General features: G+C 49.5%; 49 protein-coding genes and 4 tRNA genes (1 of these 53 running past the window's edge). 16 read left to right on the forward strand and 37 right to left on the reverse strand.

Annotation, left to right across the window (positions count from 1 at the left end):
* The first annotated feature begins 112 nt into the window (after positions 1 to 112).
* The gene (locus ACXJJW_RS00515; RefSeq protein ID WP_456473762.1) at positions 113 to 415 is read left to right on the forward strand and encodes a hypothetical protein; all 303 of its coding nucleotides are present in this window, start codon (positions 113 to 115) and stop codon (positions 413 to 415) included.
* On the opposite strand, the gene ACXJJW_RS00520 is transcribed toward ACXJJW_RS00515, so the two are convergent.
* The 4 genes from ACXJJW_RS00520 to ACXJJW_RS00535 are packed head-to-tail and all read right to left on the reverse strand — an operon-like array spanning position 416 to position 4,182.
* Positions 416 to 1,642, reverse strand: a complete 1,227-nt coding sequence (locus ACXJJW_RS00520) for a DEAD/DEAH box helicase (RefSeq protein WP_456473763.1) — start codon at positions 1,640 to 1,642, stop codon at positions 416 to 418.
* A 12-nt stretch (positions 1,643 to 1,654) separates the two neighbouring features.
* Complete coding sequence (locus tag ACXJJW_RS00525; protein ID WP_456473764.1) at positions 1,655 to 2,713, reverse strand: geranylgeranyl reductase family protein; 1,059 nt, start codon at positions 2,711 to 2,713, stop codon at positions 1,655 to 1,657.
* Between the two features lie 2 nt (positions 2,714 to 2,715).
* On the reverse strand, positions 2,716 to 3,420 hold the full coding sequence (locus ACXJJW_RS00530) for an ABC transporter ATP-binding protein (RefSeq protein WP_456473765.1): 705 nt from the start codon (positions 3,418 to 3,420) through the stop codon (positions 2,716 to 2,718).
* A gap of 3 nt (positions 3,421 to 3,423) precedes the next feature.
* On the reverse strand, positions 3,424 to 4,182 hold the full coding sequence (locus ACXJJW_RS00535) for an ABC transporter ATP-binding protein (RefSeq protein ID WP_456473766.1): 759 nt from the start codon (positions 4,180 to 4,182) through the stop codon (positions 3,424 to 3,426).
* Between the two features lie 80 nt (positions 4,183 to 4,262).
* On the opposite strand from ACXJJW_RS00535, the gene ACXJJW_RS00540 reads away from it, so the two are divergent.
* Entirely contained in the window at positions 4,263 to 4,952 is a 690-nt protein-coding gene (locus ACXJJW_RS00540) for a hypothetical protein (protein WP_456473767.1), read from the forward strand.
* Here the strand turns inward: ACXJJW_RS00540 and ACXJJW_RS00545 are convergent, their stop codons facing one another.
* From ACXJJW_RS00545 to ACXJJW_RS00585, 9 genes are all read right to left on the reverse strand, one after another.
* On the reverse strand, positions 4,953 to 5,738 hold the full coding sequence (locus tag ACXJJW_RS00545) for a hypothetical protein (protein WP_456473768.1): 786 nt from the start codon (positions 5,736 to 5,738) through the stop codon (positions 4,953 to 4,955). It lies immediately after the preceding gene.
* Between the two features lie 43 nt (positions 5,739 to 5,781).
* Positions 5,782 to 6,858 carry a HAMP domain-containing sensor histidine kinase gene (locus tag ACXJJW_RS00550; protein WP_456473769.1) on the reverse strand — a complete coding sequence of 359 codons (1,077 nt, stop codon included), beginning with the start codon at positions 6,856 to 6,858 and terminating at the stop codon, positions 5,782 to 5,784.
* Positions 6,855 to 7,820: a YeiH family protein gene (locus ACXJJW_RS00555; RefSeq protein WP_456473770.1), complete on the reverse strand. Its 966-nt coding sequence runs from the start codon at positions 7,818 to 7,820 to the stop codon at positions 6,855 to 6,857. Before ACXJJW_RS00555 ends, ACXJJW_RS00550 begins: the two co-directional genes overlap by 4 nt.
* A 90-nt stretch (positions 7,821 to 7,910) precedes the next feature.
* Positions 7,911 to 8,780 carry an agmatinase gene (speB, locus tag ACXJJW_RS00560; protein ID WP_456473771.1) on the reverse strand — a complete coding sequence of 290 codons (870 nt, stop codon included), beginning with the start codon at positions 8,778 to 8,780 and terminating at the stop codon, positions 7,911 to 7,913.
* Positions 8,777 to 9,175, reverse strand: a complete 399-nt coding sequence (locus ACXJJW_RS00565; protein ID WP_456473772.1) for a translation initiation factor IF-5A — start codon at positions 9,173 to 9,175, stop codon at positions 8,777 to 8,779. The genes speB and ACXJJW_RS00565 overlap by 4 nt, the downstream gene beginning before the upstream one ends.
* A gap of 78 nt (positions 9,176 to 9,253) precedes the next feature.
* Positions 9,254 to 9,646, reverse strand: coding sequence for a toprim domain-containing protein (locus ACXJJW_RS00570; RefSeq protein ID WP_456473773.1), 393 nt, complete (start codon positions 9,644 to 9,646; stop codon positions 9,254 to 9,256).
* Positions 9,643 to 9,948 (reverse strand): DUF167 domain-containing protein, encoded by a 306-nt coding sequence (locus ACXJJW_RS00575; RefSeq protein ID WP_456473774.1) that lies wholly within the window; start codon positions 9,946 to 9,948, stop codon positions 9,643 to 9,645. The genes ACXJJW_RS00570 and ACXJJW_RS00575 overlap by 4 nt, the downstream gene beginning before the upstream one ends.
* A 15-nt stretch (positions 9,949 to 9,963) precedes the next feature.
* A complete protein-coding gene (locus ACXJJW_RS00580; RefSeq protein ID WP_456473775.1) occupies positions 9,964 to 11,802 on the reverse strand; it encodes a TSUP family transporter in 1,839 nt (612 codons plus the stop codon).
* Between the two features lie 9 nt (positions 11,803 to 11,811).
* The gene (locus ACXJJW_RS00585) at positions 11,812 to 11,982 is read right to left on the reverse strand and encodes a hypothetical protein (RefSeq protein WP_456473776.1); all 171 of its coding nucleotides are present in this window, start codon (positions 11,980 to 11,982) and stop codon (positions 11,812 to 11,814) included.
* A gap of 705 nt (positions 11,983 to 12,687) precedes the next feature.
* On the opposite strand from ACXJJW_RS00585, the gene ACXJJW_RS00590 reads away from it, so the two are divergent.
* Positions 12,688 to 13,299, forward strand: coding sequence for a hypothetical protein (locus ACXJJW_RS00590; protein WP_456473777.1), 612 nt, complete (start codon positions 12,688 to 12,690; stop codon positions 13,297 to 13,299).
* 597 nt (positions 13,300 to 13,896) lie between these two features.
* Here the strand turns inward: ACXJJW_RS00590 and ACXJJW_RS00595 are convergent.
* Positions 13,897 to 17,712, reverse strand: a complete 3,816-nt coding sequence (locus ACXJJW_RS00595) for an Eco57I restriction-modification methylase domain-containing protein (RefSeq protein ID WP_456473778.1) — start codon at positions 17,710 to 17,712, stop codon at positions 13,897 to 13,899.
* A 101-nt stretch (positions 17,713 to 17,813) separates the two neighbouring features.
* Entirely contained in the window at positions 17,814 to 17,993 is a 180-nt protein-coding gene (locus tag ACXJJW_RS00600; RefSeq protein WP_456473779.1) for a hypothetical protein, read from the reverse strand.
* Positions 17,994 to 18,222: 229 nt separating this feature from the next.
* Here ACXJJW_RS00600 and ACXJJW_RS00605 point away from each other — a divergent pair, with 229 nt between their 5' ends.
* The gene (locus ACXJJW_RS00605) at positions 18,223 to 19,446 is read left to right on the forward strand and encodes a hypothetical protein (RefSeq protein ID WP_456473780.1); all 1,224 of its coding nucleotides are present in this window, start codon (positions 18,223 to 18,225) and stop codon (positions 19,444 to 19,446) included.
* Between the two features lie 724 nt (positions 19,447 to 20,170).
* On the opposite strand, the gene ACXJJW_RS00610 is transcribed toward ACXJJW_RS00605, so the two are convergent.
* The 3 genes from ACXJJW_RS00610 to ACXJJW_RS00620 form a co-directional block, all read right to left on the reverse strand.
* Positions 20,171 to 20,254: transfer RNA gene (locus tag ACXJJW_RS00610), tRNA-Leu, on the reverse strand.
* 40 nt (positions 20,255 to 20,294) lie between these two features.
* The gene (locus ACXJJW_RS00615) at positions 20,295 to 21,077 is read right to left on the reverse strand and encodes a sugar phosphate isomerase/epimerase family protein (RefSeq protein ID WP_456473781.1); all 783 of its coding nucleotides are present in this window, start codon (positions 21,075 to 21,077) and stop codon (positions 20,295 to 20,297) included.
* Entirely contained in the window at positions 21,074 to 21,292 is a 219-nt protein-coding gene (locus ACXJJW_RS00620) for a hypothetical protein (RefSeq protein WP_456473782.1), read from the reverse strand. Before ACXJJW_RS00620 ends, ACXJJW_RS00615 begins: the two co-directional genes overlap by 4 nt.
* A gap of 92 nt (positions 21,293 to 21,384) precedes the next feature.
* Between ACXJJW_RS00620 and ACXJJW_RS00625 the strand changes: the two genes are divergently transcribed.
* Both ACXJJW_RS00625 and rpiA read left to right on the forward strand, forming a co-directional pair.
* A complete protein-coding gene (locus ACXJJW_RS00625; protein WP_456473783.1) occupies positions 21,385 to 22,011 on the forward strand; it encodes a PHP domain-containing protein in 627 nt (208 codons plus the stop codon).
* Between the two features lies 1 nt (position 22,012).
* A complete protein-coding gene (gene rpiA, locus ACXJJW_RS00630; protein WP_456473784.1) occupies positions 22,013 to 22,696 on the forward strand; it encodes a ribose-5-phosphate isomerase RpiA in 684 nt (227 codons plus the stop codon).
* Here rpiA and ACXJJW_RS00635 read toward each other — a convergent pair.
* The gene (locus ACXJJW_RS00635) at positions 22,685 to 23,095 is read right to left on the reverse strand and encodes a ferritin-like domain-containing protein (RefSeq protein WP_456473785.1); all 411 of its coding nucleotides are present in this window, start codon (positions 23,093 to 23,095) and stop codon (positions 22,685 to 22,687) included. The genes rpiA and ACXJJW_RS00635 overlap by 12 nt on opposite strands.
* Before the next feature lie 156 nt (positions 23,096 to 23,251).
* On the opposite strand from ACXJJW_RS00635, the gene cooS reads away from it, so the two are divergent.
* On the forward strand, positions 23,252 to 25,195 hold the full coding sequence (gene cooS / locus ACXJJW_RS00640) for an anaerobic carbon-monoxide dehydrogenase catalytic subunit (protein ID WP_456473786.1): 1,944 nt from the start codon (positions 23,252 to 23,254) through the stop codon (positions 25,193 to 25,195).
* Here cooS and cobM read toward each other — a convergent pair.
* The 6 genes from cobM to ACXJJW_RS00670 form a co-directional block, all read right to left on the reverse strand.
* Positions 25,192 to 25,953, reverse strand: a complete 762-nt coding sequence (cobM, locus tag ACXJJW_RS00645) for a precorrin-4 C(11)-methyltransferase (RefSeq protein ID WP_456473787.1) — start codon at positions 25,951 to 25,953, stop codon at positions 25,192 to 25,194. The two genes, cooS and cobM, sit on opposite strands and share 4 nt — an antisense overlap.
* The gene (cobI, locus tag ACXJJW_RS00650) at positions 25,950 to 26,651 is read right to left on the reverse strand and encodes a precorrin-2 C(20)-methyltransferase (RefSeq protein ID WP_456473788.1); all 702 of its coding nucleotides are present in this window, start codon (positions 26,649 to 26,651) and stop codon (positions 25,950 to 25,952) included. The genes cobM and cobI overlap by 4 nt, the downstream gene beginning before the upstream one ends.
* Positions 26,652 to 26,944: 293 nt before the next feature.
* Complete coding sequence (locus ACXJJW_RS00655) at positions 26,945 to 28,267, reverse strand: McrC family protein (protein ID WP_456473789.1); 1,323 nt, start codon at positions 28,265 to 28,267, stop codon at positions 26,945 to 26,947.
* 20 nt (positions 28,268 to 28,287) lie between these two features.
* Positions 28,288 to 29,976, reverse strand: coding sequence for a DUF8426 domain-containing protein (locus ACXJJW_RS00660; RefSeq protein WP_456473790.1), 1,689 nt, complete (start codon positions 29,974 to 29,976; stop codon positions 28,288 to 28,290).
* 3 nt (positions 29,977 to 29,979) lie between these two features.
* Positions 29,980 to 30,666, reverse strand: a complete 687-nt coding sequence (locus tag ACXJJW_RS00665; RefSeq protein ID WP_456473791.1) for a hypothetical protein — start codon at positions 30,664 to 30,666, stop codon at positions 29,980 to 29,982.
* Positions 30,667 to 31,086: 420 nt separating this feature from the next.
* Positions 31,087 to 31,161, reverse strand: a tRNA-Glu gene (locus ACXJJW_RS00670).
* A 51-nt stretch (positions 31,162 to 31,212) separates the two neighbouring features.
* Between ACXJJW_RS00670 and ACXJJW_RS00675 the strand changes: the two genes are divergently transcribed.
* Positions 31,213 to 32,583: an asparagine synthetase B family protein gene (locus ACXJJW_RS00675; protein ID WP_456473792.1), complete on the forward strand. Its 1,371-nt coding sequence runs from the start codon at positions 31,213 to 31,215 to the stop codon at positions 32,581 to 32,583.
* On the opposite strand, the gene ACXJJW_RS00680 is transcribed toward ACXJJW_RS00675, so the two are convergent.
* Both ACXJJW_RS00680 and ACXJJW_RS00685 read right to left on the reverse strand, forming a co-directional pair.
* Positions 32,573 to 32,767 carry a hypothetical protein gene (locus ACXJJW_RS00680; RefSeq protein ID WP_456473793.1) on the reverse strand — a complete coding sequence of 65 codons (195 nt, stop codon included), beginning with the start codon at positions 32,765 to 32,767 and terminating at the stop codon, positions 32,573 to 32,575. The two genes, ACXJJW_RS00675 and ACXJJW_RS00680, sit on opposite strands and share 11 nt — an antisense overlap.
* 4 nt (positions 32,768 to 32,771) lie before the next feature.
* On the reverse strand, positions 32,772 to 33,986 hold the full coding sequence (locus ACXJJW_RS00685; RefSeq protein ID WP_456473794.1) for a TIGR00375 family protein: 1,215 nt from the start codon (positions 33,984 to 33,986) through the stop codon (positions 32,772 to 32,774).
* A 129-nt stretch (positions 33,987 to 34,115) separates the two neighbouring features.
* Here ACXJJW_RS00685 and ACXJJW_RS00690 point away from each other — a divergent pair, with 129 nt between their 5' ends.
* Together ACXJJW_RS00690 and ACXJJW_RS00695 are read left to right on the forward strand one after the other, a co-directional pair.
* Positions 34,116 to 35,330 carry a phospholipase D family protein gene (locus ACXJJW_RS00690; protein WP_456473795.1) on the forward strand — a complete coding sequence of 405 codons (1,215 nt, stop codon included), beginning with the start codon at positions 34,116 to 34,118 and terminating at the stop codon, positions 35,328 to 35,330.
* Positions 35,331 to 35,552: 222 nt separating this feature from the next.
* A complete protein-coding gene (locus ACXJJW_RS00695) occupies positions 35,553 to 36,251 on the forward strand; it encodes a hypothetical protein (protein ID WP_456473796.1) in 699 nt (232 codons plus the stop codon).
* Between the two features lie 180 nt (positions 36,252 to 36,431).
* Here the strand turns inward: ACXJJW_RS00695 and ACXJJW_RS00700 are convergent.
* The 5 genes from ACXJJW_RS00700 to ACXJJW_RS00720 all read right to left on the reverse strand — a co-directional run bounded on the left by ACXJJW_RS00700 (position 36,432) and on the right by ACXJJW_RS00720 (position 38,592).
* Positions 36,432 to 36,506, reverse strand: a tRNA-Glu gene (locus tag ACXJJW_RS00700).
* A 121-nt stretch (positions 36,507 to 36,627) separates the two neighbouring features.
* Positions 36,628 to 36,702 (reverse strand) — tRNA-Arg (locus ACXJJW_RS00705).
* 97 nt (positions 36,703 to 36,799) lie between these two features.
* On the reverse strand, positions 36,800 to 37,186 hold the full coding sequence (locus ACXJJW_RS00710; protein ID WP_456473797.1) for a DUF473 domain-containing protein: 387 nt from the start codon (positions 37,184 to 37,186) through the stop codon (positions 36,800 to 36,802).
* A gap of 9 nt (positions 37,187 to 37,195) precedes the next feature.
* The gene (locus tag ACXJJW_RS00715; protein ID WP_456473798.1) at positions 37,196 to 37,921 is read right to left on the reverse strand and encodes a proteasome assembly chaperone family protein; all 726 of its coding nucleotides are present in this window, start codon (positions 37,919 to 37,921) and stop codon (positions 37,196 to 37,198) included.
* Between the two features lie 11 nt (positions 37,922 to 37,932).
* On the reverse strand, positions 37,933 to 38,592 hold the full coding sequence (locus ACXJJW_RS00720; RefSeq protein WP_456473799.1) for a DUF434 domain-containing protein: 660 nt from the start codon (positions 38,590 to 38,592) through the stop codon (positions 37,933 to 37,935).
* Between the two features lie 72 nt (positions 38,593 to 38,664).
* On the opposite strand from ACXJJW_RS00720, the gene ACXJJW_RS00725 reads away from it, so the two are divergent.
* Positions 38,665 to 39,048, forward strand: a complete 384-nt coding sequence (locus ACXJJW_RS00725; protein WP_456473800.1) for a response regulator — start codon at positions 38,665 to 38,667, stop codon at positions 39,046 to 39,048.
* 3 nt (positions 39,049 to 39,051) lie between these two features.
* Positions 39,052 to 39,780, forward strand: a complete 729-nt coding sequence (gene minD / locus ACXJJW_RS00730) for a cell division ATPase MinD (protein WP_456473801.1) — start codon at positions 39,052 to 39,054, stop codon at positions 39,778 to 39,780.
* On the opposite strand, the gene leuS is transcribed toward minD, so the two are convergent.
* Complete coding sequence (gene leuS, locus ACXJJW_RS00735; RefSeq protein WP_456473802.1) at positions 39,746 to 42,598, reverse strand: leucine--tRNA ligase; 2,853 nt, start codon at positions 42,596 to 42,598, stop codon at positions 39,746 to 39,748. The two genes, minD and leuS, sit on opposite strands and share 35 nt — an antisense overlap.
* A gap of 226 nt (positions 42,599 to 42,824) precedes the next feature.
* Between leuS and ACXJJW_RS00740 the strand changes: the two genes are divergently transcribed.
* Both ACXJJW_RS00740 and ACXJJW_RS00745 read left to right on the forward strand, forming a co-directional pair.
* A complete protein-coding gene (locus ACXJJW_RS00740) occupies positions 42,825 to 44,063 on the forward strand; it encodes an ammonium transporter (protein ID WP_456473813.1) in 1,239 nt (412 codons plus the stop codon).
* 5 nt (positions 44,064 to 44,068) lie between these two features.
* A complete protein-coding gene (locus ACXJJW_RS00745; protein ID WP_456473803.1) occupies positions 44,069 to 44,428 on the forward strand; it encodes a P-II family nitrogen regulator in 360 nt (119 codons plus the stop codon).
* A gap of 6 nt (positions 44,429 to 44,434) precedes the next feature.
* On the opposite strand, the gene ACXJJW_RS00750 is transcribed toward ACXJJW_RS00745, so the two are convergent.
* The 4 genes from ACXJJW_RS00750 to ACXJJW_RS00765 form a co-directional block, all read right to left on the reverse strand.
* Positions 44,435 to 46,828 (reverse strand): COG1470 family protein, encoded by a 2,394-nt coding sequence (locus ACXJJW_RS00750; protein WP_456473804.1) that lies wholly within the window; start codon positions 46,826 to 46,828, stop codon positions 44,435 to 44,437.
* Positions 46,825 to 53,562, reverse strand: a complete 6,738-nt coding sequence (locus ACXJJW_RS00755) for a right-handed parallel beta-helix repeat-containing protein (RefSeq protein WP_456473805.1) — start codon at positions 53,560 to 53,562, stop codon at positions 46,825 to 46,827. Before ACXJJW_RS00755 ends, ACXJJW_RS00750 begins: the two co-directional genes overlap by 4 nt.
* A 102-nt stretch (positions 53,563 to 53,664) precedes the next feature.
* Positions 53,665 to 54,375, reverse strand: a complete 711-nt coding sequence (locus ACXJJW_RS00760; RefSeq protein WP_456473806.1) for a hypothetical protein — start codon at positions 54,373 to 54,375, stop codon at positions 53,665 to 53,667.
* A gap of 42 nt (positions 54,376 to 54,417) precedes the next feature.
* Complete coding sequence (locus ACXJJW_RS00765; protein WP_456473807.1) at positions 54,418 to 56,262, reverse strand: hypothetical protein; 1,845 nt, start codon at positions 56,260 to 56,262, stop codon at positions 54,418 to 54,420.
* 578 nt (positions 56,263 to 56,840) lie between these two features.
* Here ACXJJW_RS00765 and ACXJJW_RS00770 point away from each other — a divergent pair.
* Positions 56,841 to 57,506 (forward strand): SatD family protein, encoded by a 666-nt coding sequence (locus ACXJJW_RS00770; protein WP_456473808.1) that lies wholly within the window; start codon positions 56,841 to 56,843, stop codon positions 57,504 to 57,506.
* Positions 57,499 to 57,671, forward strand: partial view of a hypothetical protein gene (locus ACXJJW_RS00775; protein WP_456473809.1) — the start only. Its footprint extends 196 nt past the window's final position; 173 of the gene's 369 nt are visible here — the first part of the coding sequence; it begins with the start codon at positions 57,499 to 57,501; the stop codon falls past the right edge of the window. The genes ACXJJW_RS00770 and ACXJJW_RS00775 overlap by 8 nt, the downstream gene beginning before the upstream one ends.

The raw sequence follows: 57,671 nt of genomic DNA on the forward strand, positions 1-57,671 counted from the left end.
AGAGGTAAATTATCATGATTTATCATATAATATAAACTTTTCCGTGGGCAGGTGAGATGCTGGCATTGATGAAACAACCCTATTAACGAGGTTAATCCAGAGGGCTATAGAGATGGGCATCCTCGACATCTGCCTCAAACAAGGGAAGCACATCGCCACGATAATGCTCCTCTGCGAGAATGGCAGAATCCCAGGCGAAGACTTTGGCTTCGGCGACATCACCTACATCGCTGGCTACCGCGGCGTGGCCTTCAGGGTAAAGGTGAGGCAGGGAGAAGGGGAAGAGGACTACGTTACAAAGAGAATTGATTTTCGCGGAGCATCGCCGAGGATGGCGGTTTTCAGGGTTGAGAAAAAAGATGAGGTGCTTACCATACCGGTAAGCGCAATTGTTGAGATTGTAAGCCAGGAGTAGCTACCTGCGCTTCTTACCCTTATTTCCCCGCCTGTGGGGGAATGGTCTTCGTCCCGGTTTTGAGAACCTGCGCCGCCTGTCTCTGGATATGGTGCTCAGCCTCCTGTCCAGAGAGGGATAGCTGGAGAGCTCTGCGTCAAACTCCTCACGTCCTATGTGAGGACGCGCACGGTGCACCCGGCGCATATTGTCATGCTGACGTGGTGTGAGCAGACAGATTGCCCTTCCCTTCGCTCCCGCCCGCGCGGTCCTGCCTATCCTGTGGGTATAGTCGTCGCCGTTGTCAGGGATATCATAGTTGAAAATATGGCTCACAGCGGGTATATCGATGCCCCTCGCCGCCACATCCGTGGCCACGAGAATGCGGAGCTTTCCTGAGCGGAAGCTGTTCATGACCTTCTCCCGCCTTGCCTGTGAAAGGTCGCCGTGGATAGCGGCGGCGCTCACCTTGCGCTTCGCCAGGTTGGCGGCGACAAGGTCGGCCATAATCTTTGTGTTGCAGAAGATTATCGCAGACTCCGGCTTCTCAGCCTCGAGGAGCGCCTGCAGAAGCTGGAACTTCTCACCTTCCCCCACCTCAATGTAGCATTCATCAATCTCCGGCTTATCCTCGCCGTCATTGTTGCGAAGGTGTAGGTAGCTGCGCATAAAACGCGAAGCAAGGCGCTTGATTTCGGGAGGTATGGTTGCGGAGAACAGCAGGGTTTGTCTGTTGCGGGGTGTGTGGCGAATTATGCGCTGCACATCCTCAATAAAACCCATGTCCAGCATTCTGTCGGCCTCATCCAGAACAAGTACCTTTACCTTTCCCAGCCTGAGCGTCCCCCTGCGCAGATGGTCCAGCAGCCTTCCCGGCGTACCTACGACTACACCTGCACTGCGCAGCTCATGAATCTGCGGCTCTATCCCGACGCCACCGTAAACAGTGGCGACTTGAATCCTCAGATGACGGGTAACCTGTGCCACCACCTCGCTCACCTGAAGTGCGAGCTCCCGGGTGGGCGTTACCACAAGGGCCTGGACGCCATCGTTGCGCTTAATCTTCTCTGCGATGGGTATGGCGAAGGCGAGGGTCTTACCCGAACCTGTGGGTGCCTCGCCTATTACGTCCCGATCCTCAAGCGCCGGCGGAATCACCCGCGCTTGGATAGATGTGGTTTCAGAAAAACCAAAGCCAGAGATTGCTCTGGCAACTTCCTCTTTAAGTTTCAAATCTTCAAATCTCAAAATATCACCTAGTTATCGTTGTTCGCTCTTGGAAAGGCGACTACCGCAAGACTTATTGGAAAGCTTCTTCAGCCTGCGGAGGTAGCTCTCAGCAGTGCTTTGCGAGGCGAGGACACTTTCAAGAAAGCGCACCTCACGAAGTGAGAGCAGTCCTGCTCTGCGGACTTCGCCCTCATAGGCTTCTGCAAGCGGCATGTCCTGCATCGCCTGCGCAACAGCGCGTGCCGCCGCAGCGCCGCTCTTCATTGCATAGTATATCCCCTCTCCGGTGCCCGGAAAAACAAACCCGCCAGCATCGCCTGCAAGTGCAATGCGCCCTGTTGCGAGCCTCTTCGCTGGTCCCGCCATGGGTATGCGGTGCGCCTCGTAGTGCACAATTTTTCCATCCTCCAGCTTCTCTGCTACGGGTGGTGTTCTTATAAAGATGTCGAGAGCGCGGCGCGAGAAGGCGCTGCCAAGGCCCCCTATCCCAACCTTTACAGCGCTGCGCAGAGGAGTAAGCCACCCATAGCCGAGGGAAAAGAAGTAGAACACCTCGAACCATTCGCCTATGCGTTGAGCTATCTCCTTCTCAGGCATGGCGATGTGGTACTGGCAGGCGAGGGCGAGCTTTTCATAGCCTATGCCCAGGGAGCGCCTCGTCGTGCTGTTCGCCCCGTCGGCTGCGATAAGGTACCTCGCCTTAACCCTGCGCCCACCTGCGAGAAGCTCCACACAGGTATGGTGCTCCTCCACCGCATCCACCTTAAGCTGCACAGGGCTGTGTTCAAGTCTGCTGAGCAGAAAGGAATCAAAGGTAGAGCGGCGCACAGCTGCGCCGGGTGAGGGGAATCTGCTCTCAACAATCTCGAGGGAGGGTGAAAAGAGGCGGTAACCCTGCAGGGGGCGCTCAACCACCTCCTCTGGTAGAGAAAGCTCCTCCATCACCCGCCAGGGCAAAACGCCTCCGCAGGGCTTACCTCGTGGAAACTGCGCCCTATCTATAAGCACATAGTCTATACCGAGCCTCTCAAGCTCAGCCGCAGCACTTGCGCCAGCCGGGCCAGCGCCGAGAACGCACACCTCATGCATCGCTAAACTCCCAGGTAGGCTTCCTTTACATGGGGATTCTCCAGAAGCTCCCTGCCCCTGCCCTCCATGGTTACTCTGCCCGATTCCAGCACATACGCACGGGAGGCCATCTCAAGGGCGCGGAAGACATTCTGGGCGGAGAGCAGAATGGTAACCCCTTCCCGGTTCAGCCTTTCTATAATCTCAAACACCCTTATCACAATTATCGGCGCAAGACCGAGCGAGGGCTCATCCAGGATTAAAAGCCTGGGATTTGCCATCAGGCTACGGGCTATCGCCAGCATCTGCTGCTCTCCACCGCTCAGCGTACCCGCGAGCTGGGCTTCGCGCTCCTTCAGCTTCGGGAAGATGTCGTAAACCCACTTCAGCCTGTCCTTCACCTCTGCTTTGCTCCTCACCGTGTAGGCGCCCAGCAGCAGGTTGTCCATCACACTCATCTTCGGAAATATCTCCCTGCCCTCAGGCACCAGTGAAATCCCGAGCCTGACGCGCTCATTCGCTGAAAGATGGGTTATATCCTCGCCGTTGAACCTAACCCTGCCTGAAAGGGGTTTGAGCAGTCCCATCACAACACCAGCTATTGTGCTCTTCCCGGCGCCATTGGAGCCGATAATGGTGACTATCTCACCCTCTCTCACCTCAAAGCTCACATCCCACAGCACCTGAAGCGAGCCGTAGGCTGCATTTACCTTCTCAATGCTCAGCATAATCTAACCCTCAAAGGTGTATGCCTCACCCAGATAGGATTCAATAACGCGCGGGTCATCTGCAACCTCACGGGGTGAGCCCTCGGCTATCTTCTCCCCGTAGTTGAGCACCACAATACGGTCGCTCACCCCCATGATTATCCTCATTATGTGCTCCACCATGAGTATTGTAACCCCGCTGTCGCGGATTTTCTTTATCATCTTCACCGCATCCTTGCTCTCCTTCGGGTTTAAACCCGTGGTGACCTCGTCAAGCAGCAGGAGTCTGGGCTCTGTTGACAGCGCCCTTGCAAGCTGAAGCCTCTTCAGCTCCCCCACGTTGAGATTTTTCACCTTGAGTTCAAACTTTTCCTGCGGGAAGTCCACAAAGCGCAGCATCTCCTCTGCCCTTGCCAGCGCCTCACTGCGGTTGCCATTTTTCTTTCCGAAGAGGGCACCCACAAGCACATTCTCCAGTGCGGTGAGTTCTGGAAAGGTCTCAACATTCTGGAAGGTGCGGGTGATTCCCAGACGGCATATCCTGTGGGAGGGCAGTGCTGTTACATCCCTTCCCCTGAAGAGCACCCTGCCGCTGTCCGGACGGTATACCCCCGAGATTATATTTATAAGCGTCGACTTGCCCGCGCCGTTGGGGCCCACAAGGCCCAGAATCTCGCCCTCCTTCACCTCGAGGTCAACATTCTTCAAAGCAACCAAACCAGAGAAGCTCTTGCTTATTCCCTGAACCTGAAGCAGCGCCATTAGCCTATCCTCGCGGAGCATGTATAAAAATTTTATCAGCAGATTCCATGTTTTTTAAATTGTTAGGATAAGAATGTAAGATGCGACGCAGGAGGTGTATCATGAATATCAGCAGGCTTGTATTACTGCTCCTTCTTGGAGTACTCATTTCCGGGTGTGTCCAGCAGGGCGAGAAGACGGAGCCTGAGAAGGAGAGGATTATAGAGGCGAGGGAGATACAGAGCAGCTTTGAGGATGAGTATGCGGCACTCAAGCAGGCGATTGCGGAGGGCGATGCAGAGGCTGCGAAGGAGCACTACTCGGCTCTGCTCAGGGTATATGAGCGTGCCAAGGAAAAGGCAGGAGAACAGCATCTCAGGTTCATGGTGCCCGAGAGTGATATGAGACGGCTGGGAGAGCAGCTAAATGCGCAAGATTTTGCGGGTGCTGAGCTGGTGCTCTCCAACATCGCGGGAAGTTGCGGAGTAAGCGTGTGCCACCAGCGAAGCGGAGGGGCGATGATGTACATGGAGTACGAGTACAGCGAGATTAAGGGGGCACTGCGCAAGGGGGACATAGAGAAGGCGAAGGAGCACTTTCCAGAGTTCAAGAGATACTTCTTTGAGAGCAAGGAGGCAATGGTGAAGTTCCTGCCCGAGCTCACCGAAGAGAGGATGAGAGAAGAGTACATTGAAAACCTTGAAAAGGCGCTGGAGGCAAACGACACAGCCCACGCCCAGGAGGCGATAAAGGTAATCTCAGAAAATACCTGCGCCCTGAATGGATGCCACAGCATATTTCTTATGAGGTAGCTACTCTTCTTTCTCTATTTTTGCGTCCTCAATAATCGCCTTGAAGACGTATCCAGCACCTATGTCTTTATCCACGCTGAGCCTGCCCTCCACGATTACCGTGTCCCCGGGGAGTATCTCCTCTCTCCCGGCGTAGGTTACGGCAATGTCGTGGGTACCCTCACTCTCATCACCTGTACCGTCCTGAACATGAATCCAGGTTCTGTCCATAATGTTTGGAGACACCCTAACCACCACACCGCGCAGCCTCACCACACTGTCTCTGAGCTTCTCTTTATTTTTGTAGATTTCTTCGACGGTGTATCCATCCTCCAGCTTGGTCACGTTTATAACCTCGAGGGGTGGTCTGCTCAGGGTACCGTGGAAAGTTCCACCTGCCATCGGCTCTACATCACCAAGCCTTTCAGCGAGCAGTATAACGTCGAGGGTTGTGTTTAAGGTGGTGCTGTAGAAGTCAATCTGCACATAGGCAGAGGGAACAGTTACCTCCTTCCCGGTCTCAATGCTCAGCTTTGGCAGAGCCACCCACACCTCACCAGTACCGTCGCTGAGCTTTATGTAGGTATACACAGAGGTGTTGACACTCTCCAGCACCTTTCCTCTTACATTGACGTACTGGCTGTTGAGCTCCTGTGCCCTCTCAGTCAGCTCCCCTATCTTCACATCCACCGCTGGCATGGTCACAGTCTGCTCCATCCCCATGGTGGTTCGCTCAACACCGTCCTTCTGAGCGGTGCAACCTGAAAAGAAAACCAGCGCTGCTATCAGCAAAATCAGCCTTCTCATTATATCACTGCATGATTAAAAATAACTAACAATAAAAAGTTTTCTATTCGCACCTCTTGGGAAGTTCCACAAAAAACACACTTCCCCTGGGAAGGTTGTCCTCAACCCATATTCTGCCTTTGTGCAGCTCAACTATGCTCTTTGCTATTGCAAGACCCAAACCTGTGCCCTGAACACCGCTCTTGTCAAATCTCCAGAATCTCTCAAAAACAAGGCTTTTGTGCTCATCGGGTATCCCCGGCCCAAGGTCACGAACCGCCACCCTCACCCTATCTCCCAGGTCTTCCGCCTCCACCACCACATCATCCTTCGAGTACTTGAGGGCATTTGAGACCAGGTTGAGGAATACATCCCTTATAAGCTCATCTGCTTCAATTGTGAGCTTACCCTCGGGAAACTTCATCTTTATTCTGTCCCCTTCGTTATTCTGGGAGAAGACGTCCTTCACAGAGAGCAGAATCGCCTTAAGGTCGCACTCCTCTGTCTGCAGAGCAGTCCCCTTCTCAAGTCTTGCAAACCGCCGTGCATTTTCGAGGACTTCTTCCATTCTTTTTGCATTTTTGTATATTGTATCAAGTATCTTCTTTTTTTCCTCGTCGGATTCCGTCTCCTGGAGGATGGATGTAAATCCTCCTATTATGGAGAGGTAATTTGAGAGGTCATGGCACATTATATCCAGGAAAATTCTCTTCTGGTTGTTCGCGAGTTCAAGCTCCTGCATTGTACCCTGGAGCTTCTCTGACATATCTTTAAAAGCCTCCATCAGGTCTTCAATCTCATCTCCAGTGCTCACCTGGGGATTAAAGGAGTAGTCGCCCCGGCTTATCCTGCGGGTCGCCTCCCTGAGCCTCTCAATGGGCCCCACGATGCTGGCGGTGAAGAAGATGGCCACGATGACCACGATGATTATTACATAGAAAGAATAGGTTATTCCCTCCTGAATCGTCCTCTCAAGCAGGGGTCTGAAGACATCGGTGGGGATTCCCATCTCCTGAGATATCTGCGTCAGGGCCTTGAAGTTGAGGAGGGTTATTCTTGTACCAACAACGATGAGGGGCAGGATGGAGAGGAGCAGGAAGAGGAGGAAGACCTTGTGGAAGAGCCTCAGCTTTATCTTCATACTACTCCCTCACCTATGAGCACAGAGATTGCAACAATTAGCCACGCGATGTAGGCTACATTCAGGTATCGGAGCCTCGCTCTGTAGAGGCTCTGCATGTTGATTCTCAGCCCTATACTTGCCAGAGCGATGGCAAAGGCAAAGGTGGCAAAGGGGGATATCAGCACGGCAATGTTCTTCAGGCTTTCAATAAAGGAAAACAGGAAGGATAGAATTAGGAAGACAGGTATAAATAAGGGAAAGGAAGGCTTCCTTTCAAGGAAGTAGGGCACTGCTATCGCTACCAGGGCTATCATACTTATCCTCACGCCCTTGAAGGCAAGTGCTGAGCTGACAACCTCCTCCCCTGCGTAGGAGCCCGCTATCTTGACCAGCCCCGTCTGGTGAAGTGTTGCTCCGGAGAGGAAGGCATAGCTCAGGTCGCTGAGGTGCAGCAGGTCTCTGAGGATGGGATATACCATTGCGCCGGTGAGGCCCACTGCTGTGATTATCATTATTGCTATGGATGTGTCCTCACGCCTCGCCTTGATAAGCGGCGACAGGATTGCTATTGCAGAGGCACCGCATATCGCAGAGCCGGTGGCAAGGAGGGCTGTTGTCCTCTTTTCCATATTTAAGATTGAGCCAAGGGTTATAATGACTATGAAATATAGTGCCATAATCCAGAATATCTCAATAATTTTGAGTAAACTTGTGGCTCCGAAAATGTAAAAGGGAATATTTGACGAATACAGTATTATTCCGGAGGGGATAAAGAATCTTATGCTTGCATTCAGGGCTCTCTCGCTTATTGCCTCTCTACCAATAAGTGCCCTTGTTCCCATTCCGAAGAAGAGGGCCAGAAACAGGGCATCCAGGGTGGGGTTATGTATTGAGATGACATACGCGATAAGCGCCAGCAGCATACCTACCGTTGCGCCCTTGGCGATTTCTTCAATATCCCTGGAGCCCCCGGTATGCATATATGCCCCCTGCTTTCACTTTTGACAGCAACCCTTACTAGTTCAGAGTATAAAAATTTTGTCCAGTAAATACGTGTAGATTTCCAGAGGCTACCGCTGCCTTGCCTTCTCGTATCTCGCAAGGACCTTGAAAATAAGCTTTGCTGCGAGAATTGGAGTGTAGGAGTCGTAGCGAGGTACCACCTCGGTTACGTCAAGGGCGATGAGGTTTGCACCCTTTATAAAATCCAGAATCTTCAGAAAATCGAAGAAGAAGAACCCGGGAGGCTCCGGATTTGCCACACCCCTCGCATCCTTGGGGTCAAAGACATCCATATCTATGGACAGGTAAACCCTCCTCCCCTCAACAGTTTTTTTCAGCCTGGTTTGGAGAGCCTCAAGGTTGTAGCACTCATCAAAGGGGATAAATCCTGCACCTAGCTTCTCGGCGTCATTCAGCTCCTCCCTGCAGGCGCTCCTCACGCCCACAGCCAGGACGTTCTCACAGCCCACATGCTCCGCAACACGGCGAAGTACACATGCATGGGAGAAGCGGTTGTTGAGGTAGTCCTCCCTGAAGTCCAGGTGAGCATCAAAACTCAGGAAGAGGGTGTCCTTGGGAAAAGCCCCAATTGCAAAAGCTGAGATGGTGTGCTCTCCTCCCAGGAGTACGGGCACGGCGTCGTTGTCCAGTATATGCCTTGCGGTTTCTACAACTCGTCTCTCTGTCTCTTCGTTGCTTCCAAAGGAGACCTCAATATCGCCCATATCAGCGATGCGAAGCTTCAGCAGATCAAAATCCTCAAGCATATCGTAATCTTCAATCTCCCTCGAGGCCTCGCGTATTGCCTGGGGGGCTTCCCGTGAGCCCGAGCGGTGGCTCTGGGAGGAATCGAAGGGTATGCCTGCCACCACATACCCCGCCTCCTCAATGCGAAGCTCCCGCCTCCCGAAGGTAGAAGGAAGAGAGTATATTCTCACCCGCGCACCCTCATCAACTTCCGCCTATCCATGGCTACTATATACTCAACCTCCACACCTTCCCTGAGTTCACCCTCTATATCACCGGGTGGAGGCATCTTTATCTCAAAGGTTTCGTAGGTCTCCATGTCCATTATCTGCACTGTGTCGCCCATTATCGAAAGCACCTGACCGACGCGCTTGTCTATAATTGGAAACTCTACCTTTGCATCCACAGGTGCAATGAAAGTGCGCTTAACCCCATCGAATATTCCTATTCCCACGACGTTGGCCTTGGCATGGCCGTGCTTGCCTGTCTTTGCTGTGGTGTAGCTAACCACCTTGCAGGGTTCGCCATCGATGATCACATACTTTCCAACCTTGATTCCCTTTACTTCTCCCGTTCTTGTGCTCATTCTTTTCCTCCTCTGCGCTTTGTCTGCGATTAGATAGAATGCTCTATAAAAATTTTAGGGTGTGCATCCAAAATCAGCCTACCACCTGAAGAGCCCATTCCTGATTCGCTCCACACGCGTGGCGAGGTGCTCCACCTGGCGCGTGTCCAGCTTCCTCAGCAGTGTGAGGCGGTGCCTCTCTACCACATGCACACCCATCTGCGAGAGATAGTGTTTGGCCCTTTTTCCTATGGCTACGCCTGCGCTGTCCATGTCAGTGAGCAGAATAACGCGCTTGTGCGCGCGGCTTATCTCCTCACAGACTTCAAGTAGCGGCTTGCCGTTGCACGCGTAGAAAAACTCGCCGGCAATGCCCAGCCTTTTGAGGGCAAGCACATCGCGCCTGCCTTCGACGAGCACGGGCGTTGCAAGGGCCTCCTCACGCAGCTCTTCTATCTCTTCCATTATCCTCTCAAAATCTTCCAGGTTCATAGCTCCCTACTTATAGCTTCCAGCACCCTGTCCCTTGGCAGGTGCACCCTTATGGTCTTCTGCTTGGAACTATCTCCTTTAACAATATTAACATCGCCCTTTGAAACTCCAAACAGGGAGGCGAAAAAGGAGAGAAGGGCGCGGTTGGCTTCGCCTCCCCTGGGTCTGGCAGCCACCCTCACAACTATACGCCTTCTCCAGGCGTCATAGTCTGCAAGCTCATCCTTCCTGGCATTGGGAGATACGATGATATCTATAAGAGTCTCCCCATTCTCGCCGCGAATAGCCTCGGCTATTTCCATGGCATCACCCGCCAGCTATGCCTTGCGATGAACCACGAGCACAGAGACGCGGGCATGCTTCACTATGTGCCCGGAAAGTGAGCCTATAAGCTCGCCGAGCATGCCCCTCCAGCCAGAGTCGCCCAGGATGACCAGGTCACAGCCCTGCTCCCGCTTTTCGAGCAGAATCTCCTCCTCAGGCAGGCCCTCCCTGAACCTTACGCTTGCCTCCACACCTTCGCTTCTAGCCAGCTCAAGGAGTTCCTCGGCAGCCTCATACTTCTCAGGATAAAGCTCCATAAGCTCCTCCCTGCTCAGGTGGAATCTCCGGATGGGATACATCAGCGGCTCAGGCAGAACATAGAGGAACACCAGGGGTACACCAAGAATCTTTGCAAACTCTATTGCCCGCATTACCACTGCCTTGCGGTAGCGGGGCAGGTTTACACACGCCAGAATCTTTGTAACCTCTGCCTTTCTCTTAACCACAAGCGTTGAGGTGCGCATGTTCTCCACTATGTGTGTTGCATTATCACCGAGGAGTCGCTCTGTTATGCTCTTCGTGCCGTGAGAGCCTATTACCAGTATATCATGGTCCTTACTTGCCTTGAGTATCTCCTTTGCCGGTCTGCCATGCCTCACAGTGAGCTCAGCCCTGACTCCGAGCTCCTTGAGCACGCGTCCAGCACGACGCTGCACTTCTGGAACATCTATCTCCTCTTTTGGGTCCTTGACCACAAGCAGTGTTACCTCTGCGCCGTAGCCCTTCGCCAGACGCGCACCAAGGCGAATTGCACGCTGAGCGTGGTGCGAGCCTCCGCTTGCGAGAAGAATGCGAAGTCTGCGCTTTACCTCCGAATATGCAGCCCTCTCCTCAATTATGCCCTTAACTGTGCACAGAGTGATGTTCAGGCTCATGAGCCCTGCGACTGAGAGGATGAGATATCCTGCATATGTGCCCAGCACAGGAATGGAAAGGCTGACAGCAAGCTGCTTCAGGATTACACTCAAAGCTGCAAGCAGTATCGTTAGGGCGAAGTAGAAGCGGATTTTCATTCCGCGTACATAGCGCGTACCGATGGTGCCGATCTGCGCTCCTATGGCGCCACCTGACACCATCACAGCGGCGGCCACTATCTCAACCCTGCCCTCTGTGGCGTAGAGGAAAGTGCCTATTGCGGAGGAGAAGATTATCTCAAAAAGGTCTGTGCCTATGGCCACGGTGGTGGGCACCCCGAGAGCATAAATCATCGCAGGCATGCGTATAAATCCGCCACCTACCCCTATGAACCCGGCGAGAAAGCCTGTGATGAAACCGACCAGCAAAATCGCCCACACAGATATGGACTTTATTTTCGACTGGGGAAGTGCAACCTTTGGCGGGAGATTTATGCGCTGCACCATCTCTGAGAGCTTGCTTCCCACACGCTCTGCTACAGCAATCTTTTCCTTTCCCTCTTCCTCCTCTTTTTTAAACTTCCAGTAATCGAAGAGCATATATGCGCCGGTGCCGCCGAGGAGGAGGATGTATATGGCCCTCACAACGCTGTCTACAATGCCAATCTCCTCCAGGTAAAGCACCGACTCTATTCCAACCTCCACGCCTATCCCGGTGCCTATAATCATCAGTAGTCCCAGGCGCAAATCGACATTGCCCAGCTTGCGGTGCTTGAAGGTTGCGACGACAGACTTGCCCATTATCTGTGCGAGGTCCGTACCTATGGCGTATGCCATGGGGAAACCGAAGATGTTGAGTGCGGGTGTGACAAAGAAACCACCCCCAATGCCAAAGAAGCCTCCAAGCACACCTACGCAGAAGCCCACAGCAAGGAGCAACCAACCGCTTATCTCAACTCCAGCAAGAGGTAGATACATGGCGTCACCCTAATGATGGGGAGTTTCCTTTACCTCTACACCCAGAATTTTGAACACCAGCTCCATAAGGAGTGCGAAGAATGTCCCTTCTACCAGTATTATTAACACCACTGCCACAGCATAGAGCGTGGGATTTTCGCTGTATATCTGTCTAAGTATTTCTAAAAAAGCGTCAATCACGGTTCCACCTGTTTAAAATTTTTTATCTTTTAGTATATAAAGTTTGACTTTCGCAGTACAGAAGAGTATTCCCGCGCACAACCATCCATAAACTAGACTGATATGATGCGGGGGGTGGGATTCAGAACAAACTTCAGAAAGTTTGATCAGCAACTGCAGACAGTTGCATCATCATATTGCGGTATTTCCGCTGCGCTCCAATACCGCTATCGCCACAGTATGCGGGGGGAAATTACAACAGCAAAAACTACAAAGATACTTGGGCCAAATCAGGGGGCTGTGGCAAAATGGCAGGGGTAGTTGTTAAAAATATAGGCAAAGCCACTTTGTCTTATAAAATAGATTTAATAATGATTTTAAAGTACACTGGTGAAAATGAAACATTAAAAAATTTACTCAGACTTTAAAATGCGGGCGTTGTTGCGGCGAGATGGACATCAATTACGTAGACCTTCATATACCATAAACTGTCAGATGACGAAAAATCTGTGGCGGTTAAAATGAACTTTCTCCATTTGGTAAAAATATTTTCTCAGTTTTACTTCTTTGATAACTTGTCTAACTTGTATCTTTCTTGTGGCGTAAGCTTTTTAATATCCAAATACATAATAGGCCACATGAGACTCTTTAAAATACTTTGCTTAAACTCTTTTTTTGAAGGCTTCGGTTATGAACCGTTAGGGACATTAAAACAAGGAGGAAAAAATGAGCAAATCAAGTAAACCAAATGTATTTATAATCGAATCCCTAAGATTTTCCGACGAGAAACATAATAGATTTGAAGGCAAGTTTTTGTCGCAGATCCTATGTTTGGGTGGGAAGGAGACCGAATATTATTATATTCGGACAAAAAAAGAATTAGAAGAAGTATTGAACCTTTTTGACGAAAGTAACTACAGGTACTTGCATATATCTTGTCATGGAACTAATTCATCGCTTAGTACTACTTTAGATGAGTTGTCATTTTCAAAATTTGGTAAATTAATACGTCCACATTTGACAGAAAAAAGACTGTTTATTTCTGCATGCTCAGCAGTTAATGACAATCTTGCGAGGGAAATATTTCCCAATTCTAAATGTTATTCTTTAATTGGTCCAAGAGAAGATATTTTATTCCATGATGCTGCAATAATATGGGCTTCTTTTTATCATTTAATTTTTAAAGAAAATCCAAAGGCAATGTCGCGTAGAAATATATTACCAATTTTAAAAAAAGTAACAAATACATTTGAAGTTTCTTTGAATTATTTCTCTATTAATAAATCGAAAAAGGGTTATAAAAGAAAAAAAATTGAACCAAAACAACAAAAAATTTAACGTCACTTAATGGCTTATAATTTGAGAACGACATACTTATTAGAGAAGCAAATTCTACTAGTGATATTATTGACCTCGCACCATTCCTTCAATTCTGTGGAAATTTTTTGAATGTATTTCAAATCTCGATTTTGAGTGGAGACATATAATTCTTTAGGATGCTTTTGCTGGTTTATATCTTCTATATGTTAAAAATAAAACTGGAAAAAATATGTACGCAGCTTCTTTTATTCGAAATTGTCTAAAAGATGGAACTGTGACCAAAGATTGGGTTCTGAAACTAAAAAGAAAACTCCAAATGAGATATTAATAAAAGTCATAATTATCAGTAGTAGTTCCTATAATTTATTTTTTATTGTACATATTTCGATTTAATTGGCACTGATTTATTATAATATGATACTTATTTTAGTAAAGGGCAATATAGATCTTGATCTAGCAAAATTATTCCATCCCTATATTGGATGTAGGTTTTTCATCATGTACCCGACCTAGCAAGAAATCGAGTGAGTATTCATATTTGATATGTACAACAGCGTTAAGAATAATCTCTATCGATGCCTGCTCCCCGCATCCTATTCACGAATTCATCTTTATTCATCCGGACTCTTCAACCACCCGTATCTCTTCTTCTGTGAGGCCATATAACTTGTAGACGACTTGGTCGATAAGGCTGTCGGTTTTTTGTATATTTTCTATCAGGGGCTTGAGTTTTTCAATTGAAGCATCAAACTCCGCCTTTATCCTCTCCTGGGGCTCCCGGCGGCTGATGTCATATGATGTTATCTTTTTCTTATTTCTCATTAGTGCTTTCTTGAATTCCTCCCAATTATATTTGTAATACTCTTTTATTTTGGTCTTGAGGGTCATATCCTCCACTTTAACTCCTGTGTCTCCTTCCAGCCACTCCAGAAAGCCCTTTATTTCGGCATTTTTCTTTTTATTCAGCTCTATCATCTGCTCCGCTAAAAAAGCTAAAAAGTCGTGCACTACATCGGATTTTTCTTTTTCTGTTATGAAGTTGCCTTCTTCGTCTTTTGGGAGATAGGAGTCGACGAGGGTGAGGATTTCGGAGAAGTTGGAATTGTTGTATAATTGTTTGAGTCCGGCGACGAGTTTGCTTCTTTCGTATTCAGGAGTGATGAAGTTGATGCGGCGGATTGGGAGCTTTTCGAGATATGATTGATTCATATCGTCCACTAAGTAGTCAGTACACCAGTAGTTTATCAACTTAGAACACAGAATCGAGCACAAAAATTTAAGATCCGAAATATTGTCATTTGGTGAAATAATTAGCTGTAAAGTCTTCATGCCTGCAGAATAAGGCCTCTCATCAAAACTTGCTACAATTCTTTGTTTCCACCTTAATTTTTGGATGCGAATAATCCATATTTTTGGATGAGTATAGTATTTCTTTAATTTCGTCTGTGTTAGTTTGTCCTTTGCTGCTGGAACTCCGTCGCTTATCGAAAATCGTTCGATATGTTCTGGGAAAACTACCCAAAAATCACTGTCTTTTTCCAATTGAATTTTCTTCTTACTCCCTTCTTCACCTCTAGAGATGGAAAATTTATTTGACAATTGCCCTAGTCTATTCGAGAGTTTTTCTATTTTCTTAATGATTTGTTGCTCTCTGGTAGAGGATAGGTATCCAACTATCTTATTTGGCCTATTCATCCAGTATGTCTGCTTGACCGTAGATTCGCGTGCCCATTCTTTTCTCCCAAATAACTCAAGTCTCTCCTCTACAGAAACTACGAATCTACTTATTTGCTTGTGTAGAATAATATGTTCTTCGGAGGGTCTTCTTTTCAAAAAATTAAAAACCAAACACCAAGTATCCCGTACTTTATCGAAAAGAGGTCCTGATTCTAGAAATTCATTCACTGAAACTGTATCAAAAATATAGTTTCGTAAAGAAATTAAATCATCTTTTCTTAGGAAGGTATCAGGGGTTATATAACTGCACAATTTATTATTTGCGGTTAATCTGATGGCCAACTCTGTAAATACTCCATAAGAGTCTTTATTTGACGAAATTCCTGATTCATAATTCGAATTGAGATACTCTTTGGTGTAATTGTCAAAATCAGCTCCCCAGGGCGGATTCCCAATCACAGCATCAAAACCCGGATTCTCTGACAAAAATATATCTGGGAACTCCAGCATCCAGTGGAAGAAGTGCTTTTCCCTAGCAAGCTTTTTAGCCTTCTTGTATATGTCTGTGTTTCTTACCTTGGTGGCCCAAGCATCGGGGTCCTCCCTGAATACCTCTAGAATCTCATAGTATTCCTCCTTGGAGTACTTGTTCCCCAGATAATAGGACGTGTGGATGTCAGCCAGATCAACCAGCATTTTTCTGAAGGGCAGTTTAACCAGAACATCATACTTCTGCTCTTTTTCCTTTATGTCCTGAAGGGTTTCCTCCTCTTTGTCCATAATCCAGCGGTGCATCTCAAGAAGGACCTTCATCTTCTCCTGTAAGGTCTCATCCATAAAATCAGTAAAGGAACTCTGGGCCGTTGACTCTTTTACCTCTTTGGGATGGCGGTCCAGCTTCCTGATATCTGCCCCTATAAGGGAATTGCCATGCTTTAAGTGGTGGTCCAAGAAGGATAGAGGCCTGTCGCTTCCCATAGTGGAAAGCCACAGGGAGAGCTTTGCCAGCTCTGTGGCCAGAGGATTTAAATCTACACCATAAATACAACGTCGAATGACTTCTCTTCTTGCCCATTCTATCTCATTTAATTGATTCTCCTTCAATTCCACCTGCATTTCTGGATCAATATAGGGCACAAGACTTTTGGCCAGGAAATCCGTAGCCTCAACCAGAAAATGGCCTGAACCCATAGCAGGGTCTAGGACTTTAATGGATAGAATTTTATTGATACGTTCTTCATTAGTAATTGTGTCTTTAATCTTTTCCTCCACCACAGGACCCAGCGTATTTTCAACAATATACTTAACAATATAATCAGGAGTATAATAAGAACCTGTGGCCTTTCTCTCCCCTTTGTCAGTTATAAGATATACATCTCCCTTTTTAGCCCGGTCGATTATTTTTTTGCCCTCTGCCAGTGTTTCTGGAATCCACACTTCTTTACCATTTTTCTTGATGGCTACCATATCTTCACTGGCAACCTTTAACTTGTACTCTAGAAGACCCTCATAAATAGATCCCAAATGCCTGATTTCCAAGTTAGAATAATCAATAAATATTTTGGTGTCATTTTCTTCCGTCATAGTGAGGTATTCCAAAACCTCTGCTAGATACTTGTCTCCGACTTTATATTTAGACAAAAAGGGATGTTCCTCGTCGTGGAACAGTCCCCCATTATATGGTGGGACATACAATTCCTCTTTGGGAATCCCTAAAGCCTCACTACCTGAATTGATTAATTGGAAGAGGTTAGAAAGCCTGTCCCAAAGGCTTGTTGAATATTCTGAGAGAGACCCTCGTTGCTTTTTATTAAATGCCTGAACTTTAATTTTTGTAATATCGTAATCTTCAAAGCCTTTTTTTGGTATCTTTAGCATACCACGGCTGTCGGCATAAAGGATAAAGAGCAATCGATAGAGAAAAATCAGGGCATTATCATGGATTATTTTTATATTTTCTTCTCTGGGTTCCAGTTTATTTTGAGGATATTTCAGAAACCCCTGAACCATTACTTTCAGGGCCTGATAGACACTCCTTTCAAGACTATCACCCAATTTCTTTGCATAAATTAGGCTTTCTTCGTAGACTTTTTCTAGGAAATTCTTACCACTTTCATCCTTTACAAAAGCCTCTTTTCTGAAAAAGAGATAAAAATATTTAAAGTGGGTAAGACTTCTTGAACCCTCTTCCAAAATTGAAGCAAGATCAACTTCAAAATAGCTATCCAGCCGATAGCTTGTTTCTCTGTAATAAAGTCGCCAGTAGCGACCATTGGTGAGAATGCCCCATTTCGTGTCGGTTTCTCTTAAATAATAGTCAATTTGAAAGCTTGGATTAACCATCTCATAGGTTTTTTTATCAAGAGGCAACTCCCACTGTTTTGCGTCACCTACAGCCAATACGTTAGTATAGAATCCCTGTCTGTCTTTTTGTCTTAGGGCTTCTCTTCTATCAGTCTCGTTCAAAAAGAATGCATAATCAGGTGTTTTGAGGCCCCTATCGGTTTTTTGTTGCACTTCAAAAATGTGGCCCAGATATTTTAAAACTTTGTTAATAAAGTGTTCTTGTAATTGATACTCATTATATCCTTTAAGAAGGTCTTTTTCTTCTTCATAGAGTTTTTTGATTTTGGCGTATGCTTCTTCATGCCCCTTTAGCTCTCTCCAAACAGGTGTACTCTTCAGTCTGTCTTCCACGTAATCCCTTGAAAAGAGGTTTTTGGTTGTAATGGGCGCAAGCCTTAGCTGGACCATTAGATTAAATTTGGCATCGTATTATAAAAAGTCAACGTCTTAAGGATCAGAGATACAACCTTTTAAAGCCACCACACATATCTACTCTACATCTTCTTGAGCTATGCGTGGACATTTCGACCACCTCCTGCAGAGTGGTGGCATCCTTTGGGGGCCTTATCTGGCCTCCACCGTCCCGTGAACTTGTGGAACCTCACCGCCAAACCAGCGCTCCCTCTTATAACCCTGAAGGCTGCGGTGTGCACAGGGCTTAGCCCCAGCTCATCGTCTATTATCTCCATAACATCAACCAGAGCTTTTTGGAGATAATAGTTAATAGCTACTCGAAACAATATCACTGTGTGTGTATAGATAAATATACTCATGTGAATAATAAAGACTTAAGTCATATAAAAAGTCCTTTAGGCAAGGTTGTTTGAAAATAAGAAAGGAGAAGGTGTAAAAGGATGATCGGGAAGCATTTTGAAAAAAAGTTTTCATCCGGGGGAATATATGCGAAGTACTTCGTATATGAACGAGTATCTGCCATCTAGGATTGAGAAAATGATATTTCATGAAGGGAATCTTCGCGAATTTTTTAAAAAAAGAAAGTTTGAATTAAAAAGAGAAGTGGAAAGTTGTGTTTCTGATTATATTCTCGACGTAAGTGAGGAAGATTTCTGTCGATACCTTGTATCTAAATATTCTCTTGTATCTCCTATAATCCATGAAGATAAAATTTACGTTTACAATCTTGACAGAAGTCGGCCGTCTTATGTAAGAGGTGTACAGGTAACAATTGCTGTGCCATTCGAAGGAGATGCAGAATTATTTCAATACAAGCCATCAACATCTACCTATAGTTCTCCGCGTGGGAAAATCGTAGGACAGGAAATCCATTTAATCTATGAGATGGTTGAACATGATGCAGAAAAACTTAAACAAATGTATCAACAGGACCTAAGTAAGATTGAAAGGTATCTAGAATGGGTTAGACAGGATGTGATGTCTTTCAACAATTCCCTTAAAGCTTTTGTAAGCCAGACCGTATCTCAAAGAAAAAAGAAGCTTCTTGATGATAGAGACTTAGTCGATTCTCTTGGAATCCCTGTAAAACGCCGTGCAAATCTCCCGAGAACTTACACAATTCCATCTATTCAAAATATACCTAAATTTGAGCCACCTAAAGTCCCGAAAGAACCATTTAAACCAGAACCCGTTTTAGCGCTTGAAGAGTACAAAAATATTCTTGAAATTTTACATAATATGTCTATTGCAATGGAAAGAAGCCCAACTGTTTTTTCAAGATTGAAAGAAGAAGAGATTAGGGATTTCTTTTTAGTGATGCTTAATGCACATTATGAAGGACAAGCTACAGGAGAAACCTTTAATTATGGCGGAAAAACGGATATTCTCATACGTAGTGAAGGTAAAAATGTATTTATAGCAGAGTGTAAGTTCTGGCATGGCCAAAAGAAACTCACTGAAACAATAGACCAATTATTAGGATATGCAAGTTGGAGAGACACTAAGATAGCTATTCTGTTGTTCAATAAAAATCATGATTTCAGCTCAGTATTGGAGAAAATAGAAACCACCGTTAAAAAGCATACTTGTTACAAACGTGAATGGAATTTGAAAAGTGACAAACTGAAGGAGGAAACAATATTTAGTTATGTATTCCATCAACCTCAAGATGTAAATAGAGAAATGATTATTACTATAATGACATTCGATATTCCGAAGGTGAAATGATGAAAATTATATTTCCTATGGTAGATAATAGTAGGTATGTATGGAGTGGCAGCAAACAAGCAGATACGCATAGAGTTAGATTTCGAAATCGAGGTGCTTGTTATGCAACTACTAGGGTCCTCTCGAACTCGCATATAAACCGGGCATAAATTTCACTCTATTTTTCTACCATTGTTCTGGAAGAGATCTACAGGGATAAAAACAGATGGAAAGCGAGGACAGTGCTTAGGGCTTTGCAAAGGGGTGGCAAGGCAGGTATAGCTTTGAGGAGCTTACAACACTTTATGAAATATCCGGAGGAGATCAGCTCCCTCTAGACTATCAACGCGATTGAGAGACTGAATAAGGAGGTGAGGTGAAGGGCGACTTTCCCCCCTCGAAGCTGTCGTCGCCTTCCTTGTAATACCTTTTATGGTAGTGCTTTCGAACAGCACTTATAAGGTTGTCGTTCACTACCCCTTCATATTCCAAGAATTTAAAAAAACATGAGGTGGCGGGGAAGTAGTAAAGCTCCTGTCCTGCTCTAGGTGGAGTGAGTTAATCACATGCTCTTGGATAAACTTCGATAAAGAGATACTTGCCTTTCTGGCTAAGTTTTTCTACTCCTCAACCAGCTCTTCAGAGAGCAGGTAGACGTAAATTGCCCTCTCCTTTATTACCTATGTCTTTTCACCCTTTCTTCTGAGCATTAGTATCCTATAACCCCCTAGTACCAGTAAAAGCATGCGGGGGGTGGGATTCGAACCCACGCAGGCACTTAGCCAGCAGATCTTAAGTCTGCCCCCTTTGGCCTCTCGGGTACCCCCGCTGGTTTAACTCTAGCGCAGGTTTCCTATCAAAAAATAAAATTAGAATCCTTTAACGCCTGTCCAGAGCTTCAGAAACTTGTCCCTGCTTATAAGCAGATAGTCCTGATCGCGTGAGTGTATCTCCAGCGTAACCCTGCCGTCGTAGAAGCTCTTGAGCTCGCGAAGCACCCGCTCCCAGTCTATTTCACCCGCACCTATGGGCAGGTGGAGGTCGTCTTTGAGGTTGTTGTCATGGGCATGCACATGCAGAATGCGCCTCTGGAAGGTGTGCATAAAGCCCAGGACCTCCTCACCCTCTGCACCTATATGCGCATGCCCCAGGTCCAGCACCAGCCCCAGCTCAGGCAGAGCATCGAGTATCTCCGCGGTGCTCTCTGTGGAGAAGCTGCGCAGGTCTGAGTTTTCTATACACAGCCTTATCCCGACCTCCTCTGCAAAGGAAAGCGCCTCGCCAAGGGCCGAGATGTGCAGCTCCATCTGCTGCTCCCTGAAAAACCTCGGCAGCCCGTGAATATGCAGTCCTGCAACCTCAGCCCCGAAGGCGGCGGCTATCTCAAGAGCTGAGCGAACCTCCTCCAGGAAGGCATCCCTCACCCTGGTGTAGGGGTGGGCAATCTCAAAATACCACGGCAGGTGCGCCACCACCTCCAGCGAGTAGCTCTCAATTATGTCCGTGAGTGCCTGCTTTTTCTCCGCAAGCATCTCCGGCGTAGCCTCCGGCGCCTCTACTGCGAGCTCAAGGAACTCGAAGCCATTCCTCGCTATGAAGCTCACCTCCGCTGTTACCTCCTCACCCGGGCTGTTCATTGCTCCCAGCTTCATTCTCCAGCCTCGAGCATCTCAAGTATTCGCGAGGTGAGCTCATCGCCATGGCGCGCGCCTATATCGCGGAGCTCCCGCTTTATCTCCTGAAGTGTTATTCTCCCGGAGGCAAAGTCTTCGAGCACAGTGATTATCTCCCGGTTCTTCTCAATCTCATCCTCGAGCTCCCGGTTTCTCTCCCTGAGCTTCTCTATGATTGTCCCGGCGTCTATCATCACGCTACCCCGAATAGATTACGGCGTCATATCATAAGAAACCTTACATAAAATCCCAAATTTTATTATACCCCCTGCCAGAATTTATCTCCATGAAGATTGACCTCCATGTGCATTCCGTATATTCCCGGGATTCCAGTATGAGAATCGAGAAGATAATAGGGCACGCAAAAGCCAAGGGCTTGGATGGAGTGGCGATAACAGACCACGGCACAGCGCGGGGCGGTCTGGAGGCAAAGAAGCTCGCCAGCGAGGACTTTGTGGTTATCGCTGGCGCTGAGATAAGAACCGACCGCGGCGAGGTTCTGGGCTACTTCCTCCAGGATGAGATTAGGTCCACGGAGTTTTTTGAGGTGGTAGATGAGATACGCTCCCAGGGGGGTATGGTGGCTGTGCCTCACCCCTTCGACCCCTTCCGCATCTACCGCCTCCGCGGACTGAGCGAGCTTTACACCTACTTAGACGCCATGGAGGTTTTCAACTCCCGGTGTGCAATGCGGGGCTCAAATCGCAGGGCACTCCGCTTTGCAGTTGAGCACGGACTCAAGTTCACCGCTGGCAGCGACGCCCATACCTTTGCTGAGATAGGCAGTGCGGGCGTCGTGGTGGAGAGCATCGAGGACATACCAAAGGGCAGGGTTGAGGTCTTCGGCACGCCGGCTGGCTTCTTTGAGCTTATAAAAACAAAGATTTATAAAACCCTGGGGAGAAGGGGATAGCATGAGCGAGGAGCTTAAGCGTATCGCCGCCGAGAGCGCGGCGCAGGAGGTGCGCGACGGCGATGTCGTCGGCCTTGGCACGGGTTCGACGACCTACTATGCGATTCGCGCCCTCGGTGCAAGGGTGCGCGACGAGGGTTTGAGCATAAAGGCGATACCCACCAGTGTGGATACGCGCATCCACGCCCTTGAGTTTGGAATACCCATAACCACCTTTGAGGAGTTTGAGCAGGTGGACATTGCAATAGACGGCGCGGATCAGATAGGTAAGAAGCTTGCGCTGATTAAGGGCGGCGGCGGTGCGCTCTTTCGCGAGAAGGTGGTGGCGAGCAATGCCAGGCGCTTCATAGTTATAGCGGACAGAAGTAAGCTTACCCAGAGCCTGAGCATGCCGGTCCCGGTGGAGGTTCTCCCCTTCGCATGGCGCGTGGCCGAGAGGGCGTTGATAAACCTGGGCGCAAAGGCCGTGGCCATGCGCAGGGCCAAAGGCAAGGTTGGTCCTATAATAACCGACAATGGAAATTACATCCTGGATGCCGACTTCGGAGAAATTCCTGAGCCAGAGAAGCTTGAGGCAGAGATAAACAGGATAGTGGGGGTGCTTGAAAATGGCCTTTTTCCCTGCGGCATGGTCAGCGAGGTTTATCTGGGAACAAGACGGGGAGTTGAGGTTTTAAGACCTTAACTCCTCAAGCAGCTCCTCAAACTCTGCAAGGTGCCACTCTTCCTCGCGGAGGATATGCTGCAGCTTTTCCTTTACCTTTTCATTGTCTATCGCGGCGATGTGCTCCCTGTACATTGCTATTGCTTCCCTCTCAAGCTCCACGACCCTGCGCACAAAGTCCGCTGGGGTACTGCCCCCGAAGTTCAGCTCCCTGTGTGTCATCGCAGGTTTACCGCCCAGCTCCACTATGAGTCCCGCCAGCCAGTCGGCATGCCTCATCTCATCCAGGGCAATCTCCTCTATTTCGTGTCCTGCCTTGCAGGAGCCGCCGAGCGCCACTGTGGCGTTGCGCATGTACACCAGAATTGCCTCAATTTCGCCGCTCAAATCCTGATTCAGAAGTTCAATCACTTTATCCATAATTTTTCCTCCCTTAAGTGCTGTACCTTTTTAGTCTGGTGATTAATCTATAGATACTGGTTTAAGTAGCTTACTCAGCTATGGCAGGTTAAAGCATGGCATGAGGAAATTATTTATTGTTTGCAGGAGAATATATATAGAGGGAGGTGAAGGGAAGTGACTGAAAGTTTAGTTACTAGAGAGAAGAGGGAGATAGAGTCGAGAAGCGACTCTGAGAAAACCATTGACCTGGCAAACCTGGAGATGTTTGAGATTGCAAGGAAGGCGGGCATGGAGACTGCCTTTGACCGCGTTGTTAAGCAGGAGCCCAAGTGCCCCTACTGTTTCTCTGGATTGAGCTGCAGGAACTGTGCCATGGGACCTTGCAGAATCACCAGCAAGGCAGACCGCGGTGTCTGCGGCGCCACTGGCGATGTGATGGTGGCGCGCGGATTGCTGAGGAATACCCTGGGTGGCACCGCTTCGCATGTGGACCATGCACGGCATGTGGCGCTTGCGCTGCTCCACACCGCAAGAGGGGAGGCACCCTACCAGATTAAGGACGAGGCGAAGCTCCGCAGTATCGCTTCTATGCTGGGCATAGCCAACGCCGAGAGCATGGAGGTCAGCAAGCTCGCCGAGGAGGTGGCACTGCGCGCCCTGGAAGAGATAGGGGCCACCCACGCCAATGGTGGTGCATGGCTGAGGATGCACTCAACACAGGAGCGCCTTGAGACCTGGAGTAAGCTTGGTGTCCTGCCAGAAGGTGGAATGCTTCCTATACTCGAGGGGATGCACCGCACCAGCATGGGCAACGATGCGGACCCGGTTAACCTTATCCTGGGGTGCATAAGGGCAGGCCTTGCAGACGGCTTCTACGGGCTGCACATGAGCACTGACCTGCAGGATGTGCTCTTCGGCACGCCCAAACCCAAATTCAGCGAGGCTGGAATGGGTGTTTTAGAGGGGGACTACATAAACATCGCCTGCCATGGGCATGTGCCGATACTAAGCGAAAAGATAGTCGAGGCGGCGGAGGCCCTGGAAGAGGAAGCGAAAAAGGCAGGTGCCAAGGGGATAAACGTTGTCGGCATATGCTGTACTGGCAATGAAATTCTGGAAAGGCAGGGCATCCCTCAGGTGGGCAATGAGCTAAACTCTGAGCTCGTCATCGCCACAGGCGCGCTGGATGCCATGGTTGTGGACTATCAGTGCATATTTCCGGCGCTGGTGCCAGCGGCGCAGTGCTTCCACACCAAGATAATAACCACCGCACCCATAGTGAAGATTCCCGGGGCAGAGCACATAGAGTTTGATGAGCGCCGGGCGGACGAGGTTGCGAGGAAGATTGTGAGCAGGGCAATAGAGAACTTCAAGCAGAGGGACTCAAGCAGGGTGCACATCCCGAGCTTTAAGACTGAACTCCTCGCTGGCTTCAGTGTTGAGGCCCTGCTCGAGGTGCTCTCTAAGATAAACAGCGAGGACCCGCTTGCTCCACTTGTGGACAGCATAGCGAAGGGCGATATTAAAGGCGCAGTTGCTATAGTCGGGTGCAACAATCCGCGGGTGCCCCATGACCTTATGCACGTAGAGCTTGCAAAGGAGCTGGTGAAGCGCGACATTCTTGTGCTCGCCACCGGATGCGCGGCGCATGCCCATGCAAAAGCAGGGCTCATGAAGCCGGAGGGGTACAGGTTGGCGGGCGAGCGCCTTCAGGGCGTGCTCAAGGTACTTGGGGAGGCTGCTGGCATGGAGGCTCTCCCGCCGGTGCTGCACTTCGGCTCCTGTGTTGACAACTCCCGGATAAACCAGCTCCTCAAGGCGCTGGCAGAGAAGCTCGGCGTGGCGATAAAGGACCTGCCCGTGGCGGCGAGTGCACCTGAGTACAACACTGAGAAGGCGCTGAGCATAGGCACCTGGGCAGTCGCCTTGGGCGTGACAACGCATGTGAATCCACTGCCGCGCGTCATGGGTAGCGAGGTTGTTACCAACCTCCTCACAAAGGATGCGGAAGCGCTCTTGGGTGCGAAGTTCATCCACAGCCCTGACCCCAAGGAGAGCGCCGACATGATAGAGGAGATTATCCTGGAGAAGCGCAGAAAGCTGGGTTTGCCAGCTTAACCTCTCTCTTTTTTAATTTTCTGGCGATACCCGTGTTCAAACTCTTTATCGTAGAGCCTGGACCTCCTGCACTCTTTCAGGAAATCTCCCACCAGAATCAGTGCTGTGCGCTCTATGCCCTGCTCCCTGACCCTTTCCGCAATATCGCCCAGCCTGCCGCGAATCACCTTTTCATCCTTCCAGGAGGCACGGTATACCACCGCCGCGGGGGTGTCTTCGGCGTAGCCCTGGAGGAGCTTTTTAACCACCTCATCTATGTGGGAGGCACTGAGGAATATGACCATGCTGGCACGGTGCTTCGCAAGCTTTGCCAAATCCTCCTTCCCGGGCACAGGGGTGCGTCCTGAAATGCGGGTTAATATGACTGTCTGACTCACCTCAGGCACTGTGTACTCCACGCTCAGGGTTGAGGCCGCAGCAAGAAAGGAACTCACCCCCGGCACAACCTCACAATCTATGCCACGAGCGCGCAGCTCGCGAATCTGCTCGCTGATGGCCCCGTAGATGCTGGGGTCTCCGCTGTGGAGGCGCACCACCCGCCTGCCCTCCTTTGCAGCGCTCTCCATCACCTCGATAATCTCCTCAAGGGTCATGCGGGCGCTGTTGTAGAGCCTGGCATGGGCGGCGAATTTGAGCACTTCCGGGTTGATCAGCGAGCCCGCGTACACCACCACATCAGCACCTTCGAGGAGCCTCCTCGCCTTAAGCGTAAGAAGCTCGGGGTCCCCCGGGCCAGAGCCAACGAAGTAGACCTTCACCTGCGAAGCCCCCTTATAAGAATCATGGAGAGGTAGTCCACCTCCCTGCCCTTAAGCGATTCCAGGTCGCTGGAGAAGAAGGCTCTGCTCCCGCACTGCGCCACAAACACCGCATTCTCGCTCAGCCCAGCGCGGGCAATCCTCTCTGCAATAGCCTCAAAGCTCCGCGAGACCTTCATCAGTACCAGGGTGTCGAAGTTCTCTGCGAGAAGCTCGAGGTTCTCAAGGCCGTACGCCGCAGGCACCACGGCGAGGCGTTCGCCTCCCGAGACAAGGGCAACGCCCAGATTGGCGGCGCACGCTGTTAGAGATGTAACCCCAGGCACAACCTCAATCTCCACCTCAGGGTGTGCTGCCTTTATCCTGTCCATGACGTAGGCGAAGGTGGAGTAGAACACGGGGTCGCCTATTGTGACAAAGGCGACATCCTCGCCCTTTGCCAGCTCATCATATATCGCGTCGCCTGCCTCCTGCCATGCCTTTTCCAGAACTTCGCGCTTCTTTGTCATTGGAAAATGGGGCCGGAGAACCCTGAAGTCGCGCTTAACCGCCTTCTCCACAATCTCCAGGGCCCTGCCGCCCCTGCCGGAGTCAGGAGCGCACACCGCACCGGCCCGCTCAAGCACCCTCCTGGCTTTAATTGTCATGAGCTCTGGGTCACCGGGTCCAACACCAACGCCGTAGAGCTTTCCAGCCATGCTTAAAGAAGTTCCTCCTGCCTTTATATCCCTTTTCATAGGGGGCCAGGGGGTCGTGAAAAAGAGGTAGTGCTCTGGTAGGGTAGCCTGAGCCACTATAAAAGTCTACATAATTTCTTTATCGCTTTAATAATAACGTAGGTTTATGATGCAGTGTGAGATTTGTATAATAATTTTTATAGATTAATAAAGATTCCATAATATATACTAATTGATTAAGGAAAGTATAAAATTGCTGGAAAGTTGAGAAAAGCATTTTTAAATTCCTTTTTGTTTATTATCCATTTTTTAATTTACAATGGCCTTACCACATGTTTTAAGTCAGTTATTATTTCTTTTTTATTCTTTTTAAGGTCCATTTTCATTAAATCTACAAATTTAGCATGAATTTTCAGCTCTCGTGGCATATCACAATTTGCGTAACACTCATATTTTTTGTATAGAGGGATAGTTATTGGCTCTTTGCTGGTTTCTGAATAATTATAAGGCTTTGGATAGAGGAGAACGATTTCCGGACACTTTGCTGCTATACCATAAGCTATCATCTGATATATGTCATGATTTGACGGTTTAATCTTCTCTTTGTAGTCAATTTTATATTTAGTGTCTATTATCATGTGGATTTTATCATTTTTTAATATAACAATATCTGCCTTTGGCACAATGTTTCCATTTTTATCCAATTTACCGATATTATACTGTAACTTAATCTGATAATCCTTCAATCCAATATCCTTTTTATGCTTCTTTATTATTCTGCCTATAAACTCTTCAAATAACTTGTTCATATCAAAAACTATCCCCCCATATTCAAATCTGCCTGAACTTAAATCCACAGAAAAGTTTCTTATGAACATAAAACACTTATCTACAACTGGTTTAAAGTGTAGATTTAGCCTGTTGAAGTGGATTTTATCCTTGAGATATGGCAGAATTACCCTATCGCTCACATCATCAAAGATGAATAGAAGCTGATCTATTTTTCTATGATTTTCATAGCTTCTAGATACCACTTTGAGGATTCTAAGAGTGTATTTTATCGTCTGATTGATTAGATTGTCTTGAGTTAGCTCATCAAACTCGCAGTAGGCAAGAGGAAGATTTCTGACAGCGTTGCTCTTTATGTGCTGGGCTAAGAGTAGTTTTCCCCTTACCGTTGAGAGATTCTCTTCAACGGTAATATACTCTCTAAAAATTGATGATTGCAATATATTCTCAAGCTCTGCTAAAAACATTGTTATATATATCTCAAGTATATCACCCTTTTTGAATAAAGATTCTGAAGTTTCTCCAATTCTCAAATCCATTGTGTACTGAAGCATGAAATGTAGATTTCTTAGAGCTTCATTTACTTTGTTTTCATCTTCCCCCTTACGTCTGTATAATTTTGGGAGTATCTGGATTCTCTTGTTGCCAACCTGAAGCACACCAACATAATGGTAAGTTCTTAGTTTATCTCCATGAAGCACCGTTATGATGTCGGTATCAGCCTTCAGCAGTTTTTTGAGTTTGTCATTTATTTCTATTAATTTGCCTTTCTCTTTATCTGATAATTCATTTGATTTATCCAGTTTTATATCCTGTTCATACTCAAATATGATTATTGTTTTGTTCATATGTCTGTTCTCCAGTGTTATCAGACATATACCTGCTTTAGTATCTCAATTAATTCCTCAGCAGTTTCTACATTTTTTATCTCATAACGCCTGATGTCTTCTAGTTCTCCCTCATTTTCAAATGGATTATCTATTTCTGTAATGAGTTCATCTCCAGCTTCGCCGAGAACCTTCTTAATCTTTTCATAATCGTTGTAGAAATACTCCTGGAGGAGAGGTATTATCTCATTGAACCAGATTCTGTGGAGGTTCTGCTTCCATAGGTCGGGGTCATCCACATAATCTCCGCTCTCATCCCTGAAGATGTTCAGGAAGTAGGCGTGCCCAATCTGCTTTTCTCTGTCGGCAAGGAAGGTTATCCGCTTGTTCATGGCTTTGAGAAGCTCTGAGATATCAAGACCATTTAATCCGCTTCTTGCGGCATCTTCAGTTATCTTTCCGTCAGATGCTTTTTCTAAAATTTCATAGAATCTCTCGGCTTCAGGCGGAATCTCGATAAACCCAAACCTTCTCCTGAGAGCTATGTCTACCAGAGCTATTGACCTGTCAGCGGTGTTCATGGTGCCTATGATGTACAGGTTAGGCGGGACCCCAAACTTCTCCTTTGAGTAGGGGAGGGTTACAATGGTCTGATGCTTGCTACCTATCCTCTTGTCGGGCTCTAGAAGGGTTATTAACTCGCCGAAGATCTTTGATATGTTACCCCTGTTTATTTCGTCAATTATTAAGACGTATTTTTTAATGCTATTGTTTTCCATTGCTTCCCGTACCTTTTCAATATGTTCTTCACCAAATCCTCCTCCATCTTTACCAAAATACTCTGTCCATGTATCCTCTATCCCATTCTTAGATTTAACAGAAATACCTGCCGATTTGCAGAGGTCGTAGAATGCCCTCTTACAGATTCGCTTGAATACACCATCTTCCAGCTTGAATTTTCCATCATCTGTAGGTCGGTAGCCCTCAACAAACTCCTCATAGCTGTAGGTTGGGTGGAAGGTTACGAACTCTATTCTCCCCTCTTCTTTAAGCTTCAGGAATTTTTCTTCAGAATACTCCATTATGTTTGCCTCCTCCGAGATGAAAATTGTAGCAGATTTTCTCGCCTTGTAAGTTTTGCCTGTACCAGGGGAACCGTAGAGGATGATCTGTTTTTTGGTGATGAGTAAATTATGGAAATATTTGTTACCAGCATTGGATTCTAAATTTATCTTTTGCTTTTTAATCATGGCTTCTACAATTTCAAAGTCTTTACCTCTTTCAAGTGGCATTACAGTTCCGCTCCTCCAGCGTTTTATTTTCTGAATCTTGTATCCTTTATCTATATCAGTAGTATATATCCAATTCACGTCACGTAAATGGCATATTTTATAATTTAATTGGTGATGCTGCGGAATTTTATCGGGGTCAAAATAATAATCGCTGATAATAATGCCAATACCAACTATTTCTTTAATACCTTTGTTGGCAATAATAATATCATATTTTTTCATTTCCTTGTAAAAATTCCAAACTTGACTACAATTGTTTCCTATTTTAGACCTATATATCTCTTTAAAATATTCTTTAAGATCATTATAATCTTCAAATTTATTTAAATCTCCAAGATCGCACCAGCCAATACCAATAACCCCATTTTTTCTACAGTCTTCCCAATAAAGAGCTTCATGGCCAGGTGAAACTTTCCAATATTGAATTTCTTCTCCCATCCCTTAAACCTCCTCCAATTCTATAAACTTTACAGCAATCTCACTTGCTCTGTAGGTTTTCCCTGTGCCAGGTGGTCCATAGAGGATTATTTGCTTTTTGATTTTTAGAGATTCACCGAAAAAGTTCTCTGCAGACTCGCTATCAGAGTCGCTCAGGAATCCAGGAAGTTTGCCTGTCCTGTAGAAATCTATCATCTGTTTAACCTTTTGCTCCTGTACTTGTGAGTAGTACTTTTCAAGTATATCCAGAGCCCCTCTGTTGGATATCCACTTTTCAACGCGATAATGTCCATTCCACTCAACGATTTGCTCATCAAATGGAATTGGCTCCCCAGTGATCCAGGTTTTAAGATTTTCATCATCGTTAGTATCAGTAATAAATATTACTCCAGAAAAATATTGTTTTCTATCTGCTGGATGCCTAGTAACCAGAAACAGGCACCTATATTTAACAACATTCTTTGATTTTATATTACGCAGATAGTGTTCACCATCGCTAAAAGCCCATGAGCTGATACATCCATTTTCATATTCATTCAAGCATCTTTCTGCCTCATTACATGTTACATTATTTCTCTTCTGTTCTTCGGTACATGCATCAAGATGCCTGTTTGGACTGTAGTTCAGGCCACTTATTACTATATTCTCCTTATTCTCTAGATTTACAGGATGTATCTCTCTGTTGATCATCTAATTCATCCTCATTATTTTCTATTAGATTAACAGCAAGTTTTCTAGCGTTGTAGTCTTTCCTGTGCCAATTAAAGTATTTATTTCCCAATCTCCTCTTAGTATCCACAACAGTTTTGTAAAATCACTCATAGTAATACGTTTGTATGTAAAAAATAAGTATATAAGCATTTCTATCGTAATCGAATTTTTCATTCTAAAGCTTAACCACATAAGATGCATTTACCGCCTACTTTACGATTTTCCTCAACTTTATCTAAAACTTCTCTCTCAACTCCCTCTACCCACCAGCTCAGCAACTCATAAACCCGTTGCATAACCCAATCTTCCACTTGAAACATAAAAGCGTAAAAAGCGAGTAAAATTTCGTACCTATCCCCCAGTGGCATATGAAAGGGAGGGACATTCCCTCCCCTGCCATGCTCCGGTCGGGATTCGAACCCGAGTCGCAGGATCGAGAGTCCCGCATGATTGGCCGGGCTACACTACCGGAGCAAATCGAATATATTGCCCGCTTTCACTTGGTAAATATTTCTTGAAGGGGCAATGTGCGCAATCGCCGGAGGTTTCTCAGCCAGTGCTGCTGGAATGCTTGAACTTCTGAAGCATCGGGGTAGCGATGGGTATGGCATTTTCGCGGGGGATGAGCTCTGCCTTGTCCACGCTCTGCATGCCACCCACTCCAGGGATGCCCAGCCGGTGGCGGGGTGCTCGGGTCTGGTCCTTGCCGCCAATGGCGAGGTCTACAACCACCGCAAACTCAGGGAAAGGCTGGCGTCGCATGATTTTAAAACGCGAAGCGACTGTGAGGCGATACTGCATGCGGTGGAAGAGCACTACAGCGGCAATCTCCTGGAGGCTGTGGCGGAGGCTCTCTCCATGCTGGACGGCGAGTTCGCCTTTGCGGTAAGCGACGGTGCTGCAATAGTCCTCGCTCGCGATTTTGCTGGAACAAAGCCGGTGTACTTCTCAGGGCGAAACTTTGCCTCAGAGAAGAAGGCGCTCTGGGCAATGGGGGAGGAAGCCTCAAGCTTAAATCCTGGGGAGGTTGTCTCCCTGACAAAGCGCGGCGTTGGGCGTCTGGGCGTGAAGAGGTGCTCAATTCGCAGTGTCGCTGAGCCGGAGGCTGAGCTTGCAGATGCCCTGGTGAGCGCCGTCAAAAAGAGAGCAGAGCACATTGAGCGTTTCGGGATACTGTTCTCTGGCGGTGTGGACAGCTCCCTAATCGCATGCATATGCGCAAACCTGGGCTATGAGCCCAGACTTTATGCAGTCGCCCTGCCAGGGTCACTGGACTGGAAGAGGCTGAGAATAGAAAAATTTCTCGGCCTGGAGGTTGTGCTCGAAGAGATAAGCCATGAGGATGTGGAGGCCGCAGTCGAGCGCGTGCTCTATGCTATTGAGGAGTCCGATGCCCTGAAGCTGAGCATCGCCATGCCCATTTACCTGGCGGCGGAGCTGGCGAAGGCTAACGGAGAGAAGGTGCTCCTCACAGGACAGGGGAGCGATGAGCTCTTCGCTGGCTATGCCAGGTATGCTGCGCTGGGCAGGGAGGAGCTTCGCAGAGAGCTGCGCAGGGACTTTGAGCGTCTCTACAGTGTGAACCTGGAGCGGGACGACAAGGCGGCCATGGCGGCGCAGATAGAGCTTCTCCACCCCTATCTGGACCGCCGTGTGGTGGAGGTGGCCCTCTCCCTACCGCCAGAGCTGAAGATTGCCAATGGAACGCGCAAGTACATCCTGAGAAAAGCTGCCAGGAGGCTCGGGCTCCCGGAAGACATAGCAATGCGGGAGAAGAAGGCTGTGCAGTACTCCACAGGCGTTGCAAAGGCGCTGAAAAAGCTTGCCCGTGCAGAGGGGAAAAGCCCGGGGGAGTACGTTGGGAAGCGCTTCTCTGAGCTTTTTTCTACCTCCTGAGCCTGAAGTAAACCCCGCCCTCTTCCCTTCTCAGCCCAACCCAGCCCTTCTCCTTCATTTCGAGCAGGCGCCTTGCCACGAAGGTCCTGCTCTCGCCTGTGATTTTTGCTATCTCCTCTATGCTGAGCTCCTTGGGGTAGACGCTCTCAAGGATGTCCAGGATGAGCTTATCTCCTCTTCGCATTTTATCACCAGTTGTCCAGGCGGAGTTGGTGCCTCGTAGCCTTTGGCTTCTTCGCCTGTTTGTTAAAGATTATCTCTCCGTACTTGCCCCCGCCTCCCTCTATTATCTCAAAGTCCTGCACCCTGAAGCGGCGTATGAGCTCGGCTATTGCTTCGCCCCCGACCTTGGCAATCTCCCCTATCTCCACATCCACGAGTACGCGTATCTCACTCCCGAAGGCCACCACAAGGCTGCGCCACAGATTCTGAACGCGGGCTGAGTAGACGTTGCTCACCGTCAGAGCTTGCGCGATTATCTCGGCCAGGGGGGCGATTCTCAGATACGGGGGGCGGTGCTCCGGGTGGTGAGGCTCCGTCCAGGTGGCGATTTCGCGTATCCTGTCGCGCACACCCTTCTTGATTCTTCCCCCGCAGTGGATGCACCTCCACTTTAGCCTTGTGGCCTCCTCAAGCTCATAGTGGGTGTAGCACTTTATGCATGCGGTGCGGTGGTACTTGCCCAGGCGGGGGTCAAAGCCCACATTCAGCACAACGCCGTTACCCTTCTGGCGAAGGAGGGCGCGCTTTATCTCAGTGAAGCTTATCTCTCTTAGCCTGAACCTGTTGAACTCTCTGCCCAGCTTGCTGGGCCAGGGCGAGTGGGCGTCGCTATTTGAGAGGAGGGTTATGTTCTGGAGCTCGGCTATGGTGTCGGCCAGCTCTGTGTCTGCACTCAGTCCCAGCTCCAGGAAGGCTATTTTGGCATTGCCATAGCATTCTTGCAGCGAGTCATACTCCTTGTATATGCTCGTCCAGGGTACAAAGGCATGAGAGGGTCCAATGAGGCCGCCCACGTCGTTGACCGTGTCGGCGATCTCCTCGCCCTTAAGCATCAGATGAGGCCTGCCGTCTCTTTCCATGTCCACCGAGTACTTTCTGAACCTGTCCCTCAGCTCCTCTGCGGTGGAGAGGGAGGGCAGGAATATCAGGTGGTGAACCCTTCTTGCATCTTCCACCTCCAGTGTTAGAAGGAAGTGCGTGTCCCCGGCGAGGAATATACCCTCCGCCACCTCCTCCAGGGAGCGGATCTCCTCCAGCCAGGCAGGGTGGAGGGCATCTCCTGTTCCCACCAGATGCAGACCCTTGAGGGGGGCCTGCTCCGCTATGATGGCTATTCGCATATTGTTGGAGGTTGCACCGGAGTAGCGGCTGTGGATGTGGAGGTCAGCATTTATCTCCAAAACATCACCGAAATTAGTTTCGCAGGTGAATACTTAAAGTCTTTGTATGACAAAAGATTCATATTGCAGCAGAGATTATTGATTATGTCAGGAGGATTAAGTGTGAGAAGGTTTATATCCCTCATTTTAATGTTAGCGCTTTTTCCTGTCGCCTTCGCAGAACAGACTGTTCAGGGCTCTGGGATTATAATGGGCATTGAGGCAGAGTACGATTTTAAGAGTCCCGAGCACAGTATAGTTACAATCACCTATAAATTTGTGAACCCTGAGAAGGAGCCCATTCCCCTGGAGTATGCCTCCAGCTTCACATTCTCTCGCGAGGGTTCAAGGGTAATTGAGGTGTACGATGTTCCCAAGGGGGGTGTCCAGTACAGGCTGACAGAGGATAAGAGAGGGGTTACATTCTTTTTTGGACGCACCTTCGCTCCGGGTGAGGAGTATGAGGTAAAGATAAAGCTGGATGTTCCGGATGCCACTGAGAGGGGGGATGGGGTTTGGAAGTTCAAGGATATCGAGGGCAACTTCTTTGAGTGGCCCATCAACGGCATACGCGTTTCCTTTCTCCTGCCTGAGAGCCTGTTTAAAAGCTACAAGATAGTGAGGCTGGACCCCGGGGCGGAGCTTATATATGAGGGTCAGAGGAAGGGTGCAGTCTGGGAGCGCAGGATTCTCTACCCCGGGGAGAGCTACCTCACTACAGCGGATTTCACAGTTGCCTGGAACATCCATGCGATTGTTTTAACCCTCATACTTGCAGCCCTCCTTGGTGCGGTTGGATATTTCTTTTATTCGGGTGGGCGCAGCAGGATAGTTATTCGAAGGGGTTTTATAAAGACATTGCCAGGCCACCCGGGAGAGAGCGATATAATAAGCAAGTTGGAGGAGTCCATCAGGAGTGCCAAGCATGAGGTGGCTATAACCTCGCCCTGGATATTCTATGTGGACTGGTTTACTTCGAGCATAAAGCAGGTCGCAGACCGCGGGGTGAAGGTGAGAATAATAACCTGGCCCTGGTATGAGCGCAGAAAGGTGGGCAATAAGTGGGAGTACATTGAGAATCGAAGGCAGAGCTTCGCGCTGGAGAGGTTTCTGGATATGTTCCCCCCCGGCACTGTGAAGCTGAATGAGAATGTGCACTCCAAGCTTATAATTGTGGACGGAAAGGAGGTGATTGCCTCCTCGGCGAACCTGACGCAGACCGGCTTCTGGGAGAACTACGAGGCAGGTATCTGGATAGAGGATGAGGAGATTGCAAAGGCGGCGATGGAGTATTTCGAGAAGGTTTGGAACTCCAAGCACAGCGTCACCCTCACGAGGGAGTTTATGAGGGAGAGGAGGGGCTGAGTGTAGCGTGAGGAGGGTTGGTAGGAGGTGGTGCTCCGGTACGCCTGAGCCTAGAAGTCTGTTTTAGTTGACAACTCTCCTCCTGGTTCAGCATCGAAGGTTTTATTTCGTGTAAAAAAAATCAAGCTTATTTCACGTAGGTAAGTCTATACGTTCTCTTTTCTCAACCGAAAGTTTTATTATGTAGCAAAAATATTTAGAGGACCGAGGAGGTTTTCTTGAATGATTGTAGAAATATTTGTTTTAGTGGTTGGGGCAATTATATTATTTGCTTTTTTGATTAGAGGGTGGAATCATTTACCAGATAGGGAAGAGCGGTTAGAATTACCTCCCGATTATGAGAAAGAGATACTTGTTGATATGTCTGGTTCTTCGGATTCAGAGAGGTCTTCTTCAGATTCCTCTCCACGGTCAAGCGCAGGGGGGACTTCTAAAAAACTGAAGTATCCAAAATGTCATGAAAAAAATTGTAAGGTTTGTTTCTATGTCGATATGGGAAATGGAGGAACTTCATCAGGTCATTCGTGGGTTACTTTAGAATGTAATGGTTTTAAAGCTGGCTATGGCTTTTATCCAAATGGGGGGAATCCCATCAGTACCCAAGGAATAATGATGGATGATTCTACACGCATTTGGCATTACAGGATATGTTATCCAATTACGACAAAACAAAAAAATGCAATTATTAAAACAGTGAAAGCTTGGACGAAATATACATATAGAGTTTTATCTCAAAACTGCACAGATTTCATAGAAGATGTAGCTGCAGCGGCGGGTCTTAAATTGCCACCTACATCGGATTTTGGGATTTCAAGGCCCAACCGCTTTGCATCAAGTCTTAAGGGAATACTAAAAAGTGGTAAAAAAACGTTTCATGGAGGCACAGTAGAAAAAAATCCAAAAAACCCTCCACCTAAATAGATAGCAATATTGCATTACCATTATGCTTCTTTTGTGGGTATATTACCCGCCTTTGGGGTTTTAAAGCTCCAAAGACTTTTGCAGTGCTAAGGGATGCCCCAGTTGGGACTCTTCCATTGTGGTTACCCATCTCGCGAAGCGATAGGGTGAACAAAGGGAGGGACATTCCCTCCCCTGCCATGCTCCGGTCGGGATTCGAACCCGAGTCGCCGGCTCGAAAGGCCGGCATGATTGGCCGGGCTACACTACCGGAGCTTTAAAATAAGTTACCATAAAGGCAAGATTTACAATGGAAAAGGTTGCTGTAACGCTGGCGGGGAAGGCGCCCTTATATGGTTCGGAAGGGGTGATAGGGGCGGGGAAGGCCCCTATATGACGGACTCGGCGGGATTTGAACCCGCGATCTTCGGCTTAGAAGGCCGACGCCTTGTCCAGGCTAGGCTACGAGTCCACAGAACCTCCTGCAAATAAGTTAGGGTTGCTGGAGGTTACTAGAGAGGGATTAGAGTGCTGTTGAAAAGAATTATTAAACATTTTCCCTTCGGAAACTACCAGCACTCAAACGCAGATGCGCTGAAGTAGAAGGTAACCTCCCTGAACTCGCTGCTTGCCTCGTACTTTGAAGCCCTGCATATGTTCACCAGGCTGAGCTTCAGCCGCGCCACAAGCATTTCCCGCTCCTCGGGCTCTTCATGGGAGAAGATGCCCACCCTGCGCAAGCCCACATTCTTCTCCAGTATCTGGGCAAGCACACCCTCTGCACCCGGCACAAGGTCCTCGAGGCTGTGATGTGTGAGAAACACCAGGTCGCCAACCTTCGCCCGCGAGGCAGCGAGCACATTCTGAGAGCTTCGCAGTTCGATGGTTTTAACTCCATGCTCCACCAGCTCATCTATAATGCGTCGAGAGATTCCTGTTAAACCGTAGACCTTCATGCTCACCACCTAATAGAACATGGGAAGCTCACGTACCTCCTGCTGCTTGAGCTTGCGGGTCTGCTTCGCCAGCTCCTCCATCTTTGCCTCTATCGCCTCCGCCTCATGGATGAGGGGCTCCACATCTATCTCGAAGCCCTGCAGACGGTTGAGTACCCTTATGAGCTCTGCAGCCCCCCTGGGGTCTGGATTCATCCCTGGCGTCTGGGCGAGCAGGCACAGTGCGGGTATGCTAACCTGGGCGCAGTCAAGCAGAAGCTGTCCCGGCATGCCGCTTATCACTCCCTCGCGGAGTATCTCCACATTCTGGCTCCTGAGGTAATCGGTCATCTCCTTCGTTGTGGCAACGCCGTAGACCGCCGGCTCCTTGAGGGGTGAGGGGATGCCTGCGAGGGTTATCACCCGCTCCGCCTTGACATTGGAAGCCCACTCTACTATCTTCTTGCTCAGGTCGTAAACAAGTGCAGGGGCGATGGGCACGTCGCTGTACAGAAGCGCTACCCTGCCCTTTGTGTAAATCCGGAAGGGATGCTGTGCAACGCCCTCGCGCAGCAGCGCCACCGGCGGCAAAAAGCGCGATTCCACGAAGCCGGCGAGCTCCATCTCCAGCCTGTCTATCATAAAACTGGTCGCTATCCCGCCCACCAGGCCGACACCGGGCAAACCCTCAATTACTATTGGCGATTCCTCAAGCTCCCTGAGAAGAGCAATCCTGACATCTTCTGTCATCTCCATCCCTATGATAATTAGAACCTGAGTTCATATAAATCTTTACACTCAGGTAAGTGCAGGAGGTAGTCTGCCGGGATAACATAACCCGCAAGGTCGAATACGCGCGGCACGCGGGCAATTATCGCCATGTCGCTGGTGCAGATTATACCCCTGTTTGCAACAAGCTCTGCATCGGGTGTTCGCGAGGTTCTGGCTTCGATGTCCAGATCAACTTCACGCGCTCTGCCGTTTATACAGGAGCACAGCATGCCACTGAAGCTGACCATGGAATCGAAGATAAACCTAACCCTGGCCGGAGAAAGCTCGCCGAGAGCCTGGAAGATACCCTCAAGGGCGGTGTCGGTAACTCCGGTGTGCCTGTGCTTACCGTAGACACCGCTCACATCGCGCACAAACCCGTCATCGCAGGCGATACACGGTTTTCCGCGAAGCCAGCTTTCCACTGTTATGAGGACATTGTAGCCGTCCACCACGAGGGTCTGGCCTTTAACCTCCGCGGGGGTGAGCAGCTTTTTCCTGTGCATCTCCGCCTCTGCGCGGGGATAAACGCAGCGCAGCAGCAGGTTGCGCTCCTCCCTGCTGAGCCTGTATCTGTCTCCCACCACCTTCACCGCTGTAGTCCGCCTGTAGCCCCGCTCAAGCAGGTAGCGCAGGTCGCATATCGCATCTTTCACAGAGGTTAATTGGCGGTTATAAGAAAAGTATTTTATGGATGCAGTAAAAAGGTAGAAAGGGGTGTCTACCAGATGGCAACAATCATGGCTGTAGATGACGAAAAGGACATTCTTGTGCTTATTGAAAAAATCCTCACCAGGGAGGGGCACACAGTTATCACCGCCAGAGACGGAAAGGAGGCGCTGGAGAAGTTGAAGCGGGTGAAGCCGGATTTGGTCCTTCTGGACATAATGATGCCTAGGATGAGCGGATATCAGGTGTGCAAGATGATAAAGCAGAGCGATGAAACCAGCTCCATAACAGTTGCCATGCTGACAGTAAAGTCTGAAGATGAGGACAAGGTTCGTGCCCTTGAGAACAGCGGTGCAGACTGGTACTTCACCAAACCCATAGACATAGAGAGATTTGCAAGAAGCGTTGAATGGCTTCTTAAGAATCCCCCACCAAGAGGTTAACTCATGCAGTGCATATCCATAGCCTCTGGAAAGGGTGGGGTGGGTAAGAGCATAGTGTGCGCAAATCTTGCAGTTGCCCTGGCAGATGCCGGTTACAGCGTGGCTGTGATTGACGCAGATATAGAGGGCCCAACTCTCAGCCTGCTTTTCGGATACCGTCTGGAAGATGACGCCACACTTCACGACTACCTCTCTGAGAGCGCCGCTGAATATGAGGTGGTGAGAGAAGTCAGCCCGGGAGTGAGTGCAGTGTTCGGCAGTGTGCAGCTTACCGCTCTTATGAGGGAGCTCAAACTGGAGCGGCTGAAAAAGCTTGCTTCCTGGATTAAAGAGAGGTACGATTTTGTGCTTATAGACACCCCTCCGGGTTTTGATGAGGATGCCTTTGTCGCTATTGATGCAGGGGATGGGATTATTATTGTGCTCAACCCGGATATCCTGTCAGTTACCGGTGCTCTAAAGGTGAGAAGGATTGCGAAAAGGCTGGGCAAGCAGATTCTGGGGTTTGTGATTAACAGGGCGGGGCATGAGTACGACATACCGGTGGAGGAGATGGAGGCGGTTCTCGAGGAGGAGGTTCTGGTGGTTATTGAAGATGACCGCCTGATTAGAACTTCTGTACTGGAGGGCATCCCCCTAGTAACATCTCATCCAGAGTCTCCTGCCTCCAGGGGGATAAGGGAGCTTGCGAAAAGGCTCATTCAAAATAAATCGCCGGCTTCAGGGGCATAGCCTTGGCGCTTCGCTTCGCGGGGTCGTAGATACCTGCCTCACCGGCGCGCTGCACCACTATCTCCGCTTTGAAGGTGCGCTCAAAGAAATGCTTCGCCTCCTCGAGAACGCGTGCCTCATCCACGTAGCTGTGGAACTCTATCTTAGCAGGGTCTTTGACCAGTGCCGGCAGGAGCTTTGCAATCTCCCTGCCGTGCTTTCTCAGTTCCTCCTCACCCATCAGCACCTGCATGGCATTCTTGAGCTCGGGTTTAAGCCGGCTGAGTACCTCGAGCATGCGCCACTTCCAGCGCGGGGCCACGTACAGGTAGATCTTTCCGGGGCTGAGCCCTGTGACCTGCATTATGCTCTCTATGTCCCTGAGGGTATTCGCCACGAGCTCCTCGCCCAGCTCAGCCTCCTCATTTATCAGCTCTTCGCGGTACTCCGGCCAGGGGGCAAGGCTGATATAGCCTTCCTCACCCATGAGGCTCCATATCTCCTCGCTGAGTGCAGGGGCATAGGGTGCAAGGAGCTTCACCCAGTCGCGCAGAACTTCGAGAAGCACCTCCTTATTAGGCTCGTCTCTCCGCAGGTACCACCTTACGTCGTTCCACACATCAAAGAAGCCTGCCTGAAATGCTGAGCGTGTTTTGAACTCCTCCATGCTGGCGGTTGCCTGCCTTATGTGCTTCTGCATCCTGCTCCTCAGCCAGTGGTCAATGCTCCTCTCTTCCTTGCGGGAGTTTTTAAGGTTGATTATCTGCACCGCCAGCTCCAGGAACGCCAGAAGGTTGACTGCCATATCGTGGGCATTCTTTGAGCGCCAGTCGGGGTCGCGCATGCCCTCGCTGGCGTACAGCAGGGTGCAGCGCGTGACGCTTGCCCCGTAATCGCGCAGCGCATCCTTGAGGGTGATGAAGTTGCCCTTGCTCTTGGACATCTTCTCACCCTCGATGCTCATCATGCCATTGACGCCTATAGCAGTGGGCCAGAACTTCCGCTCAAAGAGCGCCACGTGGTGGAAGATGAAGAAGGTCAGGTGGTTGGGTATCAGCTCCTTTGCAGAGTTTCGCAGGTTAACTGGCATCCAGTAGAGAAACTCACGGCGCATCTCCTCAAGCGTTTCCCGCGCTATGCCGCTCTGCCTCGCCACCTCCTCTGCTTTGCCCCTGCCATAGAACAGGTAGTCGAACACCTCTCTGCTCAGCCTGTCGCCGCCTATTCTGTGCTTATTTATGTGCTTGGCGATGGTGTAGAAGGTCATGTAAACCGTAGAATCGCTCAGGGTTTCCACCTTCCACTCGGGGTCCCAGGGCAGGGGCGTTCCCAGGCCAGATTTTCGCGCGCATGCCTTGTCTTCCAGCCACTCTATTGTGTTTTCAAAGTTGGAGCGCGCCTCCTCCGGAAATATCTTCATCCCGGCCAGAGCCTCTCTCACCAGAGCCTTCCATTCCTCATCGCTGTACTTGAGGAACCACTGATCCTTGAGGATTTTTACAAGGCAGCGCGTACCACAGCGGCACACCACCTCTTCCGTAAGCTCATACATCCTGTCTGCTATACCCCGGGCGATGAAGTCCTCAATTAGCTCTTTCTTGGCCTCGTTCACCTTCTTGCCGGCGTACTTGCCGGTGATTTCTCTGAGCACGCCTTTGTAGAACTCCTCACGGTAAACTTCGGCGGTCGCCTCTTCAAGGCGCTCATCGCTCTGGTCAGCGATGCCCATGCGTTCGCATATCTCTATCGCAGGGTGCTCCCCGTAGCCTGGCGCCTTTATGAGGGAGATGGGCTCTATGCTGAGAAGCTCCTCTCTGGTTATGCCGTACTTTGCCACCTTCTCTGGCGAGCGCTGAAGGTCGCGCAGGGCGATGTAGTCGTAGGGTGCATGCGAGGGTACACTCATGACAACGCCCGTGGCATTGTCAGGGTCAACAAAGCTTGCGGGCAGTATGAGGATCTCCCGTCCTGTAATCGGGTCGATGCAGCGCTTTCCTATTAGCTCCTCTTCCTGAAGCTCCTCCTCAATGCTTACATCATCTTTCTGTTCCTTTATCTTGGCGACAGCCTCCCTGCTCACCACCCAGCGCTCATCGCCCACGCGGAGCTTTACATAGCTCGCCTCTGGATTGAGCCACATGTTTGTCACGCCGTAAATAGTCTCCGGTCTGAGCGTTGCCGCCACAAAGTAGGCGTCGCCGAAGGGGAACTTGAGCAGGATGAACTCTGTGGGCGAGACCCCTTCGCCGCGCAGGCGGTCGTGGTCCCCGGTTGGCGACTCGTCGTGGGGACACCACACCACCGGGTGCGTACCCTTGGTGACATAGCCCTTATCGCGCAGGGTGAGGTACTGCCATTCTATAAACCTGGAAAAGGGCGGGTGAAGCGATGTGGTTGTGAACTCCCGCCTCCAGTCTATGCTGTGCCCCAGCTCCCTCAGCGCGAGCTTTGACTCGCGGATGTAGTACCGCGCTATGTACTCCGGGTCTGTGAACTTTTTAAGCTCCTCCTCTGGGACGCGGTCGATGTCCCGGAATATGCGAATCTGCTGCTCATCCCCACGCCTGACGCGCTCCGCAGCGCCCGCGATTGGTTCGCCGGTGATGTGCCATGCCCAGGGGAATAGCACATTGTAGCCCTGCATGCGCTTGAAGCGCGCATACACATCAACCCGCGTTGAGGTAAACACATGCCCCAGGTGGAGGGGGCCGTTCATATAGGGAAAGGGAAAGGTCACAAAAACCTTCTTCCTGTCATCTGGATCCGCCTCAAAGATCCTATCCTGAGCCCAGCGCTCTGCCCACTTCCTGTCTATCTCCTTGAGCTCATCTGCATGCATTGTACTACCTCGCACTTGTGAATCGCCCTTAACGCTATTAAAATTTTGCCCTTTTGGCTTAAGGCAGGGCAGCGCTGTTTACCGGCATGAGATTCCGCTTTTTCTCCTCTGATAATTATGAATATTTCATAAAGATTATGATTATTTCTTAATTTTTCTTAAATATTCTTATAAATTCCTATTTATTTTATCCATAAGAACCCAAAATTTGAAGGAGGTACCTGTTATGATAGATGCCGAGGTCTTTCAAACTTCCAGCAGTATGTTCTTTCTGATCTGGGGCGGGGTTCTGGTATTTTCAATGCACGCTGGCTTTGCCTTTCTTGAGGCAGGGCTGGTGAGGAAGAAGAATGTGGTGAACGCCTTCAACAAGATACTCACAGAGTGGCTTGTGGCTGGCGTCGGATACTTCGTCCTGGGCTACGGCATTGCCCACGGCATTTATTTTGTTCTCATGGATGTGGGAGCTATTGAAAAGGCAGGGCTGCAGTACAACCTGGCCCACTACTTCTTTATGCTCACCTTTGCCACGGCAGCAATAGCCATAATCTCCGGCGGCGTGGCAGAGAGGGTGAGCTTCAGGGCCCACATAATAGCGGCAGTGTTCGTGACCTCCCTCATATACCCCCTCTTCGAGGGCCTTGTGTGGGACTCAAATGCCATCTTCGGCAATCCGCTGGGTGGCGACTCCGGACTTCTTGCCAGGCTCTTCGGGGCACCCTTCCATGACTTTGCGGGTTCTGTGGTTGTGCACGCGATTGGCGGCTGGCTTGCTCTCCCCGCGATATACATTCTCGGCCCGCGGATAGGCAGATTTGTGAATGGCGAGGTGAAGGAGTTTCCAATTCACTCTGTGCCCTACGTTGCCCTGGGCTCCTGGTTTCTGGCCATTGGCTGGTACGGCTTCAATGTTGCCAGCGCCGGAGCCCTGGATGCACTCAACCTCGGGCTGGTTGCGGCGAACTCCACCCTCGCCATGGCTGGAGGAGGTCTTGCCGCTGCCCTGCTATCAAGAAATGACCCCGGCTTCCTGCACAACGGCGTGCTCGCAGGTCTGGTTGCGGTGTGCGCGGGAAGCGATATCTACCATCCCCTGGGCGCTCTGGTTGTGGGCGCAGTGGCAGGAGCTATATTTGTGTGGGGATTCAGGTTTGAAATCGAGGTGCTCAAGATAGACGATGTGCTGGGCGTATGGGTGCTCCACGGCCTTGCAGGGGCCTGGGGTGGTATAGCCACCGGCATCTTCGGCCTGCAAATGCTTGGCGGTGCAGGCGGGGTCAGCTTCCTCTCCCAGCTTGTGGGCACTCTGATAGCTGTGGTCTACGCCCTTGCCGCGGCAACAATTTTATACAAGGCCATAGACATCAGTGTAGGGCTCAGGGCCAAAGAGGAGGATGAACTCAGGGGTCTTGACATAGCCTATCACAGGACAGATGCCTATCCCGAGGAGGCTGTATTGAGGTGAAGAAGATGAAGAAAATTGAAGCCATCATTCGACCCGAGAAGCTGGACGAGGTCAAGCTGGCGCTGGAAGAAATAGGCTGCATTGGCATGACTGTGAGCGAGGTCAGGGGCAGGGGACGGCAGCGCGGCATAGTGCATCAGTGGCGGGGCAGGGAGTACCGCGTGGACCTCCTGCCCAAGGTCAAGCTGGAGATAGTTGTGGGCGATGAGTTTGCAGACAGGGTTATCCAGACCATAGTTGAGACCGCCAGAACGGGCAGCATCGGAGACGGCAAGATCTTTGTTGTACCCATAGAGGATGTGGTACGCGTGCGCACAGGGGAGCGCGGTGAGGCGGCAGTGGGCCAGGAGGGCGAAGCCTGCTGACCCCCTTTACCTCTCCTTCTCCATGCTCCTTTTTATTCTTCCAACCGCATCGACCACATCCCTGCGGTAGATTTTCCTCTTCCTGTATTTGATTGCAGCTGCGTATACCAGCAACAGCAGCGCCACAAAGGTCAGCACCGGTATCAGAAACTTTCTTATGTCCAGCCTTTTCGGCGCCTCCTGCAGGATAAGCGTCAGCGGCTGTGAAACTTCGCTGTCTTCGCCGGTAACCGTCGCCACCAGTGTGTAGCTCCCGGGCGTGGCATCCTGCGGCGGGGTCACCCTGAAAACCAGTTCCTGCACATATCCCGGGAGGAGGAGTCTTGTAATCTCCGGCGGGTCAACCTTCCAGCCGGGGGGTATTGCTATCTTAAAGGTGAGCTTCAGCGCCTCCTGCGAGGGGTTGGTCACCCTCAGCCTCACCTCAGCCTCCTCACCCGGCGTTGCATACGCTGCAAGGGCGCCTGAGAACTGGAGCAGCTCAACACTCTTTACCGTCCTGTAAAACATATTCAGCTGCCTCAAAGACCAGTATATGTACGGCGAATACCTTTCGGCGATTCCACTCACCCGGTACTCCAGCGTGTAGATCTCGTAGGGGTCCACGCCGGAGAGGCGCCACGCCACTACCGGGTCTGCCTCAATCACCCTCACATCGCGGTTGAACTCTATCTCTGCCACATGCGAGGCTATCTCCTTGGGTATCTCCTCCACAATTTCCATTGCCTCCACCCTCACCCCCGAGTTCTCGACCTCCATACTCACCCTGGCGCTGTTCTGCCTTTCATCCAGGTAAACCTTCCTCAGCACCGCCGGCTTCTCAAATCTCGGGGGGTAGGGCTTAATTCTGAATATGAAGAAGGCGCTTGCCTCCTCCTCAGCGTTGCTCAGCTTCAGTACAGCTTTATGGTCTCCCGGCAGTGCGCTCAGGGGCACGCTTATTGCGAGGTTTATACCTGTGCTCTCCCCGCCCGCCAGAGAGACCTCACGGGGCTGCAGACTCACCCAATCAGCAGGAATACCCGCGAGCTCAAGCTTCAGGTCGCTCACCCCTGTGCCGGAAGGATTCTCCACCTCAAAGGACACCGCCGAGGTCTCACCCGGCCTGCCCTCTATGAGCACCGGAAAGAGGGGGAACCTCACACGGGGGGTCTCCTTTTTAATCTCCCCTGAAACCTCTTCACCCCCTGATATTACGCTGAACATCTTCTGTGCGGAGGCATAGGAAGAGCGGTTGTTGTAGTATACCTTTGCAACCACACGATACTCCCTCGTATCCAGGGTTGCAAGATAGCTGGTTGAAATCGTTGCATTGCTTCCGGCTGCGAGGGCCTGGGGCAGGAGGCTCAGATTCTTCACGAGAGAGCCTCCAGCATATATCTCTATCTCGGGCTCAATAATCTCTGCCATACTGCCTGTATTCTTCACCTCGATGATGAAGTCGACTATCTGATTATAGGTAACTGCCTCCGGAACCACAGAAAAGGAGGTGATTTCAATCTGCCTCAGCGGAGATGTCACGACAGCGGTTATGTTGCTGAGAACAAGGGCTTCGCCATAAACGTATCCGGCGTTCGGATTAGAGAGGTTCACAGGATAGGCGGGTTTAACATTAACCTCCCTCTTTGAGCTGTTCACTGCACTGGCGGATATATAGAAGGTTGGCACACCACCGGTAACCACATTTGTGCTGGTGCTCCAGGTATTCCTTCCAGGGAGCAGGTATGAGTAATTGGAAAGCTCATGGGTTGAGCCGTTGACCACATACCAGGTTCTGACATGTACAAAGGCGTCTCTTCCCTGAAGATTTTTAACATTAAAACTTGCATGCCAGGTTGTGTTGTCATAGCTGCTCTTCTCAACGTCCAGCAGGAGGGGGACTGTGGAGTTCATCTCGGCAAAAGAAGAAAAGCTGAACTTAAGGTAGGAGTTTCCGGCCTTTGCCAGAGAGGAGACGGGTGTTATAAATAGCACACCTGTTTTAAGGGCGGGTATAGAGAAGTTTGCTGTTATCTCACCCCCCGCAGTCCTGGCTTGTACGCAGTAGCTTCCGCATACCGGGTTTCCCTGTGCACCTGTTATTCTGGCGCTTATGTTGATGGCAAAGCTGTAGTTGTTCTTTATCCTGTAGACCACCCCGCTGCTCTGTGCCTCAACCGTCACACTCAGGTTAAAGGGCTCCGGAGAAAGGGAGAAGGCATAGTTTCCGGGGAAGGGGATAAAAAAGCTCTGCCTGTAGGTTATGTTTGTTCCGTACAGTTCTGTGGAGTTCACCAGCAGTATGTCTGTATAGATATCCTGGGAGCCGTTGGAGTAGAAAACCATTCCCCTGTACTCGGTGATGTTCAGCGCCTCCACTGCGCCCAGGAGAACGAGCAGTGTTATTATCAGCACCCTCATTCCGGATCAACCCCTATCATATAGGCTCTGGTGAGGGAGTAGCTCCCGGAGGCTGAGAGGTTCAGGAAGACCTGCTTTGTTTCGCCGGGTTTAATCACTTCAAAGCTCCATCTGTAGATGTTGCCGTTTACCGCAGAATAAGTGTAATCTCCGCTCATGCCGGCGATGGATATGTTCTCAGGCTTGAGCCAGTAGACATAGACTCCGTGCTGTGTTCTGCTGTATGCGGTGACGTTTATGGTTGCATTAAGCCCGAGAAGTGCTATTGATGCAGAGATGTTTCTGGGGTAGAGTCCGAGCTGATAATTCTTGCCGAACTCTGAGGTTCCATCGCCGGCTGAAGTTGCGGTGGCCGTGAGCACAGCCCCGCCAGCTACCCCCTTACCCGCGATGTCAATGCTGTCATTGAACCTACCTCCTGCATCCGCTGCCAGCGTGCCCATATACAGCCAGCCCTCGCCGTAGTGGCTTGAAAGCGCCCCTGAGGCCGAGTAGTTGTTTCCGCTCAGATTGTCTCCATCAGTGGAGTTTTTAACCATGTATATCTCCACCTCTGCACTCCCGAAGGCTGAACTTGCACCCTCGCTCTCATTGCCCATGAAGCCCTCAAGATAGAGCAGGCTCCCGTTCAGATATGCGTGGGTTATCACCGGGTAGTCTATGCCGGAGTTGGGCTGGCTGAGGTTGAGAAGACCGTCATTCAGCGTCACATTATCTCCGCTGTAGCTACCGCCGTCGTTCAACCGCGGGTCTATGTCTATGCCTGTGCCAGAGTTGTTGTAGATAGAATTTTTTGTTATCTTTACGCCGGAGGTTGAGAAGTTTGCCATCCTTCCGACAACGATACCAGAACCCTCATTGTCCCTGATGAGAGTGTACATAACAAGGCTGCTATTTGCCAGAGCCCTTATACCGCCGAACTCCACAGCTTCGCCACTTTCATTTCCAGCGCCGTTCAGCTCCAGTGTGCAGTTCAGTACCCTTATCCCCTCTTTCGCAAACCAGGAATCTATACCGAAGCCTGCGTTCTTTGAGGCGAGGCAGTTCTCAAAGGTCACATTGCTCGCCCTCTGGTCGTAGCCTCCCGAGGCATAACCTTCCACACCAAACCCATCGCCAGCGCTTCTTATCATGCCATTTCTAACCGCCATGACATTTTTAACCAGGGCATAGTCAACATAGTCGCCCCAGAAGAACACGCCCGTAGCTCCGTTGTAGGCTACAGCGGAGTCCAGGATGCTGGTATTGTTTGAGTAGACGGCGATTCCGGCGTATTCATTCCTGTTCAAACCACTCTGCACGGGGTCGCTTCCATTTGCCCTGAGCCCCACCATGGCCTCTCTTATCTGGATGTTCATTCCATATGAATTTTCGGGCATGCCAGCTTTTATTCCGATACCATAGTTCCACCACCCACTTGAGGAGTAGTTGGTTCCTGCCCCGAAGATTGAAATATCTGAAATTGTGGTGCTGCTGGCTGTGATATTTAAAACTGAGCCGAGGATTCCATTTCCATATATCTCCACCTCCGGCTTTGGCACCGCCTTTATCCTGACCTCGTCTCCGCTGAAGGGCACTGAGTCAGAGCCAATCCCCACCGGCAGCTCCTCCTGGGTGCTGTAGGATTGAAGCGTCTCTGTGCTGTAGCTGTAGAGCACATATCCCGGGTTGGTGTCATTTACGCCCATATCCTGGGTTAGGACAGTTCCATTCAGCTCCACCTCCTCCGCCACAACCGGGAGCTCACCCAGGGAGGTGTTCAGGGCTATGGTCCACCAGCTTCCGCTTGCATCCTGGGAGTTGGGGGTGGTCATCATAACAAAATAGCTCCTCTGCCTCCCGGCGATGGCGTTGGAGTTCTGGATGAACTGCCTCAGTGCACCCTGAGCATATCTTGCACCCGCATCGTCATCGGCATCGCGGGCGTTGACCACCACGTCGAAGCTGAAGCCGAAGTCCAGGCTCTCACCGGCATAGGCGGAGGTATTCACCCTTGCTAGGTGCTCATAATCTGCATTCAGTGACCTCAGATACAGGTTGTCCACATAGTACTCATAGCCGCCATGCACCACAACACGGTCGAAATTGAAGTAGGTACTGTCGGTGGCTGAGACGCTCACCGCCAGGGTTCCATTGACATAGTAGGTGGAGAAGCTCACTGTTCCATTCGCGTACAGAAATAGCCTCCAGTAGTACCACCCGTTTTCCGGCGGATTCCAGGTCACCCGGCTGCTGATCTCTGTTGCACTACCACCGGTGCGTCTGTCGATGGATATGTAGTTCTGGCCGTGATGTACCCGGAAGCTGTACCCGTTGAAGCTGCCGTCTTCAATTCCAATTCTGTCGATTGCTCCCCCGCTCCAGGGGCGCGGGCGGTAGGTGTAGCCCTCGAGCACAATATCTCTGCTCACAGCGGTGCCTATGAGCTTATAACCCCCGTTGGGGTCGTTGAATCCTGTTTTTTTGAGGCTATAGCTCCCCTTATAGGAAACTGCAGAGGACTGCTCCACCACACCGTTCCTGTAGTCCTGCCAGCCTTCCCAGCTTTCAAAGTCGTCAAAGAAACGCGTGCCAAAGCTGTCGCTGACTCCGGGGTTCTGACCTCCAAATCTAGTCCTGCCGGCATGTGCAGAGCCGTTCCACTCCACCTGGAAGCTCTGCTCTGCCCAGATGTCATCGGGGGTATAGCCGGGGTTCAAACCCCTGGTGGTATTTACAGTTTTTGAGTTGACGCCTATGAAGTAGATACCCCGCCCCACTGAGAAGTTGTAGTATCCAGAGCTGTTGGTGGTGGCTGTGGCATAGGCTGGGTCCTGCGATGGGTTGAAGATGCCATCGCCGTCATCTATGAAAAGGGTAAGGTTTACTTTTGAAACCCCTTCATCCTCCGAGGGATTGAAGGCCCTACCAAGGCTGCCTAGGTCTTCAAAAACCCTGCCATAAATCCGGATAAAGGCAGACAGGTTGTGGCTAAGGCTGTCGGTAACCCCGTTGGATTCTACCCCTTCCACCACTATTGTGTATACCCCTTCAACGGGAAGCAGGAAGGAGTAGTTGAACAGCTTCCACAGAGGTGGCGTACCCGGGTCGGTGGAGTTGAGGTCCATTGCATCCTGTATGTATAAGGTGCTGTTGGGGTAGTAGATGGTTATGTTCGCCCCTGCGATATCGTAGGAACCTATGGGGTCAGTTATGTTTGCGAGGAGTACTGCAGTTTCTCCAGGTTTGTAGGAGGTCTTATCCCGGGATATCTCATAAACCTTGACATAGGTGGTGGTGTTCAGGGTGATGTTGGAGTTGTAGCTGGCATCGTGGTGAACATAGAGGGTCTGCACAGTCTGGGAGTTTTCCACCCTGAGGATGAGGTAGTTCTCCCTGGGAATGGTCTTCTGGGAGTCGAGGGTGATTTCAAAGGTTTGGAGAGCTGGCGTGGCTCCAGGGGCAAATCTGCTGGTGTTGGAGCCCAGCACCGTCGATGTGGTGCCATCGGTATACAGGAGGGAGACTGTTACTGTGTGCAGGGCTGCTGCAGAGGAGGAGTTCAGCCAGAGGGATACCCTAATCTTGCCCGAGATTGTAAAATCATCTGCGAAGCTGGGGCTCTGATACCAGGACTGGAGGGTGTTGGGGGAAATCGGGGTGTAATTTGCGGTTGATGTATCCCGGGAGGTGTTCAGCATCAGGTTTCCGTGGAGGTAGAAGCTCTTGGGCTCTGAGGGTGGCTCTGGGGTCTTGGTGCTCAGCGTCACGTCGTCGCTGACGCCCGGGTCTGCTGTGCTTATGAAGTCGAACACAGTGAAATCCACCTCGCCCAGGGGGGCGCCTGAAGATATAACCTTTGAGACTGTGATGTTGCTCTCTCCGGAGGGGAGGTAGATGTCGGGCAGTCCGTTGGCGTTGCTGTCATAGCCGGGGGCTATGTAGTCCCATGCCCCATCTCCATCTGTATCTTCGGCTGCAACTGCACTGGCATTGTATACCCTGCTCGCCCACGCTTTGGTGCTCCGGGTTATGTTCACGTCAAATCTCCCTGCGGAGTAGTAGTTGCCCGCGGTGAGGTTGTAGAACACCTCCTCACCAGCGCTGCCCGTCTTCTCCTGGTCAGGCTCTATGGTGAAGGCAATGAGGTGTATTACTATCCACTTCAGGTCGTTGCTTGAATTCTGGTCATTCGCAAGCTTTGTTCTGAAGGTGACATTGTAGCTGCCGTAGGGCATGCCGGAGATGTTGAGGGGGAAGGAAACCTGCGCTGTTTCATTGAAGGGTACAGAGAGGTTGACGTAGGTGTAGTTCTCATAGGAGTAGCCTCCTTCTATCCGGGTGATGTTAAAGGTTACGTTGAGGTTTTCCGCGTCCACCAGCCCGTAGAGGGCAGCAGTTGCATTGAAGTAGATTACCTGTACTGTGTTTGGATTAAATTTTGAGTTGTTCGCCGGGTAGTCTATGGACTTAATTCCCGCGTCATAGATTACCGATTTCCCGGCGTTTATCTGCTCTACCATGTCGCTCAGGTTGTACCCCAGGCCCCATATTATCGGTATCACCAGGGTGTCACCAATGTTTAGGGAGGGTATATCCCAGGCCAGGGCATTTGCGGCGTCTCCCGTATATGTCGAGCCGTTGGCAAGGCTGTCACCAGCTATTTTTGTCCATATCCAGTAGTACCAGTCTACATCGTGGGCTGAACTTCCCAGGTTGGAGCTGTAGCCGCCGTACTGAATATCTCCGGGAGGTGCATTGGTGTCGTAGCCGTAGACCAGGTCGTGGGTGGAGTTGTAGTAGCTGTTGTCGCCAGTGTAGCTTCCCCTGAAGTTCCAGTCCATCCCCTGGAAGAAGCGCAGGTCCTGGAGGTCCCTTTCACCGATGTTTTTTATGTAGTAAACAGTGGCAAACCACCTGTTGTTGTCCCTGATTATAACCTTCTGGGTTATATTCAGCTGGGTCTGCTGGAACAGGGGGGTTTCCATGTCGGTGATTATTACGCTCTCCAGGGTTCCATCGGGCACCGTGTTGAGGGGCACATCCTCCCTGTTGAGGTGGGTTATGTAGTCGTCTCCCAGGGCTCCTCCACCGTAGGGATTCCCGTACTGCCTCTCCCTCAAAAATCCCAGCAGGTACCTGTATCTCAGGGCGATCTTTGAGCCGGCATCTATGTCTATGTCGTTGCCATAGGCGTTGTCCTCAGTTCTGCCTGCGTGATCGTAGGTTGCTATGGTTGCCGAGTCATCGCCCTGGGAGTAGGGAAAAACCACTGCCGAAATCTGCCCCGCTCCGGAGGTGGTTCCGGAGTAGGCGAGTTCTATTGCAATGGAGTTGTTCGGAGCCGGCGGTGTCAGGGTTATGTCATAGCCCCAGATGGGATCGTCGTAGAAGTAGAGGGTGGAGTTCTCCACATACCATCTCATTTCCCCTGTAACCTCGCCTGTGCTCCTGTTTACGCTGAGGTTGTTTACTATCCTCCTGCCGTCATCACCCACTATCTCCTTGACCCTGTAGCCCGGCGGTATTTCAGCCCTGAACCTGTACCACACCTCGAGCTTGCTGTTCAGCTCAACCCTTATCTTGTCGTCCTTTATCCTCTTTACCGTAAGGGTTGTGTTAAGAATCTCCTGGGGAAACCCGAATTTTTTGAGGTTTCTCTTGCTTGCAGGATACTTCATCTCCAGGAATTTGCGAATCTTGTGGGGTTTCATCTTTTTCTTTTTTGATTCTTCTTCAACTTCTGGAGATTCTTCAAATTTGACAATTATTTTCCTTTCTACCGGGTCATAGGCCACTATCCGTTTTCCCTTTAATTTCTTTACAACAGTTACAACAGTGAAGTTTAACGCGAGCTCGGCATTTCCTGAGCTCAGGAAGGCAGAGTAGTTTCCCGGAGGGAGGTCTATGGGGATTGTGAAACTGCCGTTAATTATCCCGGAATATCCCTCCAAGTCTGCAATCCTCCAGTAAATCTTCTCGGGTTCTCTAAAGTAATAGTCCACATAACCCCCAATCGAGCTTCCATTAAAGCTCGCATTTATCTCATAAAAGTCCACCACAAAGCGTTTAACAACCCCATCGGCAGATACGGTATACTCCCCCAGGACCACCTCCCTGCTCAGGTTGAACCAGGCAGCATAAGTCTTATTCTGCTCTTCGAAGCTCAGCTCTGCTGTCCTGTTCAGAGGGTCGGCAATAAAGGCAATCTCTGGCTTAAAGTTTGCTCTGATTTCCACAACTTCGCCCGGAAAATAGGTCTCGCCAACCTTCAGTTTTCTTTTATGCTCTGGCTTTTTTAATGGAAGGCTTATATTAAGCTCGGTGTTGCCCAGCCTGAGGATACCTGAGGTACCATTATGGGGCAGGGAGATTTTGAATCTTCCGCCCTCCACCTCAGCCTCTCCGGTGAGGTTCGCGGGCATTATGGTGTAGCTCACATTTCCCGGCGTTGCCGTGTAGTACTTCACCTTTCCGTGAATGGTGTTGTTGACAATCTCTGCCACGAGAGAGTAGCTGTCCACATAAACCTCTCTGCTGATGCCATCCACGAAAATAGTGTAGTTTCCGAGGACGATATTCTTTTTGAGGGGGAATTCTGCGAGATAGGCATCCGCCTTCTTTTCAAATTCTATTTTTTCAGTCCCTATTGGGGTCAGAATATAGGCATCTTCAGGCATAAAATTTGATTCTATCTCAATTGTATCTCCAGGGAAATATATCTGCTTTTTAATATAAATTTCCCTTCCCTCCATAGAAAAATCTGCAGGTGGGCTCAGAATGATTATTAATATAACCGCCAACAATGATTTTTTCCTCATTTCCCCATACCTGCCTGGCCAGAAGAAGGGTAGGGATTATTGGACATTCTTCTGGCGTTTTCTGAGATAAATCAGTACAACCACTGAGAGGAGTAGGATGATGCTCCAGAAAAGCAGTGACCACTTCATGCCCAACTGGGGCAGCGGGAGTGGGGAAAACTCTGCTCTGTAAAAGGTCATTCCACCCGCTGGAAGTTTGTCAGGACCCATCTGTTTGTAGACAGTTTTCCATTCGGAGTTGAACACAACGGCCACATTTTCAACCTCAATATCCGAACCAACAGGTATGGAGACATCCCTGAAGAGTATGCCTCCTTCCGCCAGGTCGGCTGAGCTGTACTCCACGACGAAGGTAATCTCCTCTCCGGGCTCTACTGGATACCACAGTTCGTACACGAGGGTGGTGTAGTCCCCCTCATCTTTAACATTTACAGGAATCTTCTTACCATCTCTGGTGTAAGCCTTTACATTCTCCACTTCTACAGCACTTTTTTTTTCGGTGAATGGGATGGAAAAGAAGAGGACCTTCACGGGAGACCTCTTCTGAAGCCTGAGCTCGCCCATTCCCGGGACAATTGGACTGTTTATGAGATTTCTCAATGTGATGGTGTTTTTAACATGCACACTCTCACCGGCATCCACCTCTATTGTGTAGTTGGATATGGCTATAACCTTCACAAACTGGGCATCTGAAACTCCTGCGCTGAGGAGGACGAATAACAGAAGCGAAAAGTAAATTCTTTTCATGGTAATGATAAAAAGAGAGAGGGGAGATAAAAAGGTTTCCCCTTACCTCTTCCTTCGTGGCAGTCGCATCCTGAAAGCTCCCAGAAGCACCGCCGCTGTGGCCAGGGCAAAGAGGCTCTCGTAGTTTGCCGCCGCCGAGCCGCTCACTATGGTTATCTTCGGCGATGTCTGTGTATTCATGGAGAACGTCGGGTCAATACCCACAATGAAGGCATCGCTCAGTTTGAAATCACCAGAGCCCTGAGCCTGGTAGTAGATGACAACGCTCTGATTTGCACTTATCTCGGTTGAATCGGTGTAGCTGCCATCACCGTCGGCATTGGGGTATAACGCGTGAAGTTCCCAGGCGTAGCCCTCAGCATAGCCGCTCATTGGATTACTCTGGTTAACAGTCCACTGGAAGGTTGCATCACCGTTGTTCAAGGCAAGCATACTCGCCTGGGTCACATTCATCTTGGTGACCACACTGAAGTTCTCTGGTACCATGTCGTAGGCCCAGACGTAGGTTGGGGTCACATCGGCGCCCATGTTCTCCACAACAATGTAGATGTCGTAGGTATTTGCTCCTGCTGGAATAACGTGCTTTGTCGCCTTGACAAGGTAGGTGCCTATGACAAGAATCTTCTCCACCACTATGTAGCTGCTGCCGTAGCTGGTGTTGTACTCGTGGGTGGTTGAATTGACAACCCACCAGCCGTAGGTCTGGTTGCTTATGAGCCTGAGCGTCATGTTCGCCCAGATTACAGGTACTATGCTGTTCTCGAAGGTGTACTTACTTGACTGCCAGCCTGTTGGTGTGTAACCAGAGCCGCCTGGCCAGAGCGTCTGGCCCGGCGTTAGGTCGTGATAGGAGCCAGATATGATCTGGTTCATGTTCGGGAAGCCCGCGGTTGTGTCCACTGCCCACAGTGACACATTCTTAATTACATAAGCCACTCCCTGAGCGGTATTGTTAATCTCCACGCTTTCATTCCACCACGTGCCAGAGGTGTTGATCACAGGTCCCTGTTTTATGGCTGAGATTCGCGCTGGTGCGGAGGAGAACACATCAACGACGCGTGAGCCACTCATGGTCTGGTTGAAGTTGAAGAATATCGTGGCAAAGCCGAAAGGTTCCAGCACCGCACTTCGATTGCTGAACTCATTCCTCCCGGTAACGTCAAAGCTTATGTTTACATATTCGCTGGCTGTGGTGAGGGTTATGCCGGTGACATTCAGGGCGTCCTGGGTATTATCGGTATATGGACCATCCCAGAGCACGCCTGTACCCTTATTTGTGTTGGCGTTTGCCACCGGTCCAAGCACACTCCAGTTTTGGCTTCCAAAGTTGGCTGACTGTTTGCTGAGGTACTTTGTTACATTCACATACACCGTGTCAACTCCGCTGGGCAATGCGCTGGTATTCAGGGCGAGGTTGAAGAAGGCTCTCCAGTTCTGCACACTCTTTGCAGGGATTTTTGAGACATTGTAGCTTTCATCCACCAGTATTAGCGTACCCACCTTGGAATCGTCCACATCGTAGTACAGGCTGACCTTCTCATTCTGCCTCAGCATCGGGATATGCACAAAGTAGTCAGCTCCGGCGGTGATGAGGTTGCCATTTGTGGCATCACTCGCAGCTGTGGGGTTGGTGGTTATGAGCACATTAGAAGAAGAGCCGTTGTAATATAAACTCAACCCGCCGGTATTGTCCACCAGGTCTATCGCAAGCCATATATCAGATAGGTCGTCGTTGCCGTTATTGGTTATGTTTATGATACCTGTGATATTTTTTGAATAACTGAAGCTGTAATCGCTCTGCTGCTGTGCGACCAGCTCCATGAGTTCTGTATTTTCTACATCCAGAGGTGCCGCTGAAACTGTACCAATACCTATTAGAATCGTCAAGAAGAGGCATACTCCTAATGAAAGATTTCTCGGCAATTTCTCGCCTCCTTTTATCTTTTAATATGTCCTTCTTTTTTAATTCTAGTCCATATATATAGTTATGGGTAACGCACACGCTTATAAATTGAGCATTTTTGTAAAGCACATGGCAACAGGCACAATTTGTGAAAACAATTTCAGATATATCAGAAAACGTGCAACGAATTACACATGTACGGGGACTGGCGAATTAACCTGATTGCAACTCTGGCATTTCTATGTGTGCCTTCAAAATTCAGGATTTTCCACCGTGGAACCTCTTACCCAGAGCGAACTTTCCCACCTCGTGGTGTGTGCCCTCGACCACCTCAATCCCGAGAGCCTTCAATGCTCTTCTTTATGTCCTCCTTGAAGATGCACCTGTTGAGGGGCTCCTCCATTAGCATGCAGGAGCTCATGTGGATGACATCCACGCCGTAGCGCTTCAGCGTTATGGACCCGCAGGAATGCCGAACTATCTACAACCCAGAGAGGTTGTAATTCTTTTAACAACCTGTGGACATTGTATTTATAAAGGTGTAAAGATATATTGGTGAATCATGAGGGAACGGTTGTACGTTGTGCTTGGCGATGTTGTATCTTCTCGCCGATTAGTTGATAGGGCAGAGTTCCAAAACAAACTGGAAAAAACGTGCAAGGAAATTAACAAAACATATGCGGAAGATATTTATGCAGACTTTAAAATTTTGAAAGGGACTGATGAGATCGCCGGTGTGCTTTCTGATCTGTCGAATATTTATAAAATTATATCCACAATACAGGAACAACTGTATCCCAATTATATGCGCTTTGCTGTAGTGTTAGATCGTATCGATACTGCTTTAGAGACTAAGGATGCAGCTTTGATGGATGGTCCTGCCTTTCATAAAGCATCAGATATTATGAACAAACTTAAGAAATCAAAATTGATGTTTGATATGTCGGTAAGCGATAAAATAGTAGATACTGCCATATCAGGGCAGATAAATCTCATTTTATTATTAAAGAAAAATTGGTCTCCAAAACAGCGCCAGATAGTAGGGGAATATGAAAAGACTAAGAATCAGTCTAAGATAGCAAAAAAATTAGGGATAACCCAGCAAGCTGTTTCGAAAATTCTTGGTCGTTCAATGTGGAAAGAGATAAAAACGATTGAAGGTAAATTAAATCAAATACTTCGCAGCTATTCACAGAAGCAGCACATTGGATGGATGTCAAATGATTGAAAACATGAACGCAGATGTTCTATTAATCTTGGTGGGAGGGTATTTTATACTCTTGGTAACAAGTGGGAAGATGGTAAACTTTATTTTAAACAGAATTTCGAAGGAGCCCATAAGTAGAAAAATCGGAAAAGAAGCGCGAGATACCGGCTTTGTGATAGGAAAATG

Source organism: Candidatus Pyrohabitans sp., assembly GCF_054014795.1.

Bases quoted from the DNA above. Each gene is read 5' to 3' on its own strand.
- ACXJJW_RS00515 (WP_456473762.1), top strand. From the start codon at position 113: ATGGGCATCCTCGACATCTGCCTCAAACAAGGGAAGCACATCGCCACG.
- ACXJJW_RS00525 (WP_456473764.1), bottom strand. From the start codon at position 2,713: ATGCATGAGGTGTGCGTTCTCGGCGCTGGCCCGGCTGGCGCAAGTGCT.
- ACXJJW_RS00530 (WP_456473765.1), bottom strand. From the start codon at position 3,420: ATGCTGAGCATTGAGAAGGTAAATGCAGCCTACGGCTCGCTTCAGGTG.
- ACXJJW_RS00535 (WP_456473766.1), bottom strand. From the start codon at position 4,182: ATGCTCCGCGAGGATAGGCTAATGGCGCTGCTTCAGGTTCAGGGAATA.
- ACXJJW_RS00540 (WP_456473767.1), top strand. From the start codon at position 4,263: ATGAATATCAGCAGGCTTGTATTACTGCTCCTTCTTGGAGTACTCATT.
- ACXJJW_RS00545 (WP_456473768.1), bottom strand. From the start codon at position 5,738: ATGAGAAGGCTGATTTTGCTGATAGCAGCGCTGGTTTTCTTTTCAGGT.
- ACXJJW_RS00550 (WP_456473769.1), bottom strand. From the start codon at position 6,858: ATGAAGATAAAGCTGAGGCTCTTCCACAAGGTCTTCCTCCTCTTCCTG.
- ACXJJW_RS00555 (WP_456473770.1), bottom strand. From the start codon at position 7,820: ATGCATACCGGGGGCTCCAGGGATATTGAAGAAATCGCCAAGGGCGCA.
- ACXJJW_RS00565 (WP_456473772.1), bottom strand. From the start codon at position 9,175: ATGAGCACAAGAACGGGAGAAGTAAAGGGAATCAAGGTTGGAAAGTAT.
- ACXJJW_RS00570 (WP_456473773.1), bottom strand. From the start codon at position 9,646: ATGAACCTGGAAGATTTTGAGAGGATAATGGAAGAGATAGAAGAGCTG.
- ACXJJW_RS00575 (WP_456473774.1), bottom strand. From the start codon at position 9,948: ATGGAAATAGCCGAGGCTATTCGCGGCGAGAATGGGGAGACTCTTATA.
- ACXJJW_RS00580 (WP_456473775.1), bottom strand. From the start codon at position 11,802: ATGTATCTACCTCTTGCTGGAGTTGAGATAAGCGGTTGGTTGCTCCTT.
- ACXJJW_RS00590 (WP_456473777.1), top strand. From the start codon at position 12,688: ATGAGCAAATCAAGTAAACCAAATGTATTTATAATCGAATCCCTAAGA.
- ACXJJW_RS00595 (WP_456473778.1), bottom strand. From the start codon at position 17,712: ATGGTCCAGCTAAGGCTTGCGCCCATTACAACCAAAAACCTCTTTTCA.
- ACXJJW_RS00600 (WP_456473779.1), bottom strand. From the start codon at position 17,993: ATGGAGATAATAGACGATGAGCTGGGGCTAAGCCCTGTGCACACCGCA.
- ACXJJW_RS00605 (WP_456473780.1), top strand. From the start codon at position 18,223: ATGAACGAGTATCTGCCATCTAGGATTGAGAAAATGATATTTCATGAA.
- ACXJJW_RS00615 (WP_456473781.1), bottom strand. From the start codon at position 21,077: ATGAAGCTGGGAGCAATGAACAGCCCGGGTGAGGAGGTAACAGCGGAG.
- ACXJJW_RS00620 (WP_456473782.1), bottom strand. From the start codon at position 21,292: ATGATAGACGCCGGGACAATCATAGAGAAGCTCAGGGAGAGAAACCGG.
- ACXJJW_RS00625 (WP_456473783.1), top strand. From the start codon at position 21,385: ATGAAGATTGACCTCCATGTGCATTCCGTATATTCCCGGGATTCCAGT.
- rpiA (WP_456473784.1), top strand. From the start codon at position 22,013: ATGAGCGAGGAGCTTAAGCGTATCGCCGCCGAGAGCGCGGCGCAGGAG.
- ACXJJW_RS00635 (WP_456473785.1), bottom strand. From the start codon at position 23,095: ATGGATAAAGTGATTGAACTTCTGAATCAGGATTTGAGCGGCGAAATT.
- cobI (WP_456473788.1), bottom strand. From the start codon at position 26,651: ATGGCTGGAAAGCTCTACGGCGTTGGTGTTGGACCCGGTGACCCAGAG.
- ACXJJW_RS00655 (WP_456473789.1), bottom strand. From the start codon at position 28,267: ATGAACAAAACAATAATCATATTTGAGTATGAACAGGATATAAAACTG.
- ACXJJW_RS00660 (WP_456473790.1), bottom strand. From the start codon at position 29,976: ATGGGAGAAGAAATTCAATATTGGAAAGTTTCACCTGGCCATGAAGCT.
- ACXJJW_RS00665 (WP_456473791.1), bottom strand. From the start codon at position 30,666: ATGATCAACAGAGAGATACATCCTGTAAATCTAGAGAATAAGGAGAAT.
- ACXJJW_RS00675 (WP_456473792.1), top strand. From the start codon at position 31,213: ATGTGCGCAATCGCCGGAGGTTTCTCAGCCAGTGCTGCTGGAATGCTT.
- ACXJJW_RS00680 (WP_456473793.1), bottom strand. From the start codon at position 32,767: ATGCGAAGAGGAGATAAGCTCATCCTGGACATCCTTGAGAGCGTCTAC.
- ACXJJW_RS00690 (WP_456473795.1), top strand. From the start codon at position 34,116: ATGTTAGCGCTTTTTCCTGTCGCCTTCGCAGAACAGACTGTTCAGGGC.
- ACXJJW_RS00695 (WP_456473796.1), top strand. From the start codon at position 35,553: ATGATTGTAGAAATATTTGTTTTAGTGGTTGGGGCAATTATATTATTT.
- ACXJJW_RS00710 (WP_456473797.1), bottom strand. From the start codon at position 37,186: ATGAAGGTCTACGGTTTAACAGGAATCTCTCGACGCATTATAGATGAG.
- ACXJJW_RS00715 (WP_456473798.1), bottom strand. From the start codon at position 37,921: ATGGAGATGACAGAAGATGTCAGGATTGCTCTTCTCAGGGAGCTTGAG.
- ACXJJW_RS00725 (WP_456473800.1), top strand. From the start codon at position 38,665: ATGGCAACAATCATGGCTGTAGATGACGAAAAGGACATTCTTGTGCTT.
- minD (WP_456473801.1), top strand. From the start codon at position 39,052: ATGCAGTGCATATCCATAGCCTCTGGAAAGGGTGGGGTGGGTAAGAGC.
- leuS (WP_456473802.1), bottom strand. From the start codon at position 42,598: ATGCATGCAGATGAGCTCAAGGAGATAGACAGGAAGTGGGCAGAGCGC.
- ACXJJW_RS00740 (WP_456473813.1), top strand. From the start codon at position 42,825: ATGATAGATGCCGAGGTCTTTCAAACTTCCAGCAGTATGTTCTTTCTG.
- ACXJJW_RS00745 (WP_456473803.1), top strand. From the start codon at position 44,069: ATGAAGAAAATTGAAGCCATCATTCGACCCGAGAAGCTGGACGAGGTC.
- ACXJJW_RS00750 (WP_456473804.1), bottom strand. From the start codon at position 46,828: ATGAGGGTGCTGATAATAACACTGCTCGTTCTCCTGGGCGCAGTGGAG.
- ACXJJW_RS00755 (WP_456473805.1), bottom strand. From the start codon at position 53,562: ATGGAGGGAAGGGAAATTTATATTAAAAAGCAGATATATTTCCCTGGA.
- ACXJJW_RS00760 (WP_456473806.1), bottom strand. From the start codon at position 54,375: ATGAAAAGAATTTACTTTTCGCTTCTGTTATTCGTCCTCCTCAGCGCA.
- ACXJJW_RS00770 (WP_456473808.1), top strand. From the start codon at position 56,841: ATGAGGGAACGGTTGTACGTTGTGCTTGGCGATGTTGTATCTTCTCGC.